48 protein-coding genes and 2 pseudogenes (1 of these 50 cut by a window edge) are annotated in these 57,671 nt (G+C 33.4%); 37 read left to right on the top strand and 13 right to left on the bottom strand.

What is annotated here, in order from left to right; translation table 11 throughout:
- A protein-coding gene (locus tag KA893_RS06140; protein ID WP_041079385.1) for an SDR family oxidoreductase crosses the window boundary here: on the top strand, positions 1-531 show its 3' portion. It extends 339 nt beyond the left edge of the window; 531 of the gene's 870 nt are visible here — the last part of the coding sequence; its start codon lies off the left edge, out of view; its stop codon occupies positions 529-531.
- Positions 532-766: 235 nt separating this feature from the next.
- Here the strand turns inward: KA893_RS06140 and KA893_RS06135 are convergent, their stop codons facing one another.
- From KA893_RS06135 to KA893_RS06125, 3 genes are all read right to left on the bottom strand, one after another.
- Positions 767-1,075: a YxeA family protein gene (locus KA893_RS06135; RefSeq protein ID WP_069821620.1), complete on the bottom strand. Its 309-nt coding sequence runs from the start codon at positions 1,073-1,075 to the stop codon at positions 767-769.
- Positions 1,076-1,526: 451 nt separating this feature from the next.
- Positions 1,527-1,733 (bottom strand): hypothetical protein, encoded by a 207-nt coding sequence (locus KA893_RS06130; RefSeq protein ID WP_041079384.1) that lies wholly within the window; start codon positions 1,731-1,733, stop codon positions 1,527-1,529.
- A gap of 136 nt (positions 1,734-1,869) precedes the next feature.
- Entirely contained in the window at positions 1,870-3,291 is a 1,422-nt protein-coding gene (locus tag KA893_RS06125; protein ID WP_041079383.1) for an SLC13 family permease, read from the bottom strand.
- 155 nt (positions 3,292-3,446) lie between these two features.
- Here KA893_RS06125 and KA893_RS06120 point away from each other — a divergent pair, with 155 nt between their 5' ends.
- The 3 genes from KA893_RS06120 (at position 3,447) to KA893_RS06110 (ending at position 6,711) form a co-directional block, all read left to right on the top strand.
- Positions 3,447-4,643 carry a DUF819 family protein gene (locus tag KA893_RS06120; protein WP_069821619.1) on the top strand — a complete coding sequence of 399 codons (1,197 nt, stop codon included), beginning with the start codon at positions 3,447-3,449 and terminating at the stop codon, positions 4,641-4,643.
- Positions 4,644-4,671: 28 nt separating this feature from the next.
- Positions 4,672-5,235: a sugar O-acetyltransferase gene (locus KA893_RS06115; protein ID WP_002482261.1), complete on the top strand. Its 564-nt coding sequence runs from the start codon at positions 4,672-4,674 to the stop codon at positions 5,233-5,235.
- A 459-nt stretch (positions 5,236-5,694) separates the two neighbouring features.
- Positions 5,695-6,711 carry a PTS sugar transporter subunit IIC gene (locus KA893_RS06110; RefSeq protein ID WP_041079381.1) on the top strand — a complete coding sequence of 339 codons (1,017 nt, stop codon included), beginning with the start codon at positions 5,695-5,697 and terminating at the stop codon, positions 6,709-6,711.
- Positions 6,712-6,757: 46 nt separating this feature from the next.
- Here KA893_RS06110 and KA893_RS06105 read toward each other — a convergent pair whose 3' ends face one another.
- Complete coding sequence (locus KA893_RS06105; protein WP_041079380.1) at positions 6,758-7,543, bottom strand: putative hydro-lyase; 786 nt, start codon at positions 7,541-7,543, stop codon at positions 6,758-6,760.
- 179 nt (positions 7,544-7,722) lie between these two features.
- Here KA893_RS06105 and KA893_RS06100 point away from each other — a divergent pair, with 179 nt between their 5' ends.
- Entirely contained in the window at positions 7,723-8,304 is a 582-nt protein-coding gene (locus KA893_RS06100) for a DUF4064 domain-containing protein (RefSeq protein ID WP_069821618.1), read from the top strand.
- A gap of 111 nt (positions 8,305-8,415) precedes the next feature.
- Here KA893_RS06100 and KA893_RS06095 read toward each other — a convergent pair whose 3' ends face one another.
- Entirely contained in the window at positions 8,416-9,486 is a 1,071-nt protein-coding gene (locus KA893_RS06095; RefSeq protein WP_002482266.1) for an acyltransferase family protein, read from the bottom strand.
- Between the two features lie 340 nt (positions 9,487-9,826).
- On the opposite strand from KA893_RS06095, the gene pruA reads away from it, so the two are divergent.
- Positions 9,827-11,371: an L-glutamate gamma-semialdehyde dehydrogenase gene (gene pruA, locus KA893_RS06090; RefSeq protein WP_041079377.1), complete on the top strand. Its 1,545-nt coding sequence runs from the start codon at positions 9,827-9,829 to the stop codon at positions 11,369-11,371.
- A gap of 179 nt (positions 11,372-11,550) precedes the next feature.
- Here pruA and KA893_RS06085 read toward each other — a convergent pair whose 3' ends face one another.
- Positions 11,551-12,105, bottom strand: coding sequence for a TetR/AcrR family transcriptional regulator (locus KA893_RS06085; protein ID WP_115343700.1), 555 nt, complete (start codon positions 12,103-12,105; stop codon positions 11,551-11,553).
- A gap of 147 nt (positions 12,106-12,252) precedes the next feature.
- Here KA893_RS06085 and KA893_RS06080 point away from each other — a divergent pair, with 147 nt between their 5' ends.
- From KA893_RS06080 to KA893_RS06050, 7 genes and pseudogenes are all read left to right on the top strand, one after another.
- A complete protein-coding gene (locus KA893_RS06080) occupies positions 12,253-14,763 on the top strand; it encodes an MMPL family transporter (protein ID WP_041079373.1) in 2,511 nt (836 codons plus the stop codon).
- Between the two features lie 182 nt (positions 14,764-14,945).
- Entirely contained in the window at positions 14,946-17,228 is a 2,283-nt protein-coding gene (aryK, locus tag KA893_RS06075; RefSeq protein WP_194375833.1) for a transcriptional regulator AryK, read from the top strand.
- A gap of 318 nt (positions 17,229-17,546) precedes the next feature.
- Entirely contained in the window at positions 17,547-18,944 is a 1,398-nt protein-coding gene (locus tag KA893_RS06070; RefSeq protein WP_210125632.1) for an MFS transporter, read from the top strand.
- An 89-nt stretch (positions 18,945-19,033) separates the two neighbouring features.
- Positions 19,034-20,209, top strand: a complete 1,176-nt coding sequence (locus KA893_RS06065; protein WP_002482272.1) for a M20 family metallopeptidase — start codon at positions 19,034-19,036, stop codon at positions 20,207-20,209.
- 261 nt (positions 20,210-20,470) lie between these two features.
- Positions 20,471-20,935 (top strand): hypothetical protein, encoded by a 465-nt coding sequence (locus KA893_RS06060; protein ID WP_037537604.1) that lies wholly within the window; start codon positions 20,471-20,473, stop codon positions 20,933-20,935.
- A gap of 42 nt (positions 20,936-20,977) precedes the next feature.
- Positions 20,978-21,670 (top strand): alpha/beta hydrolase, encoded by a 693-nt coding sequence (locus KA893_RS06055; protein WP_069821612.1) that lies wholly within the window; start codon positions 20,978-20,980, stop codon positions 21,668-21,670.
- Between the two features lie 230 nt (positions 21,671-21,900).
- A pseudogene (locus KA893_RS06050) lies at positions 21,901-23,312 on the top strand (MFS transporter).
- Between the two features lie 96 nt (positions 23,313-23,408).
- Here KA893_RS06050 and KA893_RS06045 read toward each other — a convergent pair.
- Positions 23,409-23,681 (bottom strand): YrhK family protein, encoded by a 273-nt coding sequence (locus KA893_RS06045; RefSeq protein WP_002482277.1) that lies wholly within the window; start codon positions 23,679-23,681, stop codon positions 23,409-23,411.
- A 120-nt stretch (positions 23,682-23,801) separates the two neighbouring features.
- On the opposite strand from KA893_RS06045, the gene KA893_RS06040 reads away from it, so the two are divergent.
- A complete protein-coding gene (locus KA893_RS06040; protein ID WP_041079365.1) occupies positions 23,802-24,335 on the top strand; it encodes a methylated-DNA--[protein]-cysteine S-methyltransferase in 534 nt (177 codons plus the stop codon).
- Positions 24,336-24,468: 133 nt separating this feature from the next.
- Positions 24,469-26,058, top strand: coding sequence for a BCCT family transporter (locus tag KA893_RS06035; RefSeq protein ID WP_174543799.1), 1,590 nt, complete (start codon positions 24,469-24,471; stop codon positions 26,056-26,058).
- 255 nt (positions 26,059-26,313) lie between these two features.
- Here KA893_RS06035 and KA893_RS06030 read toward each other — a convergent pair whose 3' ends face one another.
- Positions 26,314-27,483: a hydroxymethylglutaryl-CoA synthase gene (locus KA893_RS06030; RefSeq protein ID WP_041079364.1), complete on the bottom strand. Its 1,170-nt coding sequence runs from the start codon at positions 27,481-27,483 to the stop codon at positions 26,314-26,316.
- 104 nt (positions 27,484-27,587) lie between these two features.
- On the opposite strand from KA893_RS06030, the gene KA893_RS06025 reads away from it, so the two are divergent.
- The 3 genes from KA893_RS06025 (at position 27,588) to KA893_RS06015 (ending at position 31,188) form a co-directional block, all read left to right on the top strand.
- Positions 27,588-28,739 (top strand): thiolase family protein, encoded by a 1,152-nt coding sequence (locus tag KA893_RS06025; RefSeq protein WP_002482281.1) that lies wholly within the window; start codon positions 27,588-27,590, stop codon positions 28,737-28,739.
- A gap of 2 nt (positions 28,740-28,741) precedes the next feature.
- The gene (locus KA893_RS06020) at positions 28,742-30,025 is read left to right on the top strand and encodes a hydroxymethylglutaryl-CoA reductase, degradative (RefSeq protein ID WP_041079363.1); all 1,284 of its coding nucleotides are present in this window, start codon (positions 28,742-28,744) and stop codon (positions 30,023-30,025) included.
- Positions 30,026-30,213: 188 nt separating this feature from the next.
- On the top strand, positions 30,214-31,188 hold the full coding sequence (locus KA893_RS06015; protein WP_041079362.1) for an SMP-30/gluconolactonase/LRE family protein: 975 nt from the start codon (positions 30,214-30,216) through the stop codon (positions 31,186-31,188).
- 230 nt (positions 31,189-31,418) lie between these two features.
- Here the strand turns inward: KA893_RS06015 and KA893_RS06010 are convergent, their stop codons facing one another.
- Positions 31,419-31,850 carry a CHAP domain-containing protein gene (locus KA893_RS06010; protein WP_011302307.1) on the bottom strand — a complete coding sequence of 144 codons (432 nt, stop codon included), beginning with the start codon at positions 31,848-31,850 and terminating at the stop codon, positions 31,419-31,421.
- A 386-nt stretch (positions 31,851-32,236) separates the two neighbouring features.
- On the opposite strand from KA893_RS06010, the gene nhaC reads away from it, so the two are divergent.
- From nhaC to KA893_RS05945, 13 genes are all read left to right on the top strand, one after another.
- Positions 32,237-33,625 (top strand): Na+/H+ antiporter NhaC, encoded by a 1,389-nt coding sequence (gene nhaC, locus KA893_RS06005; protein ID WP_069826187.1) that lies wholly within the window; start codon positions 32,237-32,239, stop codon positions 33,623-33,625.
- 231 nt (positions 33,626-33,856) lie between these two features.
- Positions 33,857-34,732 (top strand): cidABC operon transcriptional activator CidR, encoded by an 876-nt coding sequence (gene cidR, locus KA893_RS06000; RefSeq protein ID WP_002482286.1) that lies wholly within the window; start codon positions 33,857-33,859, stop codon positions 34,730-34,732.
- Between the two features lie 244 nt (positions 34,733-34,976).
- Entirely contained in the window at positions 34,977-35,372 is a 396-nt protein-coding gene (locus tag KA893_RS05995) for a CidA/LrgA family protein (protein WP_269461536.1), read from the top strand.
- Entirely contained in the window at positions 35,373-36,059 is a 687-nt protein-coding gene (locus tag KA893_RS05990) for an LrgB family protein (protein WP_041079355.1), read from the top strand.
- 211 nt (positions 36,060-36,270) lie between these two features.
- Positions 36,271-38,013, top strand: a complete 1,743-nt coding sequence (locus tag KA893_RS05985) for a pyruvate oxidase (RefSeq protein ID WP_002482289.1) — start codon at positions 36,271-36,273, stop codon at positions 38,011-38,013.
- Between the two features lie 333 nt (positions 38,014-38,346).
- A complete protein-coding gene (locus tag KA893_RS05980; protein WP_037537637.1) occupies positions 38,347-39,741 on the top strand; it encodes a YfcC family protein in 1,395 nt (464 codons plus the stop codon).
- Positions 39,742-39,976: 235 nt separating this feature from the next.
- On the top strand, positions 39,977-42,013 hold the full coding sequence (gene ptsG / locus KA893_RS05975) for a glucose-specific PTS transporter subunit IIBC (protein WP_002482295.1): 2,037 nt from the start codon (positions 39,977-39,979) through the stop codon (positions 42,011-42,013).
- Between the two features lie 174 nt (positions 42,014-42,187).
- Entirely contained in the window at positions 42,188-42,733 is a 546-nt protein-coding gene (locus KA893_RS05970; protein ID WP_069821651.1) for a GNAT family N-acetyltransferase, read from the top strand.
- Positions 42,734-42,888: 155 nt separating this feature from the next.
- Positions 42,889-43,878 (top strand): D-cysteine desulfhydrase family protein, encoded by a 990-nt coding sequence (locus KA893_RS05965; protein ID WP_069821607.1) that lies wholly within the window; start codon positions 42,889-42,891, stop codon positions 43,876-43,878.
- A 122-nt stretch (positions 43,879-44,000) separates the two neighbouring features.
- Complete coding sequence (locus KA893_RS05960; RefSeq protein ID WP_390934286.1) at positions 44,001-44,405, top strand: acyl-CoA thioesterase; 405 nt, start codon at positions 44,001-44,003, stop codon at positions 44,403-44,405.
- Between the two features lie 114 nt (positions 44,406-44,519).
- Entirely contained in the window at positions 44,520-44,846 is a 327-nt protein-coding gene (locus KA893_RS05955; protein ID WP_011302318.1) for a thioredoxin family protein, read from the top strand.
- Between the two features lie 520 nt (positions 44,847-45,366).
- Positions 45,367-45,768: a GNAT family N-acetyltransferase gene (locus KA893_RS05950; RefSeq protein ID WP_241092734.1), complete on the top strand. Its 402-nt coding sequence runs from the start codon at positions 45,367-45,369 to the stop codon at positions 45,766-45,768.
- 166 nt (positions 45,769-45,934) lie between these two features.
- On the top strand, positions 45,935-46,909 hold the full coding sequence (locus KA893_RS05945; protein WP_210125630.1) for an alpha/beta hydrolase fold domain-containing protein: 975 nt from the start codon (positions 45,935-45,937) through the stop codon (positions 46,907-46,909).
- Positions 46,910-47,158: 249 nt separating this feature from the next.
- Here the strand turns inward: KA893_RS05945 and KA893_RS05940 are convergent, their stop codons facing one another.
- Entirely contained in the window at positions 47,159-48,067 is a 909-nt protein-coding gene (locus KA893_RS05940) for a DMT family transporter (protein WP_075339892.1), read from the bottom strand.
- Positions 48,068-48,275: 208 nt separating this feature from the next.
- Here KA893_RS05940 and KA893_RS05935 point away from each other — a divergent pair, with 208 nt between their 5' ends.
- Entirely contained in the window at positions 48,276-49,052 is a 777-nt protein-coding gene (locus KA893_RS05935) for an AraC family transcriptional regulator (RefSeq protein WP_241686153.1), read from the top strand.
- Between the two features lie 172 nt (positions 49,053-49,224).
- Here KA893_RS05935 and KA893_RS05930 read toward each other — a convergent pair.
- Both KA893_RS05930 and KA893_RS05925 read right to left on the bottom strand, forming a co-directional pair.
- Positions 49,225-50,381, bottom strand: a pseudogene (locus KA893_RS05930) (ArgE/DapE family deacylase).
- Positions 50,382-50,576: 195 nt separating this feature from the next.
- Positions 50,577-50,906, bottom strand: a complete 330-nt coding sequence (locus KA893_RS05925; protein ID WP_041079344.1) for a hypothetical protein — start codon at positions 50,904-50,906, stop codon at positions 50,577-50,579.
- A gap of 436 nt (positions 50,907-51,342) precedes the next feature.
- Between KA893_RS05925 and pgsB the strand changes: the two genes are divergently transcribed.
- Genes pgsB through KA893_RS05900 form a run of 5 tightly spaced genes read left to right on the top strand, consistent with a single transcriptional unit; the run spans position 51,343 to position 55,783 of the window.
- Positions 51,343-52,500: a poly-gamma-glutamate synthase PgsB gene (gene pgsB, locus KA893_RS05920; RefSeq protein ID WP_037537645.1), complete on the top strand. Its 1,158-nt coding sequence runs from the start codon at positions 51,343-51,345 to the stop codon at positions 52,498-52,500.
- A gap of 1 nt (position 52,501) precedes the next feature.
- Positions 52,502-52,954, top strand: coding sequence for a poly-gamma-glutamate biosynthesis protein PgsC (gene pgsC / locus KA893_RS05915; protein WP_002482307.1), 453 nt, complete (start codon positions 52,502-52,504; stop codon positions 52,952-52,954).
- A gap of 15 nt (positions 52,955-52,969) precedes the next feature.
- Complete coding sequence (locus KA893_RS05910) at positions 52,970-54,040, top strand: CapA family protein (protein WP_002482308.1); 1,071 nt, start codon at positions 52,970-52,972, stop codon at positions 54,038-54,040.
- Positions 54,030-54,188: a hypothetical protein gene (locus KA893_RS05905; RefSeq protein ID WP_100217371.1), complete on the top strand. Its 159-nt coding sequence runs from the start codon at positions 54,030-54,032 to the stop codon at positions 54,186-54,188. Before KA893_RS05910 ends, KA893_RS05905 begins: the two co-directional genes overlap by 11 nt.
- A gap of 2 nt (positions 54,189-54,190) precedes the next feature.
- The gene (locus KA893_RS05900; protein ID WP_037537647.1) at positions 54,191-55,783 is read left to right on the top strand and encodes a gamma-glutamyltransferase; all 1,593 of its coding nucleotides are present in this window, start codon (positions 54,191-54,193) and stop codon (positions 55,781-55,783) included.
- A 258-nt stretch (positions 55,784-56,041) separates the two neighbouring features.
- On the opposite strand, the gene KA893_RS05895 is transcribed toward KA893_RS05900, so the two are convergent.
- Positions 56,042-57,379: an aspartate aminotransferase family protein gene (locus tag KA893_RS05895; protein WP_069821605.1), complete on the bottom strand. Its 1,338-nt coding sequence runs from the start codon at positions 57,377-57,379 to the stop codon at positions 56,042-56,044.
- Between the last annotated feature and the right edge of the window lie 292 nt (positions 57,380-57,671).

Genomic DNA, 57,671 nt, shown 5'->3' with positions numbered 1-57,671 from the left:
GAAAAGGTCATTGCTGATTTCGGAGAATTGAATATTCTAGTAAACAACGGTGGCGTTCAATTTCCACAAGATCATTTCGAAGATATCACACCTGAACAAATCAAAGAAACTTTTGAAACAAATATATTTGGAATGATGTTTTTATCTCAAGCAGCGGTACCACATTTAAAAGAAGGTGACGCAATCATTAACACGACGAGTGTTACAGCTTATAGAGGATCTGCACACCTAATTGATTATTCAGCTACTAAAGGTGCAATTGTTGCATTTACGCGTTCACTAGCGACAACTTTAATGAGCAAAGGCATTCGAGTCAATGCTGTGGCACCAGGTCCTATTTATACACCACTGATACCAGCTACATTTTCTGAAGATAAAGTGGAAAATCAAGGTGGGGAAACACCAATGGAAAGAAGAGGGCAGCCAGCAGAACTTGCGCCTTCTTATGTATTTTTAGCTTCCTATGCGGATAGTTCGTATATCACTGGGCAAGTTATTCATGTTAATGGTGGAGATTATATTACTTCATAAATATAGAAATGGAAAAAATAAGACAATGAGTCTGGGACAAACATAAATGTTTCAGACTCTTTTTCATTTTCTAGTCATCGTTCGCAGGATGGGACTAAAAAATCTATATTAGAAAATCTGATTTCTGACTCATTTTGATTGCTTAATGTTATTGGAAACTTATATTTAATTGATAAAACTGGGGAGAAGTACCTTTTGTTAAAGTTAAATATTTTATTGGAAATATTATTTTTAATCATTTTAATGATGGGAAAGATTGTTTGCTGATATATTCTATATGTTCAACGTATGTACCTTTATGTTTTAGTTTTACATATTGTTGAGAAGGGTTATACCCATTAAATGACACTTTATAACTGCGTTTTTCTCCTTGTTTAGAATAAATGGATACATCTTGATAGTATTGCGTGTTTAATTTAACGATGGCATAAGAGGTTTCTTTTTTTTTTAATAATGGGTTAAATCTGTCAAATTTATCAAATGAGAAGAAGGCAACTGTCAATAGTACAAAAAGGATAACGATAATGAGTAAGGTTTTTTTCATGATGATAGCTCCTTTATTTTAATGAAATGAGTACTTTCTAATAACGACAATACTACCTATACTTTAATTCCAAACGCCACCTTGAGTATAAACAGTAGCGGCTTTGAGTATAGGGCTAGTGCTTAAGGAAAATGAGACAAGCAACAATGAACTTACAATGAATTTCTTCATAAGAAAACCTCCTTTTAATAATTTTATTATATTATAAATAATTATTTATAATATTTCACTATAATGTATAGGGAAAATAAAATTCACGACAAAAAAGCAACGGCGCTTTTAAATAAGCGGTCCGTTGCTTCAGTCTGAAGGGTGTCTTAGAAAATCTATTTGTTGCAATTGCGTTATTCCGATACAGTAAATCCAATTTGTATATGCATAGCGTTACCTCAAGATAACGTATAGCATATGTTAAATACTTATGTGTCATGTCTTGATGAGGTTATAAACTTTAAAAGAAATCAGAAGGAATCAACTTTTCGAAATCCAAATTTTTTATACCGTCAAAATTTAGGTTTTCAATGCTTTGTAGTATTTCACCGTTTTTAACTTGGTTATAGTAATTTGTTGCCTCGGCAGTTACATCATGATCTTCAAAAGTCTTCACGACACCAAGTATAATGACCACGGCAATTGCTCCCTTAATTAAAAATTTCATAATTATTGACTCCTTTTATAAGTTTATATACCTAGTTTATACTGTTTCGCTCAATTTAACATGCGTCCTTAGTATAGATGTTGTGTCATACCTTAGCAGTATAGCACGTATCGATCGTTTATTGTGAAGCATCCAGCTATAAACCGAATGCGATAGGTAGCCAGAAATACGCAAAGAGTGAAATAACAATAATTGCAAAAATATCAAGTACAAAGCCAGCCTTGACCATATCTTTCATTTCTAACTCATCGGAACTAAATACGGCTGCATTCGGTGGCGTGGATATAGGCAACATAAATGCACAAGTAGAAGATAAGGCAACGATACCCATAATGATAAAGGGATCTTGGCTGATAGCTGCTGCAAATCCAATACTGATAGGCATTAACATATTTGAAACGGCAGTATTTGACATCACTTCTGTTAGGAATAAGATGGCCGTTGTTAATACAATTACAATGAGTATGAATGGCAGTGGCTTCACAATACCTAACATACCACCAAACCATTTTGTTAACCCTGAATCTTCAAATGCTGCAGCTAAAGACAAACCGCCACCAAATAGTAGTAATATTCCCCAGGGTAACTTATTCATATCGTCCCATACCAGTAATCCGCCTTTAGCATTTTTGGCTGGAATAAGGAATAACAACACAGCGCCAAACATTGCTATAATCGTATCTGTGATGTGCAATGTTTCAGGTAAAAGCCCTCCGAAAATCCATAATAAACTAACGAGTAAAAAGACAATGCCTGTTAATTTTTCTTCTTTAGACATCGGACCTAAATCATGCAAAGCTTTCTTGGCAAAATCTGAGGATATTTGGTCAGCGTCTTCAATTTTAAATAGCCATTTTGTTAAGAGGAAGTAGAGAATTGCTAATAAAATAACTGTTAATGGCACTGCGAAAATCATCCATTGCGCGAATGATACTTTTCGATCAAGACTTGATGATGCAACGGCAGCAAAGACTGCATTGGGTACTGAACCAATGAGTGTAGCTAGTCCACCAATAGAAGCGGAATAAGCAACGGTAAGTAAGAGCGCTTTACTAAACTTACTTGCAGATGCTGGTTTGAGAAATTGTGCATCCTTAATTTCTTGAATAAGTGCTAAGGCAATCGGTAACATCATCAGTGCTGTCGCAGCATTTGATATCCACATAGATATAAAGGCAGTGGCGATCATTGTTCCTAATATAATGCGGTTACTGCTTGTGCCCATCATGGAAATGATTGTCATCGCAATCCGCTTATGTAAATTCCATTTTTCAATCGCTAGCGCAATAATAAATCCGCCCATGTACATAAAAACAATGGGATCCGCATAGGCACTTGCTGCAATCACTTCATCTGTACCACCTGTAAGTGGTAGGAGAATAAGTGGAATTAATGAAGTCGCAGGAATTGGAATCGCTTCTGTAATCCACCATGTTGCTACGAATAATGTAACTGCTAACACAGCTCTAGGTGCGTCTGCTAAACCTGTAATGGCAGGTATAAAATAAAAGATAATAAAAAGTAATGGTCCTAAAATCAATCCGATTTTTTGTTTCATAAATGTAAATCCCCCTTGTTTATAACCCCTGTACCAGTAAGAATATCAATTTAAAACTTTATAAACAATTCATTTTTCAGAAAATTGTAAAAATAATCCGAGGTAACTGGTAGAATGAATTTAACAAATTGTAGATTGTCGAAGGGGGATTATTTATGCTAATAGGTGCAATAGTAGCTAAAGATGATACATGGTTATTATGGGCAATCATTATTGTTTGGGCAACGGTGAGTTTATTTTTAGAACAACGTTATCGATGGGCGAGTACCATTTCGGGTGCGATTATTGCACTTGTTGGGGCAATGTTACTATCGAATTTCAAAGTGATTCCAATGAGCGCACCAGTATATGACACTGTGTGGGATTATATTGTGCCCTTATCTATTCCATTACTTCTTTTTAGTTCTAATATATTGAAGATTTGGAAAGAAAGTAGAAGATTATTAGTGATATTTTTTGTAGCCTCTATAGGTACTATGATTGGTACAACGGTAGGATTTATGATCTTAAATCAATGGATTCCATATTTAAATAAAATAGGAGCCATGATGACTGGAAGTTACATTGGAGGAGGCGTTAACTTTGCGGCATTGAGTTCCAAACTTGAGACACCAAGTGAAATGATTTCATCTACTGTAGTAGCAGATAATAGCGTCATGGCACTTTATTTTATGCTATTAATCGCACTACCTTCATTGCCTTTAATTAAAAAACAATTTAAAAGTGACTATGAATCAAAAAGTACTCCAGAATCTCAACAAGCGTATTGGGAGCCAAAAAAAATACAATTATTAGATATTGCTTTTTCGATTGCAAGTGCTGTGACGCTTGTAGCAGTCAGTTTCAAAGGTGCTGATCTCATTCAACAATGGATGCCGCAACACAATGTAGTTCTTACATTGATTGTTTCTTTTTTGGGAGATCCTTATTTATTGTTAACCACTTTAACTTTAATTGTAGTTGCAGTTTGGGGAGACTTCTTTGAAAGTTTAGCAGGTGCTTCAGAAATTGGTACATTTCTAATTTATATTTTCTTTGTGGTTATTGGGACACCTGCCTCATTTGCTACGATAATAACAACGGCGCCTTTATTGTTTATCTTTGTTATAATTATCCTTGTCTTTAATCTAGGGCTAAGCTTAATCTTTGGTAAAATTTTTGGCTTTAAAATAGAAGAAATTTTACTTGCAAGTAACGCAACTGCTGGTGGGCCAACAACTGCTGCCGCATTAGGAATTGGCAAAGGTTGGACGAAGGTGGTTGGCCCTATACTTATCATTGGCACATTAGGTTATGTTATTGGAAATTATGCAGGAACGTTAATGTATCAACTTTTAACTTATTTAGGGTGAATATAAAAAATATGGAGGTGCATTTACGATGAGTGAAAAAGAAAAAATGTTAGCAGGTGATTGGTATGATGCTAATTTTGACGAATCATTAGATGCTGAGAGAATGAAGGCTAAGGATTTGTGCTTTGAATTAAATCATATCAAACCTAGTGATAAAGAATCGCGTCATACAATACTTACAAAATTATTAAATTATGAACCGAAAGCATTAGAGTTGTTAAGTCCATTCCAAACAGATTATGGATATAATATCTTTTTAGGTGAAAGAATTTTTATTAATCATGACTGCTATTTTATGGATGGTGGCAAGATATTTATTGGTGATGATGTGTTCATCGGGCCAAGTTGTGGCTTATATACAGCAGTGCATCCCTTAGAATATAAGGAACGTAATATTGGGTTAGAACAAGCACTACCAATTCGAATTGAGTCTAATGTCTGGTTAGGTGCCAATGTCGTTGTCTTACCTGGAGTAACAATTGGTGAAGGTTCAGTAATAGGCGCTGGTAGTACTGTGGCTAAAGATATACCGCCGAATGTGCTAGCGTTAGGTACACCAGCCAAACCGGTCAGCGATATCAAAAATCAATAAATTTAAGCTAATCGTATGTTGACATGCTGCTTAGCTATAAGTAATTTACAAGGTGTTTCTTGTTTTATATAGAAGAATATAATAATGCTCCGAAAGACGAGTGTGCAAATGCTAAAGTTGTTTTTTAGATTTGTATACTCGTTTTTTTAGTACAGTAAAAGTTAAACATATAAAATATACAAAACAAATATTCAGGCTTTTTGAAAGAAAATTAATATAAAATTGTGTAATATATTAAAAATAATTAAAACCATTTATCAAAATGTTCCGCGGAGCTTAAATAAAAATTAATAAAATTGTTCGGAATATAAAACGAATTTGTGTTAATATAAAATATGAGTGAAATAGTAGGAGTAATAATTAATAAAATGTTTGTCTATACTGCTTAGCAAATGGTTGAAAAATTATTTCCGTACTTAATTTAACTACTTCTAGAATAGGAATGAGGAATTCGAAAAAATGGATATTTTGATTGGAACATTGTTTTTAATTGTAGTGTTAGCACTTTTTACACTATTTACATATCGAGCACCTATGGGTATGAGAGCTATGGGTGCCTTAGCAAATGCAGCGATTGCGACTTTTTTGGTTGAGGCATTTCACAAATATGTCGGTGGAGATTTATTAGGCATTTCATTTTTGGGAGATCTTGGTGATGCAGCCGGAGGTCTCGGTGGCGTTGCAGCTGCTGGTTTAGTTGCACTTGCAATTGGTGTATCTCCGGTCTATGCATTAGCGATTGCTGCTTCATGTGGTGGACTAGATTTAATACCTGGTTTTGTTGCTGGTTATGTTATTGGTTATTTAATGAAATATGCAGAACGTAAAGTACCAGATGGTGTTGATTTAATAGTTGGTATTTTAATTATTGCACCCTTAGCGAGGTTAGTAGCCGTAGGTGTTACACCATTAGTCAATAATTCATTATTAAAAATCGGTGATATTATCCAAAGTTCTACTGAGGTCAATCCAATTATTATGGGTATTATCTTAGGTGGTGTCATTACAGTAGTAGGTACTGCACCGTTAAGTTCAATGGCTTTAACAGCGCTACTCGGTTTAACTGGTATGCCAATGGCCATTGCAGCGATGGTGTCCTTTGCATCATCATTTATCAATGGCACAATGTTCAATAAATTAAAATTGGGAGATCGTAAATCTAGAATTGCAGTTTGTATTGAACCTTTGTCTCAGGCTGATGTTGTATCAGCGAACCCGGTACCAATATACACAGCTAATTTTATTGGAGGTGCATTGGCAGGTGCTGTGATTGCATCATCAGGTATGATAAATGATGCTACAGGTACTGCGACACCATTGGCAGGGTTCTTGGTTATGTTCGGTTTTAATGATCCTATAAAAATATTTATCTATGGTGCGATTATTGGATTAATAGGTTTAATAGTTGGTTATGTTTGTTCAGTGTTATTTAAAAACTATCCAATTGTCTCAAAAGAGGATATAGAAACAAGATAGTAAAACACTTCGATGCTAAAAAGTTAAGGCATCGAAGTGTTTTTGACTAATCGATTAATTGACTATCTGGTATATCTGTAATAAACATATGACCTGGTGCATGTGTAATCATTAAATCGGGTTTAGCATCTAGTGCAACTGACTGAGGCGTTACACCACATCCCCAAAATACAGGAACTTCATTTTCATTAATAGTAACGGATTCACCGAAATCTGGTAGAGCAAGGTCTGTGATACCTATCTCTGTAGGATTACCAATGTGAATAGGTGTCCCGTGGACATTTTTAAAACGCGTCGTAATTTCTGTAGCTTTAATTGCTTGTGTCATGGTCATGGGTCTCATACTCACTGTAATGTTACCTTTAAATTGCCCACTTGGATTAGCAGGTATATTAGTTACATACATAGGGACATTGTGATTTTCTTCTAAATGTCGAATCGGTATGCCTGCTTCCAATAAAGCATGTTCGAATGTAAAACTACAGCCTATTAAAAAGCTAACCATATCATCAGTATATAAATCGTCCACATTGGCACGTGTTTCAATGAGTTCACCATATTGATAAATAAGGTAAGCAGCTACTTCAGTACTAATGTCTGCATTTACACCATATTTTGTAAATGATTTATTTCCTTTTTCAGATACGTCCAAGAGTGGACATGTTTTGGGATTTCTAAAACAGAATAGTAAAAAATCATAAGCATATTTAGATGGAAGTATGACTACGTTAGCTTGTACATAGCCTTTTGCCATCCCGCTTGTGTGACCAGTTAGTTTCCCTTGTGTAATCATTTCTCTTAAAGTGCTAGGTTGCGCATCTTGTAGGTTCAATCAAACCACCCCTTAACTATGTATTATTACTATTTTAACAAAAAATGTAATCAAATAGGGATTAAATACTTTTAAAGTAATTTACTTGAACGCGTGTCACTGAATGGCATACAGACCAGTGCATAAGTTATTGAAAAGCAGGGTATGAAAACAACATAGATGATGTTAGGAGGAGACATATGAAAAGGACTGCTGAAAAAATACTCATATGGATTGGTATTATTCTACAATTTATTTTAATTTTTTTAATGGCTATCGTTGCACCATTTTTTAATGATGTCAGTGTGAAAAATGAGTTAATAGAAGTAATAAACCAGAGTAATATTTATAATCAAAATGCATCACAGATGGATCCAGCTAATATAGTAGACTTAGTGAGTAATCTATTTATTTTAGCTTTAATTGTTGTTATTGTTTGTACAGTGATTGCCATTATATTTGCAATATTAACAAATAAACTTCCAAAATTTGTTGGTATTATATTTATTTTACTGGGACTTGTGACAGTTCTTACACTCAATTGGATAACAGCTATACTTTGGTTAGTAGCAGGTATATTATTATTAGTAAGAAAAAAACAAAAATCTTATGATCGCTATCAACCAGCTAAAGGAAATAGAAAAAAAGAACAAGCAAAGCATCATCATAACAATCAAAAACGTAATACTAAAACTACATATCATGAAGTGGATGATTATAAATCAGAAGAACAAGATAAAGCACCAACACAATTAAGTAGGAAATCACGTTATAAAAAATAGCGAATAAAATAGCCTGAGACATACATAGATGTCTCAGGCTATTTCCAATTTAGAGCGTAGATGACTGAATGAAAGTAGTAAATGCGCATTGACGTACATTAACATTTCAGCTTAATCCATTTTACCGTGTTTATAACTTTCGTATACTTTGTCATATTTTATATGGCCAATACCACCAACGATAAACTTACCATATTTTGACAAATTGAATATATAGGCTAAACAAATGGACACGGTTAACGTGATAATGAAATTGAAAGCAATATTTCTAAGTGAACTATCTGCTCTTAACAAACCTAAGTCATGGACGAAGAAGTAATGTATTAAGTAGATACAGAAGGAATAGTTACTTATAAATAATATGGATTTTGGTACATATTTAACATATGAAGCGAATAAGAAAAAGACTAGGATAACCATCGTTACATAAAAAGGAATATCAAAGCGTTTTGATTCTACCCACGTGCTTATGCCAAACAAATAGTTACCGACTAATATAGAAGTTGCTATTATTGCGCCAATAATAATTGGCCAAGTATATTTTTTAATCTTCTTCATGAAAGTTTCATAGTAGATACCAGTGTAAAAGCCAAGTAAGAAGTAACTAATCCATCCTAAAAAGAGCATCCAGCCTTCTCTTTCCCAGAATAGACCAAGGATTGGATGTTCTGACTGTGGTGCATATTGTCTAAATGCCCAATAAATTGTAGCAAAGATAACGGCACCAATAATCACTGGGACAGGTTTCCATTTAATGAGATATTTTGCAAAAAGTATATGTAATATATAGAATTGGAAAATAATAACAATGAAATATGTCACTGCACCACCATGGAACATTGTGTCTCCCAGATGTGTCATGAATTGATCGAATGTTTTGGATTCAAAATAGAATAGTGCAATACCAATGTTAATGATTATATAGGGGATACCTAAATAAATTAATTTATTCTTAAAAAATCCTGGTTTTGTTTTGACGTGATAATTTTTAGCTAATAAGAATTCAGAAATAAATACAAATAATGGGGTACTGAACATAAGCATTAATTGAAATACTCTGATTGCAGTTCCATGACCTACAAAATCCATTTTGCTAAATGTAGTTGTAATAGAATGAATGAGAACAATACTTAAACAAGCTATCGTGCGCATCCAAAATATAACTGACGTATATGTTTTCATATATAGCTTACCTCTCGATTGTTCATTTAATTTAAAATTTAATATAATTATAAAAGCGAATGTTTTATAATTTAAAATAATAACATAAGAATATAACCTAATCACGAATTTTAAGTAACAAATTATTAAATTTAAAATACAAAATATAAACATTACACAATTAAAAATATCGAATATAATATAAAGTGTGGCAAAATGAACGGAAATAGATTCGAAGCGACTCAATTTTAGGAAAGTTTATGTAAGCGATTGCATTTATTGTGTGATACATATACAATGACATTAAGAATGGAAGATTCCATTTAGTTTTCTATTTACAAACTCACATGGGGGTAGAAAAATGGTAGTCAATTATCACAATGAACCAGGCATAGATTTTACAGATAGTAAGAATGTTGAATCATTTAAAGAAGCATTAAAGAAAGTTAAAGGTGAATTAAATCAAAAAATTCCTTTAGTTATTAATGGAGAAGAGAAATTCACAAAAGATACGTATCAGTCTATCAATCCTGCAAATACAACTGAAGTGATTGCAGAAGTTTCAAAAGCAACTCAAAAAGATGTGGATGACGCATTTGAAGCAGCTAATGAAGCTTATAAATCTTGGAAACGATGGTCACACAAAGACCGTGCTGAATTTTTAATTAGAGTTGCAGCTATTATTAGACGTCGTAAAGAAGAAATCTCAGCAGTAATGGTTTATGAAGCAGGTAAACCATGGGATGAAGCGGTCGGCGATGCTGCAGAAGGTATTGACTTCATTGAATATTATGCAAGATCAATGATGGAGCTTGCTGATGGTAAACCAGTATTAGATAGAGAAGGAGAACATAATAAATATTTCTACAAACCTATCGGTACAGGCGTAACTATCCCACCATGGAATTTCCCGTTTGCAATTATGGCAGGAACAACATTAGCACCTGTAGTTGCAGGGAATACAGTACTTTTAAAACCAGCGGAAGATACACCATTAACGGCATATAAATTAATGGAAATTTTAGAAGAAGCTGGATTACCAAAAGGTGTTGTGAATTTTGTACCAGGTGATCCTAAAGAAATTGGCGATTATCTTGTTGATAGTGTACACACGCATTTCGTTACATTTACAGGTTCTCGTGCAACAGGTACTAGAATTTTTGAGAGAGCAGCCAAAGTACAAGACGGACAGCAATTCTTAAAACGCGTGATTGCTGAAATGGGTGGTAAAGATGCTATTGTAGTGGATAAAGACATTGATACAGATTTAGCTGCAGAATCAATCGTATCGTCTGCTTTTGGTTTCTCTGGTCAAAAATGTTCAGCTTGTTCACGTGCCATTGTACACAAAGATGTATATGATGAAGTTTTAGAAAAAGCTGTTGCATTAACTAAAAACTTAACTGTAGGCAATACGGAAAATAACACGTATATGGGACCAGTTATTAATCAAAAACAATTCGATAAAATTAAAAATTATATTGAAATTGGTAGTAAAGAAGGCAAGTTAAAACAAGGTGGCGGTACAGATGATGCTACTGGATACTTTGTAGAGCCTACTATTATAGCAGACCTTAAATCGAGCGACCAAATTATGCAAGAAGAAATCTTTGGCCCGGTTGTAGGTTTTGTTAAAGGTAAAGACTTTGAAGAATTATTAGAAATTGCGAATGATACAGATTATGGTTTAACAGGTGCTGTGATTACAAATAATCGCGAAAACTGGATAGAAGCCGTTGAATCATACGATGTTGGTAACTTATATCTGAACCGTGGTTGTACATCTGCAGTTGTTGGATATCACCCATTCGGTGGTTTCAAAATGTCAGGTACAGATGCTAAAACAGGAAGTCCAGACTACTTATTAAACTTCTTAGAACAAAAAGTAGTTTCAGAAATGTTTTAAATCGCATAAAGTGATTTATTAAAAGCATATCAATATAACACGATCTTTAAATTGAAAAAGGCGATGCCAGTAAAATGGCGTCGCCTTTTTGTAGTGTAATAAGTTTTAATGTCATTGAAAAAGGGCATTATAATTAAGATTATGGAAATGACATATCATATAAAATACTTCAACAATGATTAAACATCTTCAACTTTGATATTGATTAATTTTTGGAAGAGTACGTCGATTTCATGTGCGCTTAGTTGAATATCATTATCTCGTATCCATTCCATAAAACCATATAAACTCGTTCCGTAAATATAAAATATCAATTCTGTTGGAACGCTTGCGTCTACTGAAATGCGATGTTCATTTTCCTTAATATCATTTTGCAATATTTTGATGAAATAATTACTGATTGTACGCTCGAATTCTTTATCATCGCATTGTTTATCACCAACACGTTTCAACTCGTTAATATCATTTAAAGTTCTTTCCATAACACTAAAGGGATTATTGATACGATCTTTAATATCCATAGAAAAATAATCTTTTGTGATTTCTGTAATTAAATAAATAAGCAAATCGTATTTATCATAGAAGTGTTTATAGAATGTCGTTCGATGTGTGAGTGCTTCATTACAAATTTGGTTTACCGTGATGTTTGAAAATGCATGTTTCTCAAGCAAGACATATAGGCTTGTGGATAAAGCGCGTTTGGTTTTAATGACTCGTAAATCTTTTTCATTCATTCTACATTTCTCCTAATCTGTAGTTTAAATAGGCATATTACAGTTTTTAATTCTTTTATTAATTGTACACAGCGTTTATTGTGTTAATATAAATAATCTACACTATACAATTAAACTATAACGTTGATTATCTGAGGAGGCAATAGATTGGCAAAGTTTTTATACAAGTTAGGATCATTTGTGGCCAAACATAAATGGTGGAGTATCGTTGCGTGGGTTATTATACTTGCTGCAATTATTATCCCGCTTACAGTAAGTGCACCTAAATTTGATAATGATATCACAATGAATGGTTTGCAATCACTTGATACTAACGATAAAATTGAAGATGAATTTAATCAAGACAGCGAGAAGGCTCAAATAAGGGTTGTATTTAAAAGCGATGCCGATAATGGCATCGTTAAACAAGATATGACAAAAGATATCAAGGATACATTGAAAGACATCAAAGATGATGACAAAGATATTAAAAACATTACCGATCCATACGAAAATAGACAAATAAGTAAAGATAAAACGACAGCATTTGCAGATATTAATTATGATATCTCTGCGACGTCTATGACACAAGATGGCAAGGATAATGTGCAAGATAAAGTCGATAAATTAGAAGATGACCATAATGTGCAAGTTGAATTGATGGGTACAGGTATGGAAAACACAGAAATTGGCGGTTCTTCTGAATTAATCGGAATTATCGTAGCGTTTGTTGTGCTTCTCATTACATTTGGGTCATTTATTGCGGCTGGTATGCCAATTATTAGTGCATTACTTGGCTTAGGTACAGGTGTAGGTATTATTTCGTTACTTACATATGCTTTCGATATCCCTAATGTAACATTAACATTAGCGGTAATGATTGGCTTAGCTGTAGGTATAGATTACGCTTTATTTATATTATTTAGATACCGTCAGATTGTTAAGACGGAATCGAATCATATTAAAGCAGTTGGTTTAGCAGTAGGTACTGCAGGAAGTGCCGTTATCTTTGCTGGGGTAACTGTAATTATAGCTGTTTGTGGTTTATCGTTAGTTGGCATTGATTTCCTAGCTATCATGGGTTATGCCTCCGCAATCAGTGTGCTTGTAGCGGTTATTAGTGCGTTGACATTGTTACCAGCTTTAATCAGTATTTTCCATAAACAAATCAAACCGAAAAAAACGAAATCAGAATTTGACAACGATGTAGACACAAAATGGTCTAAATTTGTCGTCGGTAAACCATTAGCTGCTGTACTTATAGGACTTATTATATTAGTCGTAGCTGCAATACCAATTAGTAACATGAGATTGGGTATTCCAGATGATGGTATGAAACCAGCAGATAGTACGCAGAAGAAAGCGTATGATATTGTATCTGATAAATTTGGCGAAGGCTATAACGGTCAAATTGCCATGCTTGTGAATGTTAAAGATGAGAATGATAACCCACAAGCATTACAAAAAGATTTACAAGATATGACGAAAGATATCGATAAAAAAGATAATGTTGATATGGTGACACCACCACAATTGAGTAAAAACAAAGATTATGCCTTAATTGCGGTAATTCCAGAAAAAGGACCTAACGCAGAATCTACAAATGATTTAGTTCATGATTTAAGAGATTATAATGATGATGCTAAAGATAAATATGGTTTCAAGACAGAAGTGTCAGGACAAAGTGTCATCAATATAGACATGTCTCAAAAATTAAATGAAGCGATTCCGTTATTTGCAGGTGTTATCGTAGCATTAGCGTTTATCTTGTTAATGATTGTATTCCGTTCAATTATTATTCCACTTAAAGCGGTATTAGGCTTTGTACTTTCATTAGTTGCAACACTAGGCTTTACAACTTTAATTATGCAAGAAGGATTTATGTCAGGCTTATTCGGTGTGGATACGACTGGACCATTACTTGCATTCTTACCTGTTATAACTATAGGTCTGTTATTTGGTTTAGCAATGGACTATGAAGTGTTCTTAATGTCACGTATCCATGAAGAATACAGTAAGACACGCAATAATGAACACTCAATTAAAGTTGGTATTAAAGAAAGTGGCCCAGTTGTTGTCGCTGCCGCATTAATTATGTTCAGTGTGTTTATCGCCTTTGTATTCCAAGATGACGTGATGATTAAATCCATGGGTATTGCACTTGGATTTGGTGTATTATTTGATGCATTTGTCGTCCGTTTATTATTAATACCAGCATTAACACAATTGTTTGGTAAAGCATCTTGGTACATTCCTGGTTGGTTAAATAGAATCTTACCGCATGTTGATATTGAAGGACATGCATTACAAGATAAAATGCCTTCAAAACCAGAAGCGAAACAAAATCAAAATGCATCGAAAGAACAGTATGATCGTTCATTTAGTATTGCAACTTCAAATGATAACCGTGACAACAAAAATGTGATTACTACTGACGCACAAACAAAAGCTTTATATAATCAAATTGCTCAACAGTCTACGAATCAACATTTCTTATATGAAGCATTAAAAGCTTATCAAGGTAAGGCAGATAATGATGCTGATAGATGTCATGAAGCAACTTCTAAATTAAATGAAGATTCAGAGCTACAAGATAAAGCATTGATGTCACTCTTATCAAAACAAAGTGACAATATCAGTGAATTAAATGCATTGATAGAAAAACTTGTTAAAAAATAATAGATTCGATTGTTGAATTAAGCGTAGGTACATAGCCATTAGGCTGTGATACCTACGTTTTTTTATATACCAAATTGTTTCGTGATTGCGTAAGCGTCACTGTCAAAAATTTGCTAATCTTGCTAAAATGAAAGTATTAATTAGTCCTCGTACACGAAGTATAAGTTAATAAGAGGTGCAACATGAGAGAACTATATAATGTGGAATTTAATAAAAATTTTAATAGGCTTACAGATTTAGAAGAAGGGTTACGCATTGTGCTCGTACTAAACGGTATGATGAAAGTGATTAATGGAGACTCTGTGACAACCTATCAAAAAGGCGAAGTATTTCTGATTAATCATAGAGCGTCATGTCGATTTTCAACTCATAAAGATACATTATATCTTTCAATTCATTTAACGGAATCATACTTAAAACAGTATATGAATGATTATAAAGATAAAGCATTTATTTTAAATAAAAATACTTTGCAAGAAGTCATTTACCAACAAATTGTGAATGCAGTTGCCAAAATAGGCATTGTCTATATTAGAAAAGGTGAATTCTACCGTTTATATATCGAACAACAACTCATAGATTTAATATTTATCATGATGCGGTATTTACCAACTACCAATATACAAGCACAAATGCCATTGGTAGCAGATGACAGGTTAGCATATATTTGCGAATATATTGATAAACATTATACTGAATCGATTAAACTTACTGAAATGGCAGACATGGTTGGACTTAGCGATGCTTATTTATCTAAATTGTTTAAGCAAAAAAAGGGCGTTGGATTTAATCAATATGTGAATCATGTGCGCCTTGAACAGTGTAAAAATGATTTAATTTACACGAATGAACCCATTACACAAATCGCCTATAAAAATGGCTTTAGTAACTCTAACGCATTATTAAAGTACTTTAAAGCTGAAACAACATACACGCCATCGAACTACCGACTTAAATTTCAAATGAAAGAACAACATATAAAAGTAGATGATTGTCCTACCACAACAACGTATCAATCTTATTTATATTATTTATCTTTATTGATTGATCAAAATATAGGAGATATTGTTCAATCACCCGATGCACAAAAAGTAATTGATATCACATTACAAAATGACGGTAAATCCATTTCCCACTATCAACACGTTATTCAGGTTGGTTATCTCGAAACAATCCTGACACATCGCGTTAGGAGACAGTTAATTGAAGTGAAGACCATGTTAGGATTAGACCATATACTTATCAAAGATCCCATTCAACAGGGACATATCAATCATTCGGAAATTGAGAGTGATGAAATGATTCCCAATATACATCCTTACATGCAAGTGGATGAATCAATTAATTTTTTAATAAAACATCAAATTGGTTTAGGCATCGAACTTACGCCACCTAGAAGTACGATTAATTTCACCCAATATTATCAAGAATTGACTTACCTTTTAGAACATATTTTTAATGGCTTACCAAATAATAATTTATTGAAATTTGTAGTTTATATTGATTGTAAGCAAGATTCAATATTTAATCAGCTGGTTGCTCTTTTTAAATATTATTTTACAAATGTGGAAATTGTGCTGAATGTGGACATAGGGAAATTAGAAGCGCCTCATAAAGCGAAACGAATTTTAGAACAATCAGACAGTATTGTTGATCGCATTGCTTTTTCAGCCAATCAGAATGATATGATTGATTTTCAATCTATAGAAAGTCAGCAATATGAATTAGCGAAACGACATATTTACGAACAATTTAATAAGGTTGTTGAAACATTAGAGCTTCAGCAAAGTTCTATCTCGTTTATATTATTAAATTGGAATACGTTGACTGGAGATACACATTTAACGAATGGAGAGTATTTTAGAGCGGGTATCATATTTGAACAGTTAATTGAAATGAATGACAGAATTCAAATGATCGGTTATTGGCTGAATTATGAGCTGCATGAACAATTTAAATTAAAAGATTCAAGTGCACAACTCACTGGTATTGAGTTATATCATCAATTTGATGGAAAAAGGCCGGCCTTTTTTACAAGTGCCTTTTATAGAAAACTGTTCGATCAAGTGTTATATCAAAGTGAAAATTGTATGGTTGTTGGATCGACTGACCATTTTCAAATTGTCATGTGGGATGCAGAACATTATAATCCATATTATATATTGAATCATCATGCACAATATTTAAATCATAAGGAATATCAGATTAATATCATCAATGCACATCCTGGAACATACAAAATTAAGCATATGACCTTAGATAAAAATAACGGGGCATTATATACAGTTTGGCAAGATTATAATACGCGATATGGTATGGATGAAGAAACCATTGCTTATGTTAATCGCATCTCATATCCGAAAATGGACATTAGTGAAGTGAAAGTCAATGATACAATCACATATCACTTGAAATTGCTAACGAATGCTGTCCAAATTATAGAGTTTAAAAAATATCTATGTTGAATTGGCTATTACAACGAAGGGGAGGCACCTTTTGTTGTAATAGCCTCTTTCTATTTATCAAAATTTGAAAGGTATGTTGTTAAAAAGACAAAAATGATACATCTATTTTTGTGGTCAGTCGAAGAAATAGTACATATGCAATAAATAGATAGTTAAAATAGCAAATAATATATATTGCTATTAATTGATAATCACTACACTTGAGATAGAGAGGATAGCGAATTAATAGAGTTGAAAATGTTACTATGAAGGGCATTTACAATGAAAGCTTATCTTCCCTAATGGTCATTAGTTAAATTGGATAGAGGAGGAAGTATAATGACACAACAGGGAAATACACAAAATTATAAAGGGGATAATAAACTCATATTAGGTATTGTGTTAGGCGTTGTTACGTTTTGGTTATTTGCACAATCTTTACTTAATGTGGTCCCAACGTTACAACAATCTTTTGATAGTAATATTGGAACAATTAGCATTGCAGTTAGTATTACAGCTTTGTTTTCAGGTATGTTTGTTGTAGGTGCGGGGAGTCTTGCTGATAAAGTGGGACGCGTAAGAATTACTTATATTGGTTTATGGCTCAGTATTATTGGGTCATTATTAATCATTATCAGTAATTTACCACTATTATTAATTGTCGGAAGGGTTATTCAAGGATTGTCTGCGGCTGCTATTATGCCATCAACATTAGCAATTATGAAAACTTATTTTGAAGGAAAAGAGAGACAAAGTGCGTTAAGTTACTGGTCTATAGGATCTTGGGGAGGTTCAGGACTAGCATCATTATTTGGAGGTATGGTTGCTACTTTTGTGGGATGGCGCTGGATATATATTTTATCTATTATCATTGCATTATTAGCAATGTATTTAATCAAAGGAACACCCGAAACAAAATCAGAAAGCACACTGAAGCAACGTTTTGATTATAGTGGACTGATATTATTTGTGATTATGATGTTGAGTATTAACGTTGTTATAACGCAAAGTGGAACATTCGGTATCAAGTCGCCATTGATTTTAGGTCTTATTATTGTATTTATAGTAGCAACAATCATATTCTTAAAAATTGAAAACAGGGTGGGTAATCCATTAATTGATTTTAAATTATTTAATAATAAAGCATATACAGGTGCCACATTATCTAATTTCCTATTGAATGGTGTTGCAGGTGCACTTTTAGTTGCTAATACATTTGTACAACAAGGACTAGGATTTAATGCATTTCAAACAGGACTGTTATCCATTACTTACTTAATAACTGTGTTATTAATGATCCGTGTAGGTGAGAAAGTATTGCAAAAGGTGGGCGCTAAAAAGCCGATGCTATTAGGGACACTTTTTAATATGGTAGGTATTATGCTCATATCGCTGACATTCTTACCTAGTGTTATTTATGTAGTAGTTTGTATTATTGGTTATTTATTATATGGTTTAGGCTTAGGATTCTATGCGACACCGTCTACAGATATGGCAATTTCTAATTCTCCAGAAGATAAAGTGGGCGTTGCCTCAGGTATATATAAAATGGCATCATCACTTGGCGGTGCATTTGGTATTGCATTATCAGGCGCACTTTTTGGTGTTATAGCAAGTGCAACAAATGTTCAAATTGGTGCATTCGCAGGTCTTTGGTTAAATGTCATTATGGCACTATTATCTTTAATCATTATCATGTTTATGGTGCCAGCTACTAAAACAAAAGCGAAGGGTTAAAATAAAACAATTATAAATGTTTTAACACATATAGAGAAACTAGAAAGTGTATCATGTTATTAAACAAAGGATTATTAGGAGGAATAATAATGGTTAAACAATTAATAGATATATTAAAAAACAAAGAGTCACGTATGATTGAAATACGTAGATATTTACATGAGCATCCAGAACTATCATTTCACGAAGAAGAAACACCTAAATATATTGAAGCATTTTATAAAGATAAAGACTGTGAAGTTGAGACAAATGTTGGACCAAATGGTTTGAAAGTAACGATTGATAGTGGAAAACCGGGTAAAACAATTGCAATTCGTGCAGATTTTGATGCTTTACCAATCGAAGAAGATACAGGTTTATCTTTTTCATCTAAAAATGATGGTGTCATGCATGCATGTGGTCATGATGCGCATACAGCATATATGCTCATACTTGCAGAAACGTTAATTGAATTAAAATCACAATTCAAAGGGAAAGTAGTCATCATTCACCAACCAGCCGAAGAAGTACCACCTGGTGGTGCACAAGCAATGATTCAAGATGGTGTATTAAATGGCGTTGATCATGTATTAGGCGTACATGTTATGAGTCACATGCCAGCAGGTAACATTTATTATCGTGAAGGGTATGTTCAAACTGGTAGGGATTTCTTTAAATTGAAAGTGAATGGCCAAGGTGGACATGGTTCCTCACCACATACAGCCAATGATAGTATTGTTGCTGGCGCATATTTCGTCAATGCAGTTCAAACAATTGTTTCAAGAAGATTAAATCCATTTGAAACAGGTGTTGTTACTATCGGCTCATTTGATGGTAAAGGACAATTTAATGTTATTAAAGACAGTATCGAAATAGAAGGAGACGTTCGCGCACTGACAGATGACACAAAACATACGATTAAGAAAGAAATACAACGTTTAACAGAAGGTTTAGAAGCTACGTTTGGTGTAACATGTGAATTAGATTATCATGACGATTATCCAGCGTTGTACAATGATCCAGAGTTTACGCAATTTGTGGTCGACTCAATTCAAAGTGCTGATACGGATGCCGTTCAAAAAGTAGAAAGATGTGAAGCTCAGCCACCATCAGAAGATTTTGCGTATTATGCAAAAGCGCTGCCTAGTACGTTTATATATGCGGGTGCTGCTCCAGAAGATGGTAACATCTATCCACATCACCATCCTAAATTCAATATCAGTGAAAAAGCCTTACGTGTCTCAGCAGAGGCTGTAGGTGTTACAGTTATGAATTATTTAAAATAAAATATAAGCCCAATGATTGAAAAGCATTTGTACCTTATGAGGAATAGAGACATATGCTAGTATTCATTTCGATAAAGTTCATTTATTTTTATTGTAAACATAGAAACAGAATGAGATAGCTATATAAAGTAGCTTATCATCATTCTGTTTCTATTTGTATTGTATAAAATTAATCAAAAAACATATATGTTACCGTAAGTTTATGAAAGTACGATATAGTGTATATAAAGAGTGATAATAAAATGATAAAGGATGATTAAAATGAACGGTGACAAAAAAATAAGTGAACTGCTTGATAATTATAAAAAACCACTAAAAAAGCTTTTTAAATATGATAAATCAAATGCATGTGCTTTTGATAAAGAGAGCAGAAGCAAGGTTGAAGGTCAAAAAGGGATTTTTGTTATTTTTAATAATAAGCAACCTATCTTTGTAGGCCAAGCAGGCGCTTATATGACGGGTTATAAAATAACACAAAAAGATTTAAACGATAAATTAGGCCAATTTAATGTGAAATCAGACTCTGGTACTGCAAGATTCAGAAGAGTATTTGCCGAACAAAATAGCTTAGATGAAGCTGAAACAAAAGAAATTAAAGCTGAAAATTATGGATTAAAATTTCAATTTATTAAAGTTAAAGGCAATCCATCAATGATTAATATATTGGAAATATTAGCTTTAGAGTATGCTAAAGAAAACGATATTAACCTTTATAATTTCTTATAAAAACAGTTCATTTTAAGTTGGTTATAGAAAGAGGTGATCGTTATGAGTATAAGAGAACTCAGTCTATCTTTTCATCACCAAGAAATAAAAATTAAATTACCGAAGAATTATTTTAAGACAAACGGTAAGTCTTATCCTTTAGTTATAGTTCAAGATGGAGACTACTTATTTAAAGATGTAAAAAAAGACGTTATATTTGTTGGTATCGTGCCGAATAACCGAAAAAAAGATTATACACCCTGGAAAAGTGTTGTTGGTGATATTGAATATGGTGGTCAAGCGGATGCGTATATCACTTGGGTGGCTGATGCGGTAATACCGTATTTAAGAAAATGTTTCCGTATTTCTCAGGATAGAAAAGACATCGGTATTGCAGGTGCCTCATTTGGTGGGCTCGTATCGCTATATGCGTTGTTTAAACACGCAGATACGTTTGGGCATTATATATTAATTTCACCTTCAGTTTGGTACCCTGACTTTGTTAAGTTTATGAAATCCCAACCGATTATTAATTCAACACATCATATTTACTGGTATGTCGGCCAACTTGAAGGGAAACAAAGTAATCACTTAAACCAATATATTGTGCCACAAACAGAGGCAGCAGTAGATATTTTGAATGAACTGCTAGTATCACAGACATCCGTATTTTATTTTGATACAAATAGAAAAGGGCTGCACCGCCAATATTATTTTAAGAAATATTTTAATAGAGCAATCAATAAATTATTTTAAGTAGCGACAGATAAAAGAAATACGATTATTGTCAGAAAATTCGCAAAAATAAGTGGATTCATCCTTTTTATGTTAAAAAAATGCTAAAATTCAAAGTGTAAATCATTTTTAAATATACCGCTCTTAGCCATAATGTGTAAAATGACGTTTTGGGCAGTGAGTTGGATATATGATTTTAAAAATATTAAGCTGAATTTTCGTATTAGTTTAAACATAGGGGATGTTTTTTTATGACAGAAGGTACTACTAAAATTTCAGACAATAAGTTATTGGTAGGAATTGGCTTATCTATTTTAACTTATTGGCTATTTGCACAATCTTTTTTAAATAGTGGACATAAGATACAGGCAACTTTTGGAGCAAGTCCAGATATTGTTAACATTTCAGTAAGTTTGACATCATTTGTTACTGGCGTCTTTATGGTTGTAGCAGGTAACATTTCAGATAGAATTGGGAAGGTTAAGATGACGCGTATTGCTCTAATTTTGAGTATTATTGGATCATTGATGCTTATTATTTCTGGTAATGTCACTTTGTTGCTCTTGGGAAGAATTGTACAAGGTTTTTCAGCAGCGATTATTATGCCAGCAACCATTTCTATCGTTAATGATTTCTTTGAAGGGGATGATAGACAAAAAGCATTAAGTTTTTGGTCTATAGGTGCATTTGGAGGGACCGGCCTATCATCATTCTTTGCAGGTGCAATGGCTACGTTTATATCGTGGCAATCCATCTTTGTACTCTCTATACTTTTGTCCTTGGTTGCATTGCTGTTGGTAAAAAACCTGCCAGAAAGCAAACAAGTCAAAGCACAATCTAACCATTTTGATTATATTGGTCTAACTATCTTTGTAATTATGATTGCTAGTATCAGTTTTGTAATTACATAAGGATATAAATTAGGATGGTAAGTTCAGCAACGCTAATATTGAGTGCCGTATTTATTATCTGTATTTTTATTTTTTATAAAGTAGAAAAAGCAAAGCAATCACCGTTTATTGATTTGGAGTTATTTAAAAACAAACCTTTTATTGGTGCTGTCATTGCTAACTTTTTGTTGAATACTGGTGTAGGCGTTATTGCTTTATTTAATATATATGCACAAGGTGGCTTGAAATTCAGTACTTTTCAAGCTGGTTTGTTAACGATACCCTATTTAATTACATTGTTACTTGTAGTTCGATTAGGAGAAAAAAGTATCAAGCGCTTTGGTGCAAAACGCGCAATGGTTGTTGGACCTATTTTTACAGCGACAGGTATATTGTTATTTAGTTTAACTTTCTTTAATACTTCAATTTATGTAGTAGTCGCATTAATTGCTGCGGTTTTCTTTGGTGGAGGTACTGGCTTGTTTGCTACACCGGCTTTAAGCACCGCAGTTTCAACAACTCCTGCAGAAAAAGTTGGGGTAGCATCTGGTATTTTTAAAATGGGCTCAACGCTTGGTGGAGCCTTTGGTATAGCGATTATGATGTCCATATTTACTGGAGTTTCACAAAGCGGACAAACAGTTGATACAGCTGCTAGTATTGGGTTTGTAGTTGGAACATGTTTGGTTATAGGCGGCGTATGTGCAAGTGCATTGGTTATTCCAACGCGAAAAGTGAGACAAGGCGAAAAGGGGCAAGTGACAGAAGGATAATAAAAATAAAAAAACTGGTCGCTGCATAATTAGATGGTTTGACCAGGTTTATCTTGGAATTGTGTTTTAACTTAGGAAATCCTTTAACAAGATTCATTATTGCTTTCGTTTAAAAGCAAGATGTAAATCATGTACGAAGGCAATTAATGGTCTTATAGTCATTTGAATACTACCAATAACAAATAATATCGTACCATTTGTTACAGTTGAACTATTAAAAAATAGAATACTACCAATTAGAAAAACTAAGCCGAGTACGACATCATTGAATTGGTAAAGTGCTTTGTAAATGGCTGTTATGCGGTCAGATGCTTGGATTTGATGGAAACTTAAATTTAAGTGTTTAGATGATTGTTTGAATTTAGACATGTACAGTCCTCCTTTAGTAAGTAATGAAAATATTATAATATATCATCTTACGAGTTTTCACGAAATGATGAAAGCATTAAGATTATAACCAATAAATGAGTAAGGAAAAGAGGGGATACCATGCATTATAAAAGTAATTATCAATCGACAATTGGTCAAATCGCACTCACTTCAGATGGGGAAAATATAACGGGTTTATGGCTACCTAATCATAAAGACTTTGAAACACAGTATAAAGATGAATTAATGACAGCTGATTTGCCAATTTTTGATAAAGCAAAACGTTGGTTGGATGCGTATTTCTCAGGAAATAATCCTAAAATAGATTTTCCTTTAAAAGCAACTGGAACATCATTTAAGGAACAAGTATGGCAAATACTTTTGGAAATACCACAGGGTGAAACATGGACCTATGGAGAAATTGCTCAAAAAATTGCTGAGAAAAGAGGTGAAGCTAAGATGTCATCTCAAGCTGTTGGTGGCGCAGTTGGTAGTAATCCGATTTCTATTATCATTCCTTGTCACAGAGTTGTAGGAAAAGATGGAAGCTTGACTGGTTATGGTGGTGGCATAGATACCAAAATAGAATTGTTAAAATTAGAGGGTCTAGACATGAATGTATTTTATAGACCCAAGCACAGTACGAAACCTTGATGCAGTCTAATGAACACCTACATGTATTGAGCTTTGCACTTTCTAATTACGGATTGTAAAGTTTTTCTAAATAGAGTTGATTAATTAGCTCAGTATGATATCGTGATAACCGTCTTTATTAAATTATTTAGGGATGGTGAGTGTTCTGTTAAAGGAAAAAAAGGGATTTTCAAGTGTATTTTTATATTCTACAGCAGTAATTGGCTTGCTAGTGATTGTGGGTGCAATTTTTCCACAACAATTCGGAACAGTTAGTGGCAATATATCAACATGGGTCTCTGAGACGTTTGGTTGGTACTATATGCTACTTTATACTGCTATATTAGGATTTTGTATTTTCTTATTATTCAGTCCAATAGGAAAGTTAAAGTTAGGAAAACCAAAAGATAAACCAGAATTTAAAACAGTTTCCTGGCTTGCTATGCTATTTAGTGCTGGTATGGGTATCGGTTTAGTATTTTACGGTGCTTCTGAGCCAATATCCCACTATATGGCACCGCCAACAGCAGATCCAGAAACAAAAGCGGCTATGGCTGAAGCTTTTAAGTCGTCATTTATTGACTATGGATTTCATCCATGGGCAGTATACGGTATTGTTGCCTTAGGTCTTGCTTATTCTCAGTTTCGTAAAGGTGAAAATGGTCTTATTTCAAGAACATTGAGACCTATATTAGGTGATAAAGTAGATGGGCCAATTGGTAACATCGTTGATATACTCGCTGTATTTGCAACAGTGATTGGTGTTGCTGTTTCTTTAGGTGTCGGTGCGATTCAAATTAATGGTGGCTTGCATTATTTATTTGGTGTACCAAGTAATTCAGTTGTACAAGGTATTATTATTGCAATCGTTACCGTATTGTTTTTATACAGCGCATGGAGTGGATTAAGTAAAGGCATACAGTACTTAAGTAATTTGAATATGGTTCTAGCAGCGATATTGTTAATTGTCATATTTGTCGTTGGTCCAACATTACTTATCCTCAACATGATGACGAGTGGTACAGGTGATTATTTAAACTCACTTGTATTTAATAGTTTAGACGTAGCGCCGTTGAACGAACAGAAAAGTAAGTGGCTTCAATCTTGGACTATTTATTATTGGGGTTGGTGGATGAGCTGGAGTCCGTTTGTTGGTACGTTCATTGCTAGAATCTCCAAAGGGAGAAGTATTAGAGAATTCATCATTGCAGTCTTGGGTGTTCCAGTTGTTATAAGTATTATTTGGTTTAGTGCTTTTGGTGCTACAGGTATTACAGTGGGCCAATCGCATTCAAGCATTTTAAAAATGCCACCAGAAACGCAACTGTTTGGCATCTTTAATGAATTGCCATTTGGATTTATATTATCAATTGTAGCATTAGCGTTGATAGCTTCTTTCTTTATTACCTCTGCCGACTCTGCGACATATGTACTGGGAATGCAAACTGCATATGGAACATTAAATCCTTCAGGTTTTATAAAAATTGTTTGGGGTTTGGCTTTAGCAGCTATTGCCTATGTATTATTGTTAGCAGGTGGAGATACTGGACTAAGCGCTTTACAATCAGCTGCCATTATTTCAGCACTTCCATTTAGTGTTGTTGTTTTTCTAATGATGGTTTCCTTCTATAAGGATGCTAATAGTGAGAGAAAAGCCTTGGGATTAACATTAAAAATAAATGAAAAACGAAGTGAAACATATACAAAATTGATTGAAGAAGAAAATAGAAAAAGATACGAATAACATTTGTTGTTATTACGGTTAAACCTATATCCGCCTCAAAGAATTCAAACAATTTTTGAGGTGGATTTGTTTATTGAATATAAAAAGCGCTTTTCATTACATCAGTGAAACTGAAGTATGAAAGCGCTCATTATTAATTAATAATTTTGAACTTGAATTTATAACGAACAACGGACATTTGATTAAAATGTATACAATAAATAAGACAATTTAAAGGATGTCGTTCGTAGGTGATAAGATTTAGTGATTTAAAATCTAATTTAAGGTATTATAATTACGGATATGATCATTAATACTTTCAAGGTAGAAGATAGTATTTTTTTCATTTTCTAACTCAGTTTCATGATCAAATTCTAAATTGTCGAAACGGTTAAAGAATGATTCATAAGTTTCGACTGAAATTTCTTCGCGGTTATTTAATAAATCTTTATGTCCTTGAATATCAAGTACATCTTGGTAGCCATCTACGATTTTACCACTGAAGAATTCGCCAACAGATCCTGAACCATAACTAAATAAGCCAATCGTATCGTTTGCAGATAAATCATGTGTTTCAAGTAAAGAAATCAAACTCAAGTAAAGTGAGCCAGTATAAATATTACCTACATAACGATTATAATAAGTGGCTGCATCGTAACCTGAAGTTAAACGTTCTTTTGTTTCAGCATCAATGTCATCTGTTAAAATAGAATCAAGTGCTTTTTTGCCCATTTTAGTAAATGGTACATGGAAACATAAAGATTTAAAATCAGCTAATGATTTGTTGTAGCGACGTGCATATTCTTGCCAACTTTCTTGGAATGAACGAATATAAGCATCTTTAGATAAAGCACCATCTACAAGTGGATAAGCTTGTCCGCTTGGACGCCAAAAATCATAGACATCTTCTGTAAATGCAACGGCATCGTCATTTAGTTCAAGAATGCGTGGATTTTGTGAAATCATCATAGCTACTGCACCAGCACCTTGTGTTGGTTCGCCGCCAGAATGTAAACCATAACGCGCTGTATCACTAGCGATAACAAGCACTTTTTCATCTGGACGTTGTGCTAAATAATCTTTAGCTAATTGAATGGCAGGTGTAGCTGCATAGCAAGCTTCTTTCATTTCAATACAACGAGCAAATGGTTGAATGCCTAGCAAGTTATGTATTTGTACTGCAGATGCTTTAGCTGAATCAATGGCAGATTCAGTTGCAACAATAACCATACTAATTTGTTTTTTATCTTCATCTGTAACAATCGCTTTGGCAGCATTTGCACCCATTGAAACGATGTCTTGGCTCATTGGACTTACTGACATTTCAGTTTGGCCAATACCTAATAAATATTTGTTTGGGTCTACTTGACGGGATTCGGCAAGCTTAGCCATGTCTACATAAAATCTTGGAACATAAAAATTAATTTGATCAATACCAACTGTCATAAAGCGTATCGACACCTTTCTATATATAAATAAGCAATTGTATCATACCAAATCGTGACAATAAAATACAATGATTTGAAAAAGAGATATAAAGGAGAATGAACATGAATAAAATCGCAATTGTAAGTGCTAAGCGTACACCGATAGGGAGATTTAAAGGAAAGTTAAGTCATTATTCAGCAGTAGAACTTGGCACTAAAACATTGGAAGCTGCTATAAAAGCTATAAATTTAGATTCACAAAATATTGAGCAAGTCATATATGGTAATGTACTACAAGCTGGCAATGGACAAAATCCAGCACGTCAAATCGCTATTAATGCTGGCGTGCCTAATACAACACCAGCTATGACAATAAATGAAGTCTGTGGTTCAGGATTGAAATCCATTATTTTAGGAAAACAATTAATACAATTAGGTGAAGCCAAAGTCGTAGCAGTTGGCGGTGTTGAAAGTATGACGAATGCGCCTCAACTCATTTTAAATGACAGTGAAACACCTGTTGATAGCTTTATGCATGATGGTCTTACTGATGCCTTTATGAATGTACCTATGGGTATTACAGCGGAAAAAATTGCTGAAAAATATGATGTGACACGTGAAGCGCAAGATGCGTTTGCTAATGAATCACAACTGAAAGCACATCAAGCCACACAAGCTAAGAAATTTGAAAATGAAATTGTACCTTTAGAAGATGTAAACGGAGACTGGATGACGACAGATGAAGGTATTCGTGGCAATAGTAGTGTTGAAAAATTAAGTACACTAAAAACAATCTTTAAAGAAGACGGTACTGTGACAGGTGGCAATGCTTCAAGCATTAATGATGGGGCATCAACAATTATCTTGATGGATGAAGTTTATGCCAAAGAAAATGGTTTTGAAATATTAGCATTTGTTGGAGCACATGCAGAAATAGGCTGTGATCCAGAGTTAATGGGTTATGCACCATATCATGCAGTTACAAAATTATTAAACCAAGCTGATAAAGCGATAGAAGACTTTGATGTGGTTGAAATGACAGAAGCTTTTGCGGCGCAGAGTATACCAGTAAGTAAAAATCTAGGTATAGCTGAAGAACAACTCAATTTATATGGTGGAGCGATTGCCTTGGGACACCCTATAGGTGCAAGTGGTACGCGTTTAGTTACAACACTTGTAAATATTTTAACACAAGAAGATAAACAAACAGGCATTGCTACTGCTTGTATTGGTGGCGGTTTAGGTATCGCTATTGCTATAGAAAGAGAGGTTTAATAATGGAAGCATTAGACAAATCATTTCGTCATTTATCAAGAGAAGACAAGTTAAACACGTTAGTTCAAAAAGGTTGGTTAAATGAGGAAAATAAAAATACTTTGTTAAATAATACTTTAATCCCTGAAGAAATTGCGAATAGTTTAATTGAAAATGTCATTGGACAAGGAACATTACCTGTCGGTTTATTGCCAGAAATTATAGTAGATGATAAATCTTACGTGGTACCGATGATGGTTGAAGAACCATCTGTAGTAGCAGCGGCAAGTTACGGTGCAAAACTTGTCAATCAGACAGGTGGATTTAAAGTTATTTCTAGTGAACGTCTAATGATTGGTCAAATCGTTTTTGATGGAGTATCCGATACTGAGATACTATCACAACAGATATATAATCTCGAAACGCAAATTAAACAAATTGCGGATGAAGTGTATCCTTCTATTATAGAAAGAGGTGGCGGCTATCGTACAATAGATATTGATACTTTTCCAAATGAAGGGTTATTATCATTAAAAGTATCCGTAGATACCAAAGATGCAATGGGTGCGAATATGTTAAATACCATATTAGAAGGTATAACAGCGTATCTTAAAAATGAATTAAAAGACGTTGATATATTAATGAGTATCTTGTCGAATCATGCCACAGCTTCTGTAGTAAAGGTACAAGGTGAAATTACAGTTGATGCGTTATCTAAAGGTGATCGAGATGGCGAAGCAGTTGCTAAGCGAATGGAACGGGCTTCTGTATTAGCTCAAGTTGATATCCATCGTGCAGCTACACATAATAAAGGTGTCATGAATGGCATACATGCAGTTGTACTCGCAACAGGCAATGATACTAGAGGTGCAGAAGCTACAGCGCATGCTTATGCAAGTAAAGATGGTCAATATCGTGGTTTAGCAACATGGAAATATGATGAAGAAAGACAAACTTTAGTGGGAACAATTGAAGTACCAATGACACTTGCAACGGTAGGTGGAGGCACGAAAGTGTTACCTATTGCAAAAGCATCTCTGGATTTAATGAAAGTAGATTCTGCGCAAGAACTTGGTCATGTTGTTGCGGCAGTTGGTTTAGCACAAAACTTTGCAGCTTGTCGTGCGCTTGTATCTGAGGGTATTCAACAAGGACATATGAGCTTACAATATAAATCTTTAGCAATCGTTGTTGGTGCGCAAGGTGAGGAAATAGCACAAATTGCGGATATGTTAAAAACACAACCAAGAGCGAATACAGCTGTTGCCCAACAATTATTAGACGAATTAAGATTACAAAAACAATAAGTACAATACGAATGATTATAATAGAGTCATTTATTAATTATTTAACCCCTTTTAATTTCTCATTAAAAGGGGTTTTTATTATAAGCGTTAGATATATACGCACGATTCAGGAAATGAAATTATTTTATTTTATGAAAGACTTTGCATATAATTAAGAAGATGAGTAATTAAAAAAGGGGTGGAGCTTTATGGATTCAAATGAATTGCCAGTACTAGCTTATAAAGATGGAGAAAATAGTGTCGCACCAATACCTGCACATGAGCAACAATTACCTACAGTCACTGCCGAACCTTGGCTAGAAATATCTAAACAAGGATTACAGTTAGAAGGATTATGCTTTGATAGACAAGGTAACTTATTACTTTGTGAAGTGTTTGGTGGTACGATTTTTCATGTGAATTTACCAGATAAAAAAGTCACTGAACTATTTAAATCGCATAAACAAAACCCAGCAGCCGTCAAAATTCATAAAGATGGCAGACTATTTGTCTGCTATTTAGGGGATTTTGAGAGCACTGGAGGAATCTTCATGGTAGATGCTGACGGTAATGACGCGCAAGATATCGTTTCAGATATTGGAACTGAATACTGTATTGATGATCTTGTCTTTGATAGTAAAGGTGGGTTTTATTTTACTGATTTCCGTGGTTATTCTACTAATCTCAAAGGTGGCGTTTATTATGTATCGCCAGATTTTAAATCAATTACACCAGTCATACAAAATCTTGCAGTTGCTAACGGTGTAGCTTTAAGCACAGATGAAAAAACATTGTGGGTAACAGAAACGAATGCCAATCGTTTACACCGTATCGATTTATTAGAGGATGGGGTGACAATTGCGCCATTTGGTGCTTCCATTCCATATTATTTTACAGGTCATGAGGGTCCAGACTCGTGCTGTATTGATAGCGATGATAATTTGTATGTTGCCATGTATGGTCAAGGAAAAGTTCTCGTTTTTAATAAAAAAGGTTCGCCTATTGGTCAGATATTAATGCCAGGGCGGGATCAAGGTCACATGTTAAGATCGACACATCCAGCGTTTATACCAGGTACAGACCAACTCATCATTTGTGCAAATGACATCGAAAATGATGGGGGATCATGGATATACACTGTTAAAGCATTTGCTAAAGGTCATCAAAGTTATCAATTTCATTAATATATAAAATAAGCGTCCGAGACATGAATAGATGTCTCGGACGCTTATTCTTATTTGGCAGCAGATGACTGAAAACATTGAGCCACCACTTTTTTAGGTATGCGTTTTGGCTTGAATTAAACAGCAAGACGTCATCTATGGCGTACTTGTAACAGTTATATAAAACGCTGGCTAATCTAGAAAGATTTCTATGGCAATTATGATTTGCATCTATTTAGTCTAAATAGAAACTAATAAATGTAATTGTACTTCGCTGCAGAGGATTTGCTTAACACTCTTGTTCCATAGGCTAAAGGTCGATTGTAATTATATTCAGAGACTTTAATACTACCATTATTATAAACGGTTTCTACATATGCTACATGACCGTATGTGCCACTAGTAGATTGCATGACAGCACGTTTTGCTGGTTTTTTTCCTACACGATATCCGGCTTTTTTAGCTTTACTGTACCAGTACTTTGCATTACCCCAACCATTTGGTACAGCTTTACCGACACTCGCACGTTTTTTAAATACATACCAAGTACATTGGTTTTTATAGTAATAGTTAACAGCAGCATTTGTAGTTTGTGATTCATTAATCGCTTGAAAAGTGACTGTCCCTGTCATTAATAGCGTAGTTGCAATAAATACATTTACTAATTTCTTTTTAATATTCATACATATCTCCAGTCATTTTTAAAATTGTATTTTTATAATAAGGTTGAGAAATAAAAAGTACAATAATATAAACAATTATTACAAATAACTTTAACAAGGAAGAAATATATGCCACACAATTGTAATATGACATCTGAATAAGTACATATTTAAAAGTCAATATCACAAATCAATATCATTAATTGTCCAACTATCATTAAAAAAATAAAAATTAATTATATAATTAAATAATAAGTAAAGTGTTGTAAGCGTTTCCGTTTTCGAGTATGATTTTATTAACAAAGGAGGTGGCTATTATTTTTAGTAAAAAAACGAACAATAATAGCAGTAGACGCAAAGCGAAAAAGACTTTAGGTTTCAGTGCAGCGCTATTTACTTTAATTACCATGATTGTAGCAATGCTTATAACAGTGGCTGTGCTTGAAAAAGAACCACACATCCCATTATTAATTGGTACAGCAGTGGCTATTTTAGTTACCTTAATACATGGTTATGAATTCAGTGAAGTAGAAGAAATGATGTATAAGGGCATACGACATGCTTTACCAGCGATTGTCATCATTATATTAGTTGGTTTAGTAATCGGCTCATGGATTGGTAGTGGTGTGGTTGCGACTATGATTTATTATGGGTTGCAATTGATAGATCCAAGATATTTCTTGGTTGTAGTTATTATTTTGTGCGGTATTGTTGCGTTAGCGATTGGCAGTAGTTGGTCAACGATGGCAACGGTGGGAGTAGCATCAATGGGCATTGGAATCAGTATGGGGATTTCAGCTGGTATGGTTGCTGGTGCGGTCATTTGTGGTGCATATTTTGGTGATAAAATGAGCCCGCTTTCTGATACCACGAACTTGGCTTCTGGCTTAACAGGCGTTGATTTATTTGAGCACATTAAACATATGTTCTATACAACGATTCCAGCTTTAATCATTTCACTGGTTGCATTCTTTATTATTGGTCACCGTTTTGGGACGAAAAACTTTGATGCAAAAAACATTAATGCCATTCTAGACACCATGCAAAATCACTTTTTAATTACGCCATGGTTATTATTAATTCCTTTAATCGTCATAGCTCTAGTTGTATTAAAAGTACCGGCGATTCCAGCAATCTGTATGGGGATTGTTCTTGGATTTTTTGCACAAATCTTTGTACAAGGTGGTACGATTACAGAAGCATTAACCGCGCTACAAACAGGGTATACGATTGATTCAGGTAATAAACTTGTAGATGAATTATTCAACCGTGGTGGATTAGAATCTATGTTCTACACAATTTCTTTAACATTAGTAGCGATGACATTTGGTGGCGTATTAGAGTACTCAGGTATGCTAAAGGCTTTAATCACTCAGATACTTAAAATTGCAAAGTCTACAGGTACATTAATAGCATCGGTCATCGTATCATGTATCGGCACAAATATTACTTGTTCAGAGCAATACATATCAATCATCGTACCTTCTCGCATGTATATTAATGCCTTTAAGGAGAAGGAATTGCATCCTAAAAACCTTTCGAGAGCACTGGAAGATGGCGGTACATTAAGTTCTGTATTTGTACCTTGGAATACATGCGGCGTATTTATTGCATCTACCTTAGGTGTTTCAGTAATAGAATATGCACCCTATGCGATATTGAATTATACAGTCCCTATCATCTCAATAATATTTGGTTATATTGGATTTAAAATTGTTAAACTTAGCAATCAAGATAATGAAATAACTAATCAACCAAATAAATTAACACAAACAAATGATGCGAATAATGCTTAAAACTGAAACGAATTTAATAAATAAAAGAAAATAATTTTATTTTGTACGTGTTATGATAGTTTATAAAATGTATTGAATATATGTTCTGTATTCATTTTTTTAGTTGAAATGTCTAAAGTGGGATGTAAGCCTAATAGTAACTTAGGTTTCAGTCCTACGATATTATTGAATTATTGAAATTTCAACGTATACTGAATAATATTAAATAAATATATGCAAAGGAGTGAATACATGGACATTAAACATATGAAATATTTTGTTGAAGTTGTTGACCAAAAAGGTATGACGAATGCTTCAAAACATTTATTTATCGCTCAACCGACAATAAGTAAAGCGATTAAAGATTTAGAACAAGAATTAGATATGACATTGTTTGATCGCAGTAAGCGACAACTTGTCTTAACCGATGCGGGTTCGATTTTTTATAAAAAATGTAAGGAAATCTTAACGTTATATAATGATGTGCCGAAAGAAATCAATAGCCTTTTAGGATTGGAAACCGGGCATATCAGTATAGGATTGTCTGCTGTGATGAACATGAACCAATTTATTAATATTTTAGGTGAATTTCATCAAAAATATCCTAATGTTACCTATAGTCTTGTCGAAAATGGCGGGAAAATGATAGAAACACAATTAATTAATGATGAAATCGATATAGGCATCACAACATTACCGGTTGATCAGTCCATTTTTCATTCTGTGACGTTATATCAAGAAGATTTAAAATTAGTATTAAATAAAGAACATCATTTAGCGAATGAAGCGCATGTTGATATGAGTATGTTAAAAGATGAAGACTTCATTTTATTTAATGAAGATTTTTATTTGAACGACAAAATTATTGAAGCGGCGAAAAATGCCGGATTTATTCCTAATACGATTTCTAAAATTTCACAGTGGAATTTTATCGAAAACTTATTGAACGCCCATTTAGGAGTCAGCATATTACCCGAAAATATTGTACATTTATTAGATAGTAGTTTTAGTAACAAAACATTAGAAGATCCAGGTATGCGTTGGGAATTAGGTGTGATTTGGAAAAAAGATAAGTACCTAAGTCATGCAACGAAACAGTGGATTGATTTTATGAAAGAAAGATTATAAAGATAAACATGTATACACTTAATAAAAGCCGAAAAGAAATCTTACATTAAATAAGATTTCTTTTCGGTTTTTATGCGTAATTCATTAGAATAAGAGGATTTATTATCTGAAATGATTAATCAAACCGCTTTCATTCATAATCATAATAGGTCATATAAAAATTCAATATTTTTATTATAAGAATAATCATTCTATACTAGTAATTGTAATCAGGAAAGCAAGTAGAAAAAAATGCAATTAAGGAATGATGCTATTGCAACAATTTAAAAAGATAATAACAGTGTTGATTCAAGTATTAGTGATTATGGGGATTACTTATTTAGGTAATGTAATTCAACGTTATATGCATATACCCATTGCAGGCAGTATCGTAGGATTATTATTATTTTTCTTATTATTACAATTTAAAGTAATTCCAGAAAAATGGGTAAATGAAGGGTCAAATTTTTTCCTAACGACAATGGTATTTTTCTTTGTACCTTCAGTAGTAGGAATCATGGATGTTGTACCAATGATTAATTTGAATTTCATTTTATTCTTCTCAATGATTCTTCTTGGTACATGTTGCGTAGCTTTAATTTCAGGCTTTATAGCTGAAAAAATGGTTAAAAATAAACAAGACGGGAATGGAGTTAATTAGATGTTGATTTTAGAAGCGATAATAATGATTATTTTAACAATAGCAATGTATATTGGCGCGAAAAAGCTACAACAAAAATTTCAAACTCCATTTTTGAATCCTGCACTTATAGCATCTATTGGTATTATTATTGTTCTATTATTATTTAGACTAGATTACAAGACTTACATGCTCGGTGGAAAATGGATTAATTATTTATTGAATTGTACGGTGGTTTGTTTAGCTTTCCCACTTTATCAAAACCGTCATAAAATTTTAAAGTATGCGCGTGTTATTTTTAGTAGTGTATTGATGGCGGTCATGTTAAATTTTGTATTTGTATTTAGTATATTAAAATTATTTGGCTATTCTAAAGAAACTATTGTAACGATGTTACCAAGATCAATGACCGCTGCAGTAGGTATTGAAGTGTCAGATCAACTAGGTGGCATTGATACAATTACGGTTATGTTTATTATAACGACAGGTTTGATTGGTAGCATTTTAGGCGCTTATTTATTAAGATTAGGAAGATTTAGATCTTCAATTGCTAAAGGAATGACTTATGGTAACGCATCACATGCCTTTGGTACTGCTCAAGCACTTGATATTGATTCAGAAACTGGTGCTTATAGTTCAATTGGTATGATTTTAACAGCAGTTCTAAGTTCAATTGTTTTACCTATACTCATACTATTTTTATACTAAATAGGTATGCGTTATAATCAATTTGTACATTTAAGTAATGATTTGGTATCAGTGAGCTGGAGTTAAATGAAATTAATGTAAATATTTTAAAGAACTACTCCTTTATTTAAAAAAAGATATTAGAAAATCAGCTTACTGTTCCACATCTATCTTAAAATCAGCTTAAAAATTCGATTGAAGTCGATTTAAAAAATGAAGGGAGTTTTTAATAATGGGCAAGATTAAAGCAAATGAAGCATTAGTAAAAGCATTACAAGCATGGGATATTGATCATATTTATGGTATTCCAGGTGACTCAATAGATGCAGTAGTTGATAGATTAAGAACGGAAAGAGATAATATTGAGTTTGTCCATGTGCGTCATGAAGAAGTCGGAAGTTTAGCTGCTGCAAGTTACACTAAACTAACAGGTAAAATTGGTGTCGCATTAAGTATTGGTGGTCCAGGTGTTGTACATTTACTTAATGGTATGTATGACGCCAAAATGGATAACGTACCGCAACTTATTTTAGCAGGACAAACAGATAGTACTGCTTTAGGTACAAAAGCTTTCCAAGAAACTGATATTAGTAACATGGTTGATGATGTTGCTGTATATAAACATCAAATTTCTGAAAATGATAAAGACGTATTTGGTATCGTGAATGAAGCGATTCGCACAGCTTATGAGAAAAAAGGTGTTGCGGTGTTAATTCTTCCAAACAACTTATTAAATAATAAAGTTAAAGATACTACAAGCAAAGGTGTAGATACTGCACCTCCAGCAAGAGTTGCGCCAAAACCTCGTAGTGTTAAAAAAGCAACTAAATTAATAAATAAAAGTAAACGTCCAGTGATGTTACTTGGTACAGGTGCGAAACACGCTAAAGATGAAGTACGTGAATTTATCGAAGCATTTAAAATCCCAACAATTGTTACGTTACCTGCGAAAGGGATTCTTGCAGATGACCACCCTTATAACTTAGGTAATTTAGGTAAGATTGGTACGAAAGTATCTTATCAAACAATTCAAGATGCAGACTTATTGATTATGGTAGGTACGAACTACCCTTATGTAGATTATTTACCTAAGAAAAATATTAAAGCAATTCAAGTCGATACAAATCCTGAAAATATTGGACACCGTTTCGATGTAAATGCTGGTATCATTGGTGATAGTAAATTAGCGTTACAACAACTAACTGATTCAGCAAAACACGTTAAAAATCGTGATTTCTTAAATAAAACACTTGAAAGAAAAGCGACTTGGGATTCATGGATGGCAAAAGATATGGCAGACAGCAGTTCGCCTATCCGCCCTGAACGTCTCATGGATGCTATCAATCAAGTTAGAACAGATGATGCCATCTTCTCTATTGATGTTGGTACTTCAACTGTTTGGTCTACGCGTTATTTAAACTTAACTGTAAATAACAAATTTATCGTTTCAAGTTGGTTAGGTACAATGGGTTGTGCATTACCTGGTGCTATTGCAGCAAAACGCGCTTACCCAAATCGCCAAGTTGTCGGTATTGCTGGTGACGGTGCTTTCGAAATGGTTATGCAAGATTTTGCAACTGCCGTTCAATATGATTTACCAATGACAATTTTTGTATTAAATAACCAAGAATTATCATTCATTAAATATGAACAACAAGCAGCGGGCGAATTAGAATATGCAATTAATTTCACAGATATGGATTTAGCAAAATTTGCTGAAAGCTGTGGCGGTGTTGGTTATACATTGAAAGATCCAAATAGAATTGACGAAGTAGTGGAAGAAGCAATGTCTCAAGATAAACCAACAATAGTAAATGTTTATGTTGATCCAAATGCTGCACCATTACCTGGTAAAATTGTTAAAGATGAAGCAATTAATTATGGTAAATGGGCATACAGATCTATTACAGAAGATAAAAAATTAGATTTAGATGAAATCCCTCCAATGTCAACTGCCGTTAAACGTTTCTTCTAATAGTTAAAACGGAACGTAGCAACGTGTTTATTTGACTAAAATAATATTTAAAAATGGATAACTAGGTTGCTATAATTTAATAATTTAGTTATTGATTTTCTATTAGAATAGCAGGCCAAGATGTTTAATAATATCTCGGCCTGCTATTTGTATTTTGTTTTCGTTTTTTGTCGCTTTAGTATTGATTAAAATTAGGACTATGGGATAATAGAGTAAGCGCAATATTCTGATAATTATATATGTAAATGGCATAATATAAAAATAAGACTTATACAAATTTTAAATAAATGAACATTTTAAAGCGTACTTATAGTTGGGAGAGGAAGTTAAAATATGGGGAAACATAGCTTTAGGCATTTACGTATAAAAACACCACATACATATGCACTGTTACTCATGATCATCATTATTTCTAGCATATTAACATATTTAATTCCTGCTGGAGAATATGCCAGGGAGAAAAAAGATGGGCAGACGCTTGTCGTTCCTGGTTCGTATGAACAAGTACAACAGCACGGTGTTTCATTTTTCGATATTTTTCGTGCAATTCCAGAAGGATTGATGAGTGGTGGCGAAATTGTATTTTATATCTTTCTTGTAGGTGGCGCGTTTGGCATTGTACATAAAACGGGTGCATTTGAAAATGGTGTAAATAAAGCAATGCAATCATTAGGAAAATATAAAGTGCTGATGATTCCATTGACGATGACGATTTTTTCAATCTTAGGTTTTTCAATTGGTTTAGCAGAAGAAACAATTATTTTTGTACCTATTGGGATCATCATTGCACGTACTTTAGGTTATGATGCGCTTACTGGTGCTGCTATGGTTATATTAGGCGCAGCGAGTGGTTTTATGGGTGGTATGTTAAATCCGTTTACTGTAGGTGTTGCTCAAACAGTAGCAGAATTACCGATGTTTTCAGGATGGGGTCTACGTTCCATCATCTATATTTTCATTTTAATTGCCGCTATCACTACAGTGATGTTATATGCGCGTAAAGTTAAGCATGATAAAACAAAAAGTTATGTTTATGAATTAGAACAATCTGAAGGACATACGGTTACGTCCATGCATATAGCTCGTTTTACCAAAAGACAAGCATGTGGTTTAGGCTTAATCGTTCTAGCAATTATCTTAAATGTATACGGTATTTTTTCATATGGTTGGTCATTCAATGAAATGAGTGCGAATTTTATATTGGCAGGTTTACTTGCTGGATTTATTGGTGGACTTGGTTTAAATGGTACATTTGATGCAATGATTGATGGTATGAAAGATATTTTGTTTGGGGCAATGATTGTAGGATTTGCTAAGGGGATTATTGTTATTTTGGAAAACGGACAAGTCATAGACAGTATTGTCTATGGTATGACGACATTATTAAATGGTGTTCCATCAGCATTAGTCATCATCGGAATGTTCATTTTACAATTCATGTTAAATTTCTTTATTCCATCTGGATCGGGACAAGCGTTGACGACCATGCCGCTTATGGTACCGATATCGGATTTATTAGATATTAATCGTCAAATCACTGTATTAGCATTTCAATATGGTGATGCAATAAGTAATGTATTATTTCCTACGTCGGCTATTTTAATGGGCGCTTTAGCAGTCGGTAAAATCACGTATACACAATGGTTGAAGTTTGCTTGGAAGATTATTTTAACTTGGGTACTTATCTGTTGTATTGGTATGTCGATTGCATTAATTGTAGGTTACTAATCACAAGGGTATTTAGATTGAGATCAAAAAAATAAAATAAATTTGCAATTAGTTATTGTATCTTTAATGAAAGCGTTATATAATATAAAAAATAATCGTCAAATTGCGTGTTACTGGTTAGGCAGGCATGAGCAAACATAATAACTATCTGAGATAGTCTGTTTGTTCATGTCTTTTTTTGTGCGCTTTTTGGTGGTTTTGATAAAATTTTAAATTTTTGAAGGGATGTTTTTATATGTTTAAAAAGCTATTTGGACAGCTACAGCGTATTGGTAAAGCATTAATGTTACCAGTCGCTATTTTACCTGCTGCCGGGCTATTATTAGCAATTGGTACTGCGATGCAAGGTGAATCGTTACAACACTACTTACCATTTATTCAAAATGGGGGGATTCAAAGTGTCGCAGAAATGATGACCGGTGCCGGAGGTATTATATTTGATAATTTACCTATGATTTTTGCGATGGGTGTCGCAATTGGGTTAGCAAGTGGTGATGGAGTTGCAGCTATTGCAGCATTTGTAGGTTATCTTGTAATGAACAAAACAATGGGTGCATTTTTACATGTATCTCCTGATAATGTAAATGATGCAGCGAGTGGCTACGCAAGTGTGTTAGGTATCCCAACATTACAAACAGGTGTATTTGGCGGTATTATTATTGGTGCACTAGCAGCCTGGTGTTATAACAAATTCTATAATATTTCGTTACCGTCTTACTTAGGTTTCTTTGCAGGTAAACGTTTTGTACCTATTATGATGGCAACAACATCATTCATATTAGCGTTTCCAATGGCATGGATATGGCCGAGTATTCAAACAGGCTTAAATGCATTTAGTGAAGGTTTACTTGACTCGAATACTGGATTAGCCGTATTTCTCTTTGGATTTATTAAACGATTATTGATACCGTTTGGGTTACATCATATCTTCCACGCACCATTCTGGTTTGAATTTGGTGCATGGAAAAATGCAGCTGGAGAAATGATTCATGGGGATCAACGTATCTTCATTGAACAAATACGTGAAGGTAGTAAATTAACTGCAGGTAAATTTATGCAAGGTGAATTTCCAGTGATGATGTTTGGTCTCCCTGCAGCAGCTTTAGCCATTTATCATACAGCAAAACCTGAAAATAAAAAAGTCGTAGCTGGCTTAATGGGATCAGCTGCATTAACTTCTTTCTTAACAGGGATTACAGAACCATTAGAATTTTCATTTTTATTTGTAGCGCCAGTATTATTCTTTGTGCATGCAATATTGGATGGTTTATCATTCTTAATTTTATATTTATTAAATGTACATTTGGGATATACCTTCTCAGGAGGATTTATAGACTACGTCTTACTAGGTGTATTACCAAACAAGACACAATGGTGGTTAGTGATTCCTGTAGGTATTGTGTACGCCTTTATTTATTACTTTGTCTTCCGATTCTTAATTTTAAAATTCAAGTATAAAACACCGGGACGCGAAGATAAACAAGCACAATTTACAAATTCATCAGCAAGCGAACTTCCATTTAATGTATTGAAAGCAATGGGTGGAGAAGAAAATATTAAGCATTTAGATGCATGTATTACAAGATTACGTGTGGAAGTAAAAGAAAAAGATAAAGTTGATGTAGCAGGATTGAAAGCATTAGGCGCATCAGGTGTGCTTGAAGTAGGAAACAATATGCAAGCCATTTTTGGTCCTAAATCAGATCAAATTAAACACGACATGTCCTTGATTATGAAAGGTGAAATTACAAAACCTCAAGAGACGACAGTTACGGAAGAAGAAAGTGAAGAAGTAGTTCATATCGAACGTGCGTCTGAAGTAAACATTTATGCGCCAGGAAATGGTCAAGTTATACCGTTGTCTGAAGTGCCAGACCAAGTCTTTGCGCAAAAAATGATGGGCGATGGTGTTGGGTTTATACCAGCTGACGGTAAAATTGTTGCGCCATTCGATGGTACAGTGAAAACCATTTTTCCGACAAAGCATGCCATTGGATTAGAATCAGATCAAGGTCTTGAATTATTAATACACATAGGCATAGATACGGTTAAGTTGAATGGGGAAGGTTTTGAAAGTTTTGTAGAAACAGATGATAGAGTCCATAAAGGACAAGTACTGATGCAAATTGATTTAGATTATATAACAGCCCATGCACCAAGTACGGTTACGCCATTAATTATTACTAATTTAGAGGATAGACAATTATCTGTAGAAGACGTCAAAGATGTAACAGCAGAACAATTAATCATTAAAGTGATAGATGACAAATAAATGTTGTAAACTAGGATGAAACACTTGAGTTCATCCATATAGTATAGGAGTAGAATTTTGAGATCTCATCATAGATTTCAAAGCTACTCCTATTTTATTTTGTCTAAAGTATTGAAATATTCTGAAAATATAAATATCATGAGAGATAACAAATAAATGATCGCAGGTGAACGTATGAATTATAGACCAGCAATGAATGTAATGCCCAATGTTTCGCTAATACCGCCAGAGTTAAATATGGCGGAAACTTTATATGATTTGATTAAAAGTAATTTTTCACATTTATGTCCATTTTTAGATTTTATTAAGGAAGATGTAACCGTTGAAGATGAAAAAGCATATTTGAAAATGATGATACAGCAGCATGCAGAAAATAAGGCTAGGTTATTTATGATTTACTACGAGGAAACGATGATTGGTACGATAGATTTACATCATATTGATCAAGCTAATTACAAAGCAGAGGTTGGATATTGGATAGCAGAAGGCTATACAGGGAAGCAAATTGTTACAAAATGCGTTAAACAGTTATGCCATTACGTTTTTGAAACATTATCACTGAATAAATTAACTATTATGGCGGATGTTAACAATATAGCGAGTTGTAAAGTAGCAGAAAAAGCGGGCTTTAAATTTGTTGCAACAGATTATGAAGATGTGTTTAATGGTGAACGCTTTAGAGATATGAATCGCTATGTACTGTTGAAAAGAGATTTTTAAGCGCAGGTAGAACTACTTCTTTTAAAATCAATGCATAATAATTACAGATGATTACTTAAGTAAAAATATATTATCGAAGCGGAACGAAAAGCATGAAAAATATTTTCCGGAAAATAAAGCGTTAGCGATTTGACACGTATGAAGGAGATTAAAGGATGTTACATAATAAATTAGATATTGCCAATTTAAATACACCAATTCAAAAATTAGATCAGTTAAGTGATGCATTAGGAAAAAATATTTATATTAAGAGAGATGATTACACTGGATCAGAAATATCAGGTAATAAGGTGCGTAAACTCGAGTATACAATGCAATATGTATTAGATCATGGATATGACACTATTATAACAACCGGAGCAATTACATCGAATCACGCACGTGCTACAGCTGCCTTGTGTGCTAAGTGTAATGTATCATGTCATCTTGTTCTAAGAGGAGAGATGGCAGAATATGAAGGGAATCTATTTTTAGATGCAATGTTAGGTGCGCATATACATATCATCGAACCAACAAGTTCTCGGGAAGATGCGATGGATAAGCTATATAAGACATTAGAAGGACAAGGGAAAACACCATTTTTAATTCCAGTGGGTGCTTCGGATTGGATAGGAACACATGGTTACGTTAATGCGTATAATGAAATCATAAAGCAACAGGATGAGCTGAAAGTACATTTTGATTCAATCAATGTTGCTGTTGGTTCTGGTGGTACGTATGCTGGTCTTTGGTATGGGCAAATGATTAACTGTGAAACTACGCAAATTATAGGTTATGCAGTAGACCAAAGTGCACATGCATTCAAAAATAAAGTGATAGAGATAATAAAGCAATTAGATGAAACAATTCAATCATACGAGACAATTACGATAAACGATGCTTATATTGGACTGGGATATGGTAAAGCAACTGACGAAGAATTACAATTTTATATCGATATTGCACAAAAAGAAGGCATTATACTAGATCCAACATATACTGGAAAAGCTTTTAGAGGTTTAGTTCATGAAATAAAATCTGGTGCGTATGATAATCAAGACAACATTCTATTTATACATACGGGTGGACTACAAGGCTATACGCAAGAGAAACGTTTACGTTTGCAAACGATGTTGCATAAAATAGATCTTTCATTATTAAAGTAAATTTAACTTTTACAAAGAATAATCGCATTTTTAACAATAAACTCAAACAAATGCAATTTGCTAGTTATATACTTATAATATAGAGGATAGATAAATTAAAGGTTGTTTGAGGAGCGAATAGGATTATGACTGAAAGAAAATTAGTGGCTGAAAGAAACTTTGAAGTAAATGGATATGATATTGATGCGATGGGCATAGTAAGTAATATTGTATATATAAGATGGTTTGAAGATTTACGAACTGACTTTATTAATCAATATATGCCATATTCTGATATGATGAGTCAACAAATATCGCCTATTCTAATGAATACAGAAGCAGAATACAAAACACCCATTACCATACATGATAAACCCGTAGGACGTTGTTATTTAGTAAAAGCAAGTAAACTACGTTGGGAATTTGAGTTTGAAATTGAATCAGAGGATGCAGTGCATTGTATAGGCAAACAAAGTGGGACATTTTTTGATTTACAAAAGAAAAAAGTAACGAGATTGCCGGAAGTATTTCAAACGATTTTAAGCTAATCATAATATGTGAAAAAGTGTAAATATGATATTACAGTGAGCAAAATAATTGATTGTCCAAAGCAATACAGTACATAATGATATTCAATTTATGTTGTAGAGGTGGTGTTCAAAATGCCAAAAACATTAACATCGATAGAAGCGTTTCATGAATTTATTGCAGAGCATAGGCTTGTAGTCATTCATATCATGAGAGATCATTGTAGCGTATGTCATGCTGTATTACCTCAAATTGCGGGTATAGTGAATGAGTTTCCTGATGTTCCATTAGGTGTGATTAATCAAAGTGAATTAGAGGAGATTGCAGGAGAATTATCTATCTTTACTGTGCCTGTAGATTTAATTTACTTTAATGGTAAAGAAATGCATCGTCAAGGTCGATTTATTGATATGCAACAATTTGAACATCAACTGACTTTGATGTATAAAAGCATGGTATAACAGAAAGATTTGTATTAACTATATATAAAAAATGTATACAACCATCACGTTGATATAACGAAGCATGAGTCTGGGACATAAATAGTTGTCTCAGACTCTTTTTCGTTTAGGCAGTAGATGACTGAATTAAAAATATTAAGTCTCACTTGTTCTTTTGCAAAAGCCTATGTATGCCACGTAAAAATGCTAGTGAGACTTATGCATGAGCTTTAGCTCAAGTAAACCTTTATCCTCGTCATCTTTGCCTTGATTGCATAGTTGGGGCTACGAAATCTCTATTAAAAAATTTGATTTCTGTCACACTTCCATGCTTTTATTTTTAATTAAAAAAGTTGTGTTAAATTGAAACAAGAAAAATCAGATAAATTATATCTCAATTATAAAAAGTAATGTATGATAAAGTTAATTTATAGCATTAAGGGGGATGTTTATGCGTATCGAAAGAATCTGTCCAAATGAAGCAGAAGCACTTTATAATTGTATGAAAAAGATAGATTAAAAAACGCAATATATGCTTTATTTGCCTGATGAAAGAAGTTTTGATAAAGATAAACTGAGTGAAGATATAAAAAGGAATTTTTACATAGGTGTTAAAACGGACGATAATCAAATATTAGGTTATTTATCTGTCCATATCAGTATGTTAGCTAAAGTTAGACATATTGGATATATTGTGACTGGCTTAATCAATGACTTACATCAACAAGGCTTAGCGACGCAAATGTTTAATGAAACAATCAAATGGGCACAACGCAAAGGATTAAGGAGGCTAGAATTAACGGTGATTACTTCGAATAAACCAGCAGTTAACTTTTATGAAAAGTTAGGTTTTAAAATTGAGGGAATTAAGCATGAATCTGTTTTTATGGAAGAACATTATTTTGATGAATTATATATGGCAATGATGCTAAACCAAGATTAAAATTTAACGCTTAACAAATCTGAGCATGATGCATTAGAATTTTCTATAAACAGGAAATTGTGTATATACTTTATAATCTACTATAAAGATAGTACCTTTTATTTAAAATGATTGCTCAATTTGTTATAAAATATATGTATAAGAAAGTGCGAGGAGGATAATTAACGTGATTAGAAAAATAGCCACTATTGTTGGTATAGGTGTTGCCACATCATACGTATATGCAAAAGTTAAAGAAAAACGTAGCTACAAAAGTTTTTTAGAAGAAATCATTATTAGAGCAACAAAAATGAAAAGTTCATTTTTAAATGTGGAAAATGCGCAACAAGCATTAGAGAAGGTTAAAGATGAAACGAAAGCATTATATGAAGGTACGGATTATTATTTCAATCACAATGTCCAAACGACTACAGTTCAAGAGTCTACAGTATATATTGTGAATGACAACAAAGATAGACAACAACCAGTTGTCTTGTATATTCATGGTGGTGCTTGGTTCCAAAATCCATTAAAATATCACTTTGATTTTATAGATTCACTGGCTGGCGAACTAGGTGCTAAAGTAATCATGCCTATATATCCTAAAGTACCACATGCAACCTATAAAGAGACGTTCACATTGTTGGAAACATTATATACACAATTACTGAAACAAGTCGAAAATACTCATCAACTCACAATAATGGGTGACTCTGCAGGAGGCCAAATAGCCTTATCATTTGCACAATATATTAAAACGTTAAACTTAGCACAACCAAGTAACATCGTTTTAATATCTCCAGTGCTTGACGCAACATTTTCAAATCCGGAAGCAAAAATTTATGAAAAAATAGACCCAATGCTTGCAATCGACGGAAGTAAATATTTTATAAAATTATGGGCGAATGGCCTTGATTTGACAGACTGGCGCGTATCTCCTATATTTGGTGATATTGAAGGGCTGGGCCATATAACAATTTCAATAGGGACGAAAGAAACGTTATATCCAGACGCAGTGAAATTATCAAATATGTTGAATGCTCGAAATATTCAACATGATTTTATGCCAGGATATAATTTATTTAATATACATCCTATTTTCCCAATACCAGAAAAAGAACAATTTATCGCTAAGATCAACAAAATTATTAAACAACATTAAATATACATGATAGAGGTAGTGTCACTGACTTTATAATCTGTTGTCACCGAGGGAGCAATGTATGAGTATGAGTATGAGTAAGAGATTGACAGCTCAAGTTATGCTCTAGGTTCTAAGCAAGCATGCACCTTCAAAATCGTATGATTGCCTCAACTAAAGAGGACTCGTCCGTATATGATGGATGAGTCCTCTTTAGTATAAGATTGAGTAGTTGTGTTTTAATGTTTTACATTGATGTACAATACATATTTATCGTTCTTTATCCTTTTTTAAAGAAAGTGCTAATATCAGAATAATAATGAGCACGATACCTAATAGTTGAAATGGTAGGAAAACAACTTTTAACCAAAGTGCGCTCGCAACAATTGCCATTACAGGTTCTATTGTCCCAAAAAGTGTAGTTTCTTTGGCAGATAAATAATTTAAACTTTTAATAAAGAAGAAAAATGCCATTGCGGTACCTAAAATAATGCCAAAGGCTAAATACAAAATCACACTTATATCTATTTGGGATATAGTGAATTGCCAAATAGGTGCTTTGAAATTCATTAAGATACCAGAAATGAGCATTGCCCAACCAACGATGAGTATTGCTGGAAATTTGGATAATAGATTACTGGCATAAATAGTATAGAAGGCTAACGATAAACCAGAGATGATACCCCAAATCATACTCGAGCTTGAAACCATTAAACTGCCAAGGGAACCATTGGTTAATAATAAGAATGTTCCTGTGAGTGTTAATAATATTGCAATAACATCAAATAATTTAAAGGTTTCTTTTTTGCGTATGATAAACCACAAAATAATATAAACAGGTGCAATGTATTGTAATAAGGTAGCAATGGCAGCATTACCATAGATAATTGATGCCATGTAAGCATATTGAACAAGTAGCATACCTAAAGTTGAAAATATAAGTAACTGTATTGTATTGGTTACATTACGAAATACTATAAATATGGACTGCCTAGGGTTAAGTATTTTAAATATTGTTAACAGTAGAAAGCCACTGATTAAGAGTCGTGCAGTAACGTACCAGTTAATGTCGATATTTTGCTGTTTAAATAAATAATCAGAAACTGTGCCACCTAAACCCCAAAAAGATGCGCCTAATATTGCCAATATAATGCCGAGAAAACGAGATTGTTGTTTCATTTTATCACCTACGATGTATTAATATATTAAAATATAACGCACTTAATATTGATATAATACAAATAAATGGTTTAAAAGTATCAATATATTGAGGTGATAGGCTATGTATAAAGGGATAATTATTGAAGATAATGGAGAAGAGCGCATTCAATACCCTGATGAATATTGGTGACATATTGTGTTGAAAACAAGGTTAGATTAAGCGTTTATGGAACAGATACCCATACACTGGCACAGTGCATTGCAATTTGTATTTGTATTACGTGGTAAATTGACTATTCGCATTAGTGACAAAAACATCGTGTTAAATACAGGTGATGGCATATTTATTAATTCGAATGTTGTGCACGAGATACAGGGGCTTGAACATATAAGTGAGTGTTATTGTTGGAATATTGAAATACCAAATATTTCGAGTTATATGGAGTATAAATATTTAAGTTATATATTACAACAAGCTGAAATGGTACCTTATATATATTTATCTCACAAAAATTTGAGTCATCATGCATTACTAGCATGTATTGAAAGCTTTGGTACAATATATCAGAAACAAGAGGCATATTTTCAGCTGGATATCATGACCTATTTTTATAAGATAGTGAAATGGCTCATGCAATATATGAAACAACAACCTACGGAATTAACATACCATTTTGATTATAGAGTAAAGCAAATGATGTCTTATATACATAAACATTTTCAAGATAAAATCACTCTAGGACCTCTGAGTCAAAATATTTATTTAAGCGAAGCTGAAGCGATAAGATTATTTAAAAAATATGTAAAACAAACGCCATTTGAATATCTGTTGAGATACAGACTAGAACAAAGTAAATCTATCCTCGATAAAGATAGTTTATCTACTATTACAGAAATAGCTATGGCTTGTGGATTCTCAACTACGAGTTATTTTATAAAAGTATTTAAAGCACGCTACGGTATGACGCCAAAGCAATACCAAAAATATCATCATACAAATTAACCGCATCAAATATGCAAACAGAAAATATTTACATAAATAATATACGCGCTACAAAATAGACACTGATAAGTGAAAATTTGTAGCGCGTATATTGCTGTTACGACTTTTGCAGAAGTGTCGTTTTTATAAAGTGTATTATAAAAGTTGAGTAATTGGATTACTTGTTAATAAATTATTTCATGTTTTTTAAATAAGTAGGGAAAAATTCTGTATACAAATCTATAAATGTAAGATAAACATCTTTTTCAACATATTCATCAACTTGGTGTGCTTGATGTATTAATCCAGGTCCATACATAATGAATGAAAAGTCTTCATCTTTATCAACTAATAAATCGGATGCATCGGTTACGCCAGGTGATGCTTCAAGAGGTAAATCGGAATTTAAATATTTTTACCCAAATCATGCGCTAATGAAGCTAATTTATTTTCACCTGTCGTATATACAGGAGGTCTAGACATATAAGTGTCAATTTCTATATCTGTTTTATCGGTTTCAACTTGCTTTAAAATTTCATTAAAATAAGTGATGAATTGGTCATTATCATGTTCTGGAATCGTACGTATATTGAATTCAGATTCGGCATGCTCTGGAATTGAATTCACTTGATTACCACCATTGAAAATAGTCGCGTTCATTAGTACATCACCTAATAAATCGTTACGTTTATTGAAACTTTTAAAGCCTTCATCCGCTTTGTAAACAAATTTTACGAGTGGTGAAATGGCATTGAAACCAAGTTGTGGCATTGAACTATGTGATGCTTTACCTCTGGAAATAACACGGATATCCATCGAACCCTTATGTGCATAGATGATGCGGTCTTGTGAAGGTTCAGCGATGACAAGTGCTTCTACATCTGTCATGTAACCTTGTTCTTGGAAAGCTTTAGCCCCTTCGCCAACAATCTCTTCACCTGCAGTGGCGAGTAAACGGATTCTACCATATTCTAATAAACCTTGATCATGAATATCAATAAGGCTCAATACTAAAGCGGCTAAACCTGATTTCATATCTGCAGCACCACGACCGTGTAATTTGCCGTCAACTTCAGTTAATTTGAATGGATCATATGTCCATTTTTTAATATCGCCTTCTGACACAACATCCATATGTCCTGAAATACCTAAGACTGGTCCTGATTCACCAATTTCAGCAACTAGATTGGCACGCGTGTCATTGATTTTAACAATCTTAGCATCAATATTATGTTGCGATAGTAAGTCTTTTAAATACATACAAACTTCCATTTCATTGTCATTAACTGATTTAATCGCAACTAAATCTTCTAGAATTTGAACTTTTTCAGCTTCTGTAAATTTACTCATAATTAAAAACCCCTTTTCAATAAATAAACAATTTATGTGAGTTATTTTAATTATATCGAATATATTAAAGATGGCATCGCATAAATTCAGAAAGGGAAGGTATTTGCATTTGAATGTTCAACTTGAATATTGGATATCATGACGTATTAAATCAAAAAGGGCTTTCAATCATTGTTATATATAGAAATAAAAAAATCATACATGGTTTTTAGAAATTGAATTATCTAAAGACCATGTATGATGAGCGTCTTGTATAGAAGACAGTTTATTTGAAGTTGTATCGATACTAGATTGTGAATTTTTTGGAACACTATCTGAAGGAGATGCATTTGATTCTGATGATTTTAAAGTATTGTTAATATAGTCTACATTTTCAATATTTTTTGTGTTATCCGTATCTAGCACAGAACCTCTCATATCATTTCCTTGAAAACTACCAACTAGAATCATAATTAGATAGCTACAACAAATAATTACAACTACTGCAAGATAAATTGAAACTACTAATTTAACTGACTTACTCATAAACTGCCTCCTAATCATTTATTCGTATATGTCTTAATACATACAAGATAACATTTGATTTTTAATATCATGTAAAGTTGAAGTAAATATTATATTTTTGTTTTCTGAAAAATGTTTGAGATGAGTAAAAATATTTTTAAAAAATAATCAAAAAAATATCTGCTTTTAAAAAAATTAAAACATTGTTGTGATAGGATTTGTTGATTGAAAAAAATTCTTTTTTACATGTATTGTAAATGCGAATTTACATTTGATTAACACTTAGTTCAAAGTGTTTATATTAAATCAATAACTCCGTGTTAGGATGGCTTTATTGAATGGTGAAGAATATACATAGTCTCAAACATCGTATGTATAGTGTGGTTGACTCATGTGCTTTGCCTTTAAGCATTTATACATAAAATTTAATAGTCTGAAGTGAAAAGAGGGACAAAATTTGCTACTAATCATTATTTGTGTAGGTTTGATTCTATGGTTAGGAATTGTTGAGAAAAGACAGCATTCTGATAGATTAGAAAAAATTCCTATACGCATCAATATAAATGGTATTAGAGGTAAATCAACAATTACAAGATTGATTTATAGTATTTTACGCGAAGATCAATATCGTGTAATAGGCAAGACAACAGGTACAGACGCTCGTATGATGTATTGGTTTACACCGAGAGAGTATCCAGTTTATAGAAAGCCTCAAGGCGCTAATATTGGTGAACAACGCGACATTATAAAGAAGGTTGTTAAACAAAAGGCGAACGCGCTTGTAAATGAGTGTATGGCAGTGAATCCTGATTATCAGATAACCTTTCAAAAAGAATTGGTTAAAGCTAATATTGGCGTTATCGTTAATGTCATGGAAGATCACATGGATGTCTTAGGACCTACTTTAGACGAGGTAGCTGAAGCATTTACAGCGACAATTCCTTACAAAGGTCATCTTATTGTAATGAAGGATGATTACACCGACTTTTTTGCTAAAGTAGCCAAAAGACGTAAGACTAAATTAATTGTCGTTAATAAAGAAGAAGTGCCTGAATCATTCTTAAGGAAATTTGGGTATATCGTGTTTCCAGATAATGTTGCAATTGCAATGGGTGTGGCTGAAGCACTTGGCATCAACAGAGACGTTGCGTTACAAGGCATGTTAAATGCACCACCAGATGTCGGCGCAGTAGAAGTGAAATACTATAATGCGAATAATTCAACAAATGTTTATGTAAATGCATTTGCTGCCAATGAACCGCAGTCTACAAAATCAATTTTAAATAAGGTTGAAACGTATAATTACCCTTACAATAAAATTGTTCTTATATTAAATTGTCGTTCAGACAGAATTGATAGAACGAGACAGTTCTGTGAAGACTTTATTACGGATGTTGAATTCGATACATTGATATGTACAGGAAAGAGTACACAGATGGTAACGGACGTAATGAAAGGATTGCCCGAGAAGAAATATTTAAACTTTGAAGGTAAAGACATAAAAGAGGTTGAACGCGCAGTTTATAATGAATCTCAAAATGCCTTGATGTTCTGTGTAGGGAATATTCACGGACCAGGTAAACAAATAGCAGAGTATATAGAAGGGATCAAATAATATGATAGGTTCAGAGTTATATTTTTCATTATTTGTAGGCATCGTATTAAGTTTAATATTTGCCGAAAAATTTGGTATCAGTCCTGCTGGTTTAGTAGTACCAGGATATTTAGCTTTAATATTTGATCAGCCGATCATGTTATTATCCGTACTGATTATTAGTTGTATTACATACTTCATCGTTAACCATGGTATTAGTCGTATCGTTATATTATATGGACGTAGAAAATTTGCGGCGATGATACTAACCGGTATGGTGTTGAAATTTGTTTTTGATTTAATTTATCCGTTAAGTCCATTTCAAATGGTAGAGATGTCAGGCATTGGTGTTGTAATACCGGGCATCATAGCTAATACGATTCAAAAACAAGGTGTCATAATTACTTTGTCAACTTGTATGTTACTCACATGTATTACATATGTCATCTTATTCTTTTACAGCTTTATCAACTAGTAAGGAGCTTGGATTATGAAGAATTCTAAAAAATTTTCAATGGAAGAACGCATACTAAAGTGGACGAAGCGGCATAAAAAAAGGAATTCAATATACACCGGTATTATCTTCGTTGTAGCATTGATACTTTTAGTATTTGCCATGACTTCACAAAAAATAGAACCAGTAAAAGCAATAGGAAAAGCACCAAATGAGATAAGTATGACATATCTAGGAAACATTGAATTAAATAATCATATCAGAAAGAACAATCTTAATGATGCTTTTGCATCCATTAAAGAGATCTTAAAGGGAAGTGATTATTCTACTGCGAGTTTAGAAATGACGAAGTTCTCAGATGACAGGAAAACGAATATATCCAAAAACTTGGAAAATGTATTGTTCTTAAAGGGACTCAATTTAAAAAGTTTGAATGTGATCAATCAAGTTACCGATAATATTACGGCGCGTGATTTTATGAAATCAGTAGAAGCTCAAACTGGATATAATTATCTTACTGGAAATGGTTCAAATCCGATAAATAGTAAAACGGTACAACAAACTATAAAGGGTAAAAAAATTGCCAATGTTTCATTTACAGATGTTGAGTCAAATTACACGGATACATTGAAAAATACAACATCAGTTAGTTTAGAACCCAGTATTTATATGCCATTAATTAAAAAATTAAAAGAGAATAACGATTATGTCGTCGTGAATGTTGATTGGGGGATTACCGATGAACGTTCAGTGACGACTAGACAACGAGAGTATGCACATTCATTATCTAAAGCTGGTGCTGATGTGATTATTGGCCATAATTCGGTTGTTCAAGAAATTGAAAAATATAAAAATACAGATATTTTTTACAGCTTAGGCAATACGACATCCGAAGATTTCTTATCAAAAAATAAACAAGGTCTAGCAGTTCAGCAAACTTGGAATGGTAAACAATCTAAATTTATGATTACACCAATTAAATCGCAAGGTGGTAAAGTGACGAAGTCATCACCAAATGTAGTAGAAGAGAGAAAGTTATTGAACAATATAGAAGGTAAAAACTTGGATCTTAAAAAAGAGAATGGAGGCTACGTTTATGAACATTAAACAACATTGGGTAAGTATTACAATCATTTCAATCGTATTGGTTATTTTTCTTTTAATTGTATTTGCTAGAGCGAATGAAGGCTTAGATCAATATGAAAAAAATGAACTGGAGACTTCTCATCACCAATATTTGTCTAAAGGAGCTTAAGTATGAGTATTTACAATAAGAAATCGCTCATCGTAATATTACTCCTAACAATCATTATTTCGTTTATCTTTTTTATGATTACAAAAAAAGATAATTACGATAAAGATGATTTATATGAGAATAAAATAGCTGATCATAACCAAGATAAGTCAGATAAAAATTACGGTGTCGCTTCAAATAACCCAATTGCTACGCGCGTTGGTGAAAAAATATTAAAAGATGGTGGTAACGCCGTAGATGCATCCATGGGTGTTTCTTATGCTTTAGCTATAACAGAACCGCATTCATCCGGTTTAGGTGGTGGAGGTGCAATGTTATCTTATGATGGTCAAGAGAACGTTGCACCAAAACAATGGCAATATAAAGATATTTCGTCATTTAACTTTAAACAAAAGGATGAAATCGGTACACCTGGTTTTGTTCGAGGCATACATGATGCACATAAAGAAGCAGGGAAAATGGATGAAAAGAAAATCCTGAATTACGTTATTCCTTTAGCTGAAGATGGTTTTGAAGTAGATTCAGAACTCGAGCGAAGTCTAAAATTATACGGTTCAGACATCGATAGAAATTCACCGTTTTTTGATGGAAAACAAACGAAAAGAGAAGGCGATGTTGTTAAACAACCAGCTCTAGCTTCTACTATCAAAGGGATTAGAGACAAAGGACCAGATTATTTCTATGATAAAATTGGTGAAAGTGTTTCTAAACAAGTAGATGATGAAATTAATGAGAAAGATTTTGAAAGTTATAAAACAGAGAAGAAAGAACCTGTAGGTACAGATTATTTGAATAATAAAGTTTACTCTGCGTCTAACCCACTTGGTGGTACATTAATGCTTCAAGGATTGGAAATAGATGAAGCTACTGATAACCAAGCAGCACCAGATAATCGTCTAGATTACATAACAGGTATCTTAAAATCTAGAGCATTGATGTATAGAAATAGAGATATTATCAATGGACAAGATGAAGATTATGATGAATATTTATCACAAGATTATTTACTCGGTAGACTAAACGAGGTTAACTTTAATAGTAACTTTAATACGAATAATGTTGATAATACGAGCACAACGCATTTTGTTGTCATAGATAAAGATGGAAAATTAACAAGTACTACCAATACACTCGCGAGTTTCTTTGGATCTGGTAAATTCATGAAAGAGGGATTCTATATGAATAACTCTTTAAGTAACTTCTCATCGAATCCAGCCAGTCCTAACTATGGTGGTAAACACAAAGAACCGAGATCATTTACTGCACCAAGTATTGTTGTAGGCCCTGATTATTATATGGGTATAGGAACACCGGGTGGTAATAAAATACCAACAACACTGAATGAAGTACTGGTAGATTATTTAAGAGGCGATGGCACGTTACAAGAGTCTATAGATAAACCACGCTTTTACAACGATGGTGGAAAAATATTCTATGAAAATGCAACTAGTAAACAAGATGTAGATATATTCAAAAGTTTAGGATTCGAAATTGAAGAAAAACGCAATGATCCAAACTTTGGTAGTGTCCAAGCTGCACTTTACAATAAAAATGATAAAACAGTAGAAATAGGACAAGATGTTGGTAATAGATAATCCATATATCTTCATACAAAGGGGTATGAAACGTAATATATAATTCAAAACAAGGAAACGGGACAGAAATCAAATTTTCTAATTGCGATTTCGTAGTCCCATCCCTATTCAACGCAATCATCTACTTCACAAATGAACAAGAGTCTGAGACATCTATTTATGTCCCAGACTCTTGTTTTTTTAATTATACTGTAGTTTTAAAATCTAACTTTTGTTGTTTATTTAAATTCAAGAAGGTTGTCATAGTTTACTCATTTATTACCAACCCTGACCTGCAGTGTCGTAGTTATCTAGTTTACCCAATTCAAAATCTGATATCGCTGCTTCCAAAACGTTAAGCGCAGTGTCCAGTTGCTCATAGGTAATGACAAGTGGTGGTTGAAAGCGTAGTACATTGCCTGCTACTGCAATAATGACAACACCATTATCAAAGCAACGGTTACAAATTTTTAGTGCTGCTTCTGATGCGCGTGTTTTATTAATTTTATCAGAAACGATATCAATACCAATGGATAATCCTTTTCCTCTAACGTTACCCACAGTATTGAATTGTTCTGTCCAAGCATCAATACGTTTGCGCACATAATTACCTTTATCTGTACTTGCTTGTAATAAATTCTGGTCTTCAATCATGGCGATGGTTGCTAATGCTGCTTCACAACTCACTGGATTAGCCCCCGTGGTAAAGAGATGTGCAGGTGCTTCTAAATAATCCATGATTTCTGAACGCCCTACGATTGCAGACATTGGTAAACCGCCTGCCAATGATTTACCGAATGTAATCAAATCAGGTTCAATATTGTAATGTGAGACAGAACTCCAGCTACCTGTGCGTCCTAATCCTTGTTGAATATCGTCAACAGCAAGTAAGATACCGTGTTCTTTACATAAGTCTTGTAAGGCTTCGAAATAGCCATCTACTGGTTCGAGCAAACCACCATCTCCTTGTATTGTTTCAATCATGATGCAGGCCACTTCTTCTGCAGGTACATATTTTTCAAACATTTCTTTAAGTGGTGCTAGATATTCGGAAACGGTATTGGGCTGGTTGCTGCCAAACATGCCACGATAATTGTCTGGAAAAGGAATATGATAAAAACCAGGCAACATTGGACCATAATGTTTACGCATATTTAAGCTAATAGCAGACATTGAAAGTGAACCATAGGTTGAACCATGGTATGCATTTACAAAGCTGATGATATAAGGTCTGCCGGTGTAAGCACGTGCTAATTTGATAATACCATCATTGGCATCTGATCCAGATAGTCCAAATAAGACACGTTTTTCATATTGGCCGGGTGAAATTTCACATAATTTTTTTGCTAATTTAACTAAGGGTTCATGATACATGTAAGCAGGGGTATAGTGAATGAACTGGTCTACTTGTGCCTTAATTGCTTCAGTGACTTGTTCAGGTGCATGTCCAACATTCTGTGAACTTGCACTTGATAATAAATCAATATATGTATTGCCCTCAACATCAACAAGTGTCGCACCATATCCATGAGAAATTGCTAAAGGATAATATTTGATGCGTCCTGGTTTTGCGAAGTATTGACTGTCCTCATTTATAAGTTGCTCTGATTTGTTCATAATTTGTGCCTCCCAATGATTGAAAATAAGATAGTGCGCATGATTGATGCAGATTTGGATTGAAAATAGTGATTGGCACTCTATTAATTGCTAGTGTATTTCTAAATAGAAATGATTACTATACGCCACAGTGCATGCATTATGACATCTCCCAAATAATCGTTGATACGTATGAATATACTAAGAAAATTTAGAATTGTAAATATATTCTGAAAAATTAAAATTGAATAACGCTCATTATGTGTAATTTGACACAAATATTCTGTGGATGAAATTAATCCTGAAAATATTG

This window comes from Staphylococcus sp. GDY8P126P (assembly GCF_017891965.1).
Taxonomy (GTDB): domain Bacteria; phylum Bacillota; class Bacilli; order Staphylococcales; family Staphylococcaceae; genus Staphylococcus; species Staphylococcus saprophyticus.
This window is presented reverse-complemented; position numbering and strand designations above follow the sequence as displayed.

Coding starts and splice junctions, on each gene's coding strand:
- KA893_RS05990 (WP_041079355.1), top strand. CDS start 35,373: ATGTTGATTTTAGAAGCGATAATAATGATTATTTTAACAATAGCAATG.
- KA893_RS06030 (WP_041079364.1), bottom strand. CDS start 27,483: ATGACAGTTGGTATTGATCAAATTAATTTTTATGTTCCAAGATTTTAT.
- KA893_RS06130 (WP_041079384.1), bottom strand. CDS start 1,733: ATGAAATTTTTAATTAAGGGAGCAATTGCCGTGGTCATTATACTTGGT.
- KA893_RS05910 (WP_002482308.1), top strand. CDS start 52,970: ATGAAGAATTCTAAAAAATTTTCAATGGAAGAACGCATACTAAAGTGG.
- pgsC (WP_002482307.1), top strand. CDS start 52,502: ATGATAGGTTCAGAGTTATATTTTTCATTATTTGTAGGCATCGTATTA.
- KA893_RS06110 (WP_041079381.1), top strand. CDS start 5,695: ATGGATATTTTGATTGGAACATTGTTTTTAATTGTAGTGTTAGCACTT.
- KA893_RS05935 (WP_241686153.1), top strand. CDS start 48,276: ATGGAACAGATACCCATACACTGGCACAGTGCATTGCAATTTGTATTT.
- KA893_RS06115 (WP_002482261.1), top strand. CDS start 4,672: ATGAGTGAAAAAGAAAAAATGTTAGCAGGTGATTGGTATGATGCTAAT.
- KA893_RS05940 (WP_075339892.1), bottom strand. CDS start 48,067: ATGAAACAACAATCTCGTTTTCTCGGCATTATATTGGCAATATTAGGC.
- KA893_RS05905 (WP_100217371.1), top strand. CDS start 54,030: ATGAACATTAAACAACATTGGGTAAGTATTACAATCATTTCAATCGTA.
- KA893_RS06010 (WP_011302307.1), bottom strand. CDS start 31,850: ATGAATATTAAAAAGAAATTAGTAAATGTATTTATTGCAACTACGCTA.
- KA893_RS05985 (WP_002482289.1), top strand. CDS start 36,271: ATGGGCAAGATTAAAGCAAATGAAGCATTAGTAAAAGCATTACAAGCA.
- KA893_RS06100 (WP_069821618.1), top strand. CDS start 7,723: ATGAAAAGGACTGCTGAAAAAATACTCATATGGATTGGTATTATTCTA.
- aryK (WP_194375833.1), top strand. CDS start 14,946: ATGAGAGAACTATATAATGTGGAATTTAATAAAAATTTTAATAGGCTT.
- KA893_RS05980 (WP_037537637.1), top strand. CDS start 38,347: ATGGGGAAACATAGCTTTAGGCATTTACGTATAAAAACACCACATACA.
- KA893_RS06120 (WP_069821619.1), top strand. CDS start 3,447: ATGCTAATAGGTGCAATAGTAGCTAAAGATGATACATGGTTATTATGG.
- KA893_RS06095 (WP_002482266.1), bottom strand. CDS start 9,486: ATGAAAACATATACGTCAGTTATATTTTGGATGCGCACGATAGCTTGT.
- pruA (WP_041079377.1), top strand. CDS start 9,827: ATGGTAGTCAATTATCACAATGAACCAGGCATAGATTTTACAGATAGT.
- ptsG (WP_002482295.1), top strand. CDS start 39,977: ATGTTTAAAAAGCTATTTGGACAGCTACAGCGTATTGGTAAAGCATTA.
- KA893_RS06125 (WP_041079383.1), bottom strand. CDS start 3,291: ATGAAACAAAAAATCGGATTGATTTTAGGACCATTACTTTTTATTATC.
- KA893_RS05965 (WP_069821607.1), top strand. CDS start 42,889: ATGTTACATAATAAATTAGATATTGCCAATTTAAATACACCAATTCAA.
- KA893_RS06065 (WP_002482272.1), top strand. CDS start 19,034: ATGGTTAAACAATTAATAGATATATTAAAAAACAAAGAGTCACGTATG.
- KA893_RS06060 (WP_037537604.1), top strand. CDS start 20,471: ATGAACGGTGACAAAAAAATAAGTGAACTGCTTGATAATTATAAAAAA.
- KA893_RS06015 (WP_041079362.1), top strand. CDS start 30,214: ATGGATTCAAATGAATTGCCAGTACTAGCTTATAAAGATGGAGAAAAT.
- KA893_RS06070 (WP_210125632.1), top strand. CDS start 17,547: ATGACACAACAGGGAAATACACAAAATTATAAAGGGGATAATAAACTC.
- KA893_RS06085 (WP_115343700.1), bottom strand. CDS start 12,105: ATGAATGAAAAAGATTTACGAGTCATTAAAACCAAACGCGCTTTATCC.
- cidR (WP_002482286.1), top strand. CDS start 33,857: ATGGACATTAAACATATGAAATATTTTGTTGAAGTTGTTGACCAAAAA.
- KA893_RS06025 (WP_002482281.1), top strand. CDS start 27,588: ATGAATAAAATCGCAATTGTAAGTGCTAAGCGTACACCGATAGGGAGA.
- KA893_RS05900 (WP_037537647.1), top strand. CDS start 54,191: ATGAGTATTTACAATAAGAAATCGCTCATCGTAATATTACTCCTAACA.
- KA893_RS05955 (WP_011302318.1), top strand. CDS start 44,520: ATGCCAAAAACATTAACATCGATAGAAGCGTTTCATGAATTTATTGCA.
- KA893_RS06035 (WP_174543799.1), top strand. CDS start 24,469: ATGGTGAGTGTTCTGTTAAAGGAAAAAAAGGGATTTTCAAGTGTATTT.
- KA893_RS05925 (WP_041079344.1), bottom strand. CDS start 50,906: ATGAGTAAGTCAGTTAAATTAGTAGTTTCAATTTATCTTGCAGTAGTT.
- KA893_RS05895 (WP_069821605.1), bottom strand. CDS start 57,379: ATGAACAAATCAGAGCAACTTATAAATGAGGACAGTCAATACTTCGCA.
- KA893_RS06135 (WP_069821620.1), bottom strand. CDS start 1,075: ATGAAAAAAACCTTACTCATTATCGTTATCCTTTTTGTACTATTGACA.
- KA893_RS05970 (WP_069821651.1), top strand. CDS start 42,188: ATGAATTATAGACCAGCAATGAATGTAATGCCCAATGTTTCGCTAATA.
- KA893_RS06045 (WP_002482277.1), bottom strand. CDS start 23,681: ATGTCTAAATTCAAACAATCATCTAAACACTTAAATTTAAGTTTCCAT.
- KA893_RS06040 (WP_041079365.1), top strand. CDS start 23,802: ATGCATTATAAAAGTAATTATCAATCGACAATTGGTCAAATCGCACTC.
- nhaC (WP_069826187.1), top strand. CDS start 32,237: ATGATTGTAGCAATGCTTATAACAGTGGCTGTGCTTGAAAAAGAACCA.
- KA893_RS06020 (WP_041079363.1), top strand. CDS start 28,742: ATGGAAGCATTAGACAAATCATTTCGTCATTTATCAAGAGAAGACAAG.
- KA893_RS05995 (WP_269461536.1), top strand. CDS start 34,977: ATGATGCTATTGCAACAATTTAAAAAGATAATAACAGTGTTGATTCAA.
- KA893_RS06055 (WP_069821612.1), top strand. CDS start 20,978: ATGAGTATAAGAGAACTCAGTCTATCTTTTCATCACCAAGAAATAAAA.